We start from the raw sequence: 57,671 nt of genomic DNA on the forward strand, positions 1-57,671 counted from the left end.
CGTGATCTGTAAATCAAAGCGACTTAACGCAATTCGTTTCACCAATTCATCAATATGATTAAATTCTGTTTTATCGGTACGTAAAAATTTGCGACGAGCAGGCGTATTAAAAAATAAATCGATCACTTCAACCGTGGTACCAATCGGATGTGCAGCCGGTTTAATCTGAACCTGCATATCCCGACCTTCTGCATAGGCTTGCCATGCTTCTGTTTGCGCTTTGGTTCGAGAGGTAAATGTAAGTCGAGAAACCGAACTGATACTCGCCAATGCTTCACCACGAAAACCAAGACTATCTATCGATTCGAGATCATCTAACGTAGCCAGCTTACTGGTAGCATGACGGCTTAATGCCAGACCAAGCTGATCTTTCTCCACTCCGGTACCATTATCACGAAGTCGGATCAGCTTGGCGCCACCTTTCTCAATATCAATATCAATACGCGTCGCGCCAGCATCAATGCTGTTCTCAATAAGCTCTTTTACTACCGATGAAGGACGTTCAACCACTTCACCAGCAGCAATTTGGTTGGCTAATCGAGGTGGTAATATTTGAATTGTCATGACACACCTAACTCGTTGGGATTTTTAATTTTTGACCAATAAATATGGTACTTTTAGTTAAGTTATTTACTTGCTTAAGGCGCGATTCTGTCGTGCCATAACTGCGGGCAATAACAGAAAGTGAGTCACCTTTTTTAACCACGTGAATGCTATTTCGCATATAGGCCAAATACGTATCTTTTGGTGGCGAATTACGGAAATACAAGTAACTACCTTGTGCAATCGCGTTCGCAATTTTATACTGGTGACGGCTTGTCGTTAACTTTTTACCTTCTCGATAGTTGGTAACAAAACCAGTTTCCACTAATAACGACGGAATATCCAAGGACTTCAATACAGCCAAGCTTTGCTCGTACGGTTTAGATTTATGCATATCAGTTACTTTCGCTAACTCGTGATGAATTAATGACGCAATGTTATAACCTGCTCCTTGTGAATATTGCCTACCGAGGTCGAGAAACGTATATTGTAGGTCATCTGCACCGTTGCTGTTTTTAATCGCATCACCTACGCCACCTAACAGTCCGTTGACATTATCGTCACGTAGTTTTTTATTAAATTCATAATTCGCACGACCTTGCGATAAAATCAACGTTGAGGCACCCGATGGCTTGGACGAAGTAAAACCGTCAGCATGCACAGACACTAATAACTCCGCTTTATATTTACGCGCAATCGCAGAACGTTCATTTAACGAAATATAGCGGTCATCTGTACGGATCAAGACAGCTTTAATGCCTTTTTTCTGGTTTAAAATTGCCACTGTTTTTTTCGCAATCGCTAAAGTAATGTCTTTTTCAACAAACTTTTTGAAACCGATAGATCCTGGATCTTTACCACCATGTCCGGCATCAATCGCGATCACGACATCTCTTTTGGGATGCCTAACGATTAGTTTTTTCGTTATTTTTTTGACGACAACCGGATTTTTTTGTTTGATAACGGACTTTGCAGACTTTGTCGGTTTAACAGGTAAATCAATGACTAATCTATTCCGTGCGGTTTTATTACCCGCTAATTCAAAAAATCGATACTTAATTGGTTGAGCAAGATGAAAAATAATACGTAAATCGCTAGATTTAGCCGACTTGGTTTGTTCAACACGGATAATATTACTGCTTAACCTTGCTAGCTTACTCACATTAACCCTATTTCGCGTACCAGCAAAATCAACCACGATCTGTGTCTTTTTGTGACGGTCATAAAGGTTGAATAACGGTTTTTTTGCCAGGTCAAAAACAATTCTTGTTTTATCCGCATGCTCAACAATCCGGATAGCATACACCGCATTAGCAGCATAACTTAATGGCATAAAGCACAAGTAAATTATGCTTAATAGTAAAATCCGTTTAAACATTGTTATCCTATATTTATGTTAGCTAATTTATTAACGAGTGTTGCGCCTAACTCACTCAGGCCTTCAACCACAACTTCACGCTGCTCTCCGACATAAGTCAGCGTAATTTGTAAATCTTCAGCAGGTAAGAAACCTTCACCGCGCTGCGGCCACTCAATTAAACACAGGCAATTATCATCAAAATAATCACGAATCCCCATAAATTCTAATTCTTCAGGATCCGCTAAACGATAGAGATCAAAATGATACACATTCCAATCCGCTAATTCATATGGTTCAACTAATGTATAAGTAGGGCTTTTAACATTCCCTTGATGACCCAGTGCTTGCACAAAACCACGGGTTAATGTCGTTTTACCAGCACCTAAATCACCATGTAAAAAAATGGTCGTTGCGCTATCGCATAAACGCGCAAGGCTCGCACCAAAAGCAACGGTTTCTGATTCATCAGCTAATAAAACTTTTACTGTATTTGTCATCTAATTTGAGTACCTTAAAACATTAAAACATTAAAACATTAAAATAGAACGCTATATTGAGCAGTGTTACTACACTACCCCATATCTGCACAATAAGATCCATCTTTCGTAAGACAGCCTCTTATAAAATTGGACAGGTATGTAGATTCTACAAATTGTCGAGCCCAAAGAAAACCACAATATGATAAACTTTACCTCAATTTACTCATAGACTGATAATAAACCATGCCTCCGATAGACTATCAACAACTTACACAGAAAATTAAAGTCTGGGGCGCAGAACTTGGTTTCCAACAAGTCGGTATTGCCGATACCGATTTATCGACCTACGAGCCACATTTCCAAACCTGGTTAGATAATGGCTATCATGCCGACATGGATTATATGTCGCGCTACGGCACCATGCGTACCCACCCAGAAGAACTCTACCCTGGGACTATTCGCGTGATCTCCGTGCGCATGGATTATTTACCACCCGATGCATTAATGGCGACAACCTTAAAACAAAAAAATAAGGGCTATATTAGCCGTTATGCACTGGGTCGTGATTACCATAAAATCATCCGAAAACGCCTTAAACATTTAGGTCAAAAAATCAGTGAGCATTGTGAAACACTCGATTTCCGCCCCTTTGTTGATACTGGTCCTTTACTCGAGCGACCTTTGGCCGAGAAGGCCGGATTAGGCTGGACAGGTAAACATTCGCTGATCTTAAACAAGGAAGCGGGCTCGTGGTTTTTCCTTGGCGAAATATTAGTAAACCTACCATTACTTATTGATAAACCCATTGAAAATCAGTGTGGTAAATGTACTGCGTGTTTACAAATTTGTCCTACACAAGCGATTGTCGAACCTTACAGTGTTGATGCTAATCGTTGTATTTCTTATCTCACCATTGAACTGTTTGGGGCGATACCAGAGCAATATAGACCCTTGATTGGTAATCGTATCTACGGTTGTGACGATTGTCAGTTGATCTGTCCGTGGAATCGATTTGCCGCCATTACCGATGAGCAAGACTTTCACCCAAGATCAAATCTGCACTCGCCAGAATTATTGACGCTGTATGCCTGGGATGAAGCTTATTTCCTGAAACAAACAGAAGGCTCACCCATTCGCCGTATTGGTCATGAGCGTTGGTTACGTAATATTTCAGTGGCTCTGGGTAATGCCGCTTATTCCGCAGAAATTGTCGAGGCTTTAGAAACTAAGTTTGTTGATACAACGGAAATGGTGCAAGAGCATATCACTTGGGCACTGCAACAACAGCAAGCCAAAGCAGACAATATCATTCCAGTATTACAAATAGATAAGACCAAAGACAAGTTGATCCGCATGGTTGAAAAAGCACTGCCACGCGATGCATGATTAATAGCTAGCGAATGAATAACAAAAAACGCGTAGAGGATATCCCCCTACGCGTTTTTTATTCATTCATTATAACTTACAAAGATTAACGGTTATTTATCCGTGTTATCAACGCTGTTATTACTGTGTTCTACCGTATCACTCGCTTTCTTAACAAGCTGTTCTGCTTCCCACGCTTTGGCTTTATGAATCAAGCCAGTAATAGTCGAGCCTTGCACCAAAATAGAAAACACTACAACGGAGTAAGTCATCACCAGAATAATTTCTCGAACATCAATGTTCTTTTCTGGAATAATAAATACCCCAGCCGGAATGGCCAGCGCCATCGCTAATGCTAAACCACCACGTAAGCCACCCCACGTCAGGATCTTAACGGATAACGGGTTGTAACTACGGAATCGATTGAAAAATAAATAAGAGAATTTCACACTCAAATAACGTGCTAACAATACCAATGGAATAGCAAAAACCATCAAGATCCAATCTTCTTTGTGGAAGCTAAACAATAACATAGCCATCCCAATCAGCAAGAATAGGATGCCATTTAAGAATTCATCGACCAACTCCCAAAAGTGATCCAAATGATATTCACTTTCTGGCGAAAATCCTTTTTGACGCGTCCAGTTACCAATCATGATACCGGCAACAACCATCGCTAACGGACCAGAAACATCGATCACGTCTGCAAATACATAACCCGCAGTAGGGATAGCAATGGTCAGTAATAATTCCATTGAGTGGTCATTCGTTGAACTAATTAAATAATGGAATACTAAACCAAGCGCAAGCCCATAAATGATGCCACCAATCGCTTCATGCAAGAATAGTTGAGTCACACTGCTTACGGTTGGTGCTTCAGAGCCAAATGCCACCGTAAATAACGTCATAAAGATCACTAAACCAAAACCATCATTAAATAATGACTCACCTTCGATTTGCGTTGAAATACGCTGCGGAGCGTCCAGATTCTTAACAATCGCCAATACAGCAATCGGATCTGTAGGAGAAATTAGCGCACCAAAGAGTAGACAGTAAATGAAATCTAATGGAATACCGACTAGCTGACAAAAGAACCATAACACCCAACCAATAAAGGCTGTTGAGAATAAGGTGGCAACAAGCGCCAAAACCGTAATTTCCCACTTTTGGTCTTTCATGTTTGCCAATTTAATGCCTAAACCACCTGCAAACAATAAGAAACCTAGGATGCCTTTTAATAAAAAGCTTTCGAAATTGATATTATTTAATTGCTCTGTAGCAATTGCCTCTAAATGAAACCAGCCACTTTGACCTGCAATCACAATACCTAAAGACAGTATTATTGATCCCGCTGTTATCGCAATTGTTGTTTGCATTTTACCAATTTTGCTATTAATAAATGCAATAAAAATGGCAATTGCTGCGAGAAAACATAAGGTACTGTACACCGACATCCTACACCTCTAATGGAAGTAAATTTGATTAGATTGACTGAAGATTGTTTTTACGAGCTACACAATGTTCTTGTTAAGGGTAAAAATCAAGTTCTTTCAGCAATATCAGTAGCAACAACAAAGAATAGAGCTTTCGGTCTAAAAATATACCTATAATTATATAGTTAGATATAACCATACATTATTTATATAATAAATAGTGGTAAAATAGCGATAGCTAACAAAAACAAAGAAGAATGATGACAGGTTAACGTCTTTTCGGTACCCAAGCCCAAATAAATTCAGCATTGATCGGCTCATTACCTTCACTGTCCGTGATAACAACAGGTACCGAGATATCACCTTTTTCTGTTTCACGAATATAATTTATTTGCGCATCACTTAATGTTGCCACCGCAGTAAGATCACCCGCAGCACGACGAACATAATCAATATTCATATTCTTTAATAATGGTATACGGTTGTCGGGTACATGCATACCAATTAAAAAACCCGTCGCTGACTCGCCAAGTAACGCCATTGCAGCGGCATGGACACCACCAATATGATTCTGTACGCGCTTACGGTTCTTCAAACTAAGTTTAGAACCAGAAAAGTCTAATTTTTCGACACGTACTTTTGACGTACCAGCAAATTTAATCACTTTTCCAAAGACCAACGACAATGCAGGTGCGTGGCAAGCTTTTGGAAGTAGCGTTACTTTTTTAACGATTTTACTGAGTTTATTATCGGCTTTCATGTCAATCCTCGACGTTATCATTGGTTCCAGAACGAATACTTAGTTAAATTCCTGCACTAAGTGACCGACAACTATAACATTTAATCCATAAGTGTAATTGGTCTAAATGACACAGGATAAAATTAGCGGCAATAAATTGATAGATTTGTAGATTTGTAGATTTGTAGATTTGTAGATTTGTAGATTTAAAAATAAATGAACTAAGAAGTCAAATAAAGGAAGATAGTATAAGGGGATATAAAGAAAAGAAATTGGAGCGGTACAAGAGGCTCGAACTCTTGACCTCAACCTTGGCAAGGTTGCGCTCTACCAACTGAGCTAGTACCGCTTCTGTCTGATTTAAAGTTTCAGGAACTATATCTATCTAATCATTGGTGTGAAAAGAAAGATTGGAGCGGTACAAGAGGCTCGAACTCTTGACCTCAACCTTGGCAAGGTTGCGCTCTANNGGCAAGGTTGCGCTCTACCAACTGAGCTAGTACCGCATCTGTCTGATTTAAAGTTTCAGTAACTATTCGATTTATTCGAGTGAATGAACATTCAAACAAATCTGAATTTGGAGCGGTACAAGAGGCTCGAACTCTTGACCTCAACCTTGGCAAGGTTGCGCTCTACCAACTGAGCTAGTACCGCTTCATTTTGATTTATAGTTTCTCAACTTATCCTTTCATCATTGGTGTGATGAGAGAATTGGAGCGGTACAAGAGGCTCGAACTCTTGACCTCAACCTTGGCAAGGTTGCGCTCTACCAACTGAGCTAGTACCGCTTCTGTCTGATTTAAAGTTTCTCAACTTATTTTCTCATCATTGGTGTGACAAGAAAATTGGAGCGGTACAAGAGGCTCGAACTCTTGACCTCAACCTTGGCAAGGTTGCGCTCTACCAACTGAGCTAGTACCGCATCTCATCTTAGGTGCCGAATTATATAGAACCGACTGGTTTTTGCAAGCATAGACCTAGGCTTTATTATAAAAAAACCTTATATTGCTGAATGTTTCGACTATAAGGTCATAAAATTATCCAACCAGTCGTTCACCTGCTTAAATTTTAAACATGTGTTGACGATAATGCTGTAATTCTCCGATTGATTCACGAATATCATCAAGTGCTAAATGCAAACCTTCCTTATGGAAACTCGATACAACCTCAGGGCACCAACGACGACCTAATTCTTTAATCGTGCTCACATCGACATTACGGTAGTGAAAATAATCATTTAATTCCGTCATGTATTTCACTAAGAAACGACGATCTTGACCAATGCTGTTACCACATAATGGAGATTTACCCGCCGGAACCCACTGATGTAAAAATGCTAATGTTTGCTCAACAGCCTCTTTTTCAGTGACTTTACTTACTAGTACACGTTCAACAAGACCTGAATTAGTATGGTGAGTTGTACACCACTCATCCATCTTATCAAGTTCCGCTTTATCTTGATGAATCGCGAGCACAGGTCCTTCTGCAAGAATGTTCAATTCACTATCTGTGACGATAGTAGCAATCTCAATGATCAGACATTTTTCTGGATCAAGCCCGGTCATTTCTAGGTCAATCCAAACTAAATTATTTTCATTAAATTGCGCTGCTTTGTCGGCAAGTTGCATAGAGGGGATCCTAATAGTTGTCGTTTAATCGTATATTTAAGGTTATTATACTCAATCGACCTCGAAATGCGATGTTCAGCAACAGCTGTACTACAATACGCTTGTTACAACTCAGGAATTAAATTACCCGTGGCTAAAAAGAAACATTTAACCCAAGGTCAAATACGTCGCGTACGTAGCAACCAGACTAAACGCCTAGAAAAGCCAGATACAAAAGAATGGGACGACTCTCTTCTCGGTAAAAAGCAAGAAGGCGTGATCATTAGCCGCTTTGGTCAACATGCTGATGTTGAAGATGAGCACGGTGTTATACACCGCTGTAATCTACGTCGTTCTATTGCGAGCTTAGTCACTGGTGACCGTGTCGTTTGGCGCTTAGGTAATGAACAGCTGCAAGGCATTTCTGGTATTATCGAAGCGGTACACGAACGCAGAACCGTATTGACCCGTCCTGATTTCTACGATGGTATTAAACCGATAGCGGCGAATATCGATCAGATCGTGATTGTATCTTCCGTGGTGCCAGAATTCTCAACCAATATTATCGACCGTTATATTGTTGCTGCCGAAGATGTAAAAATTCGCCCAGTGATCTTATTGAACAAGATCGATTTATTAAGCCCCAATGAATTATTCACCATTAACCAGCAGCTCCAAACTTACCGCGATATCGGCTACGAAGTATGGCAAGTATCATCGACTGAAGGTAAAGGTTTAGGTGAATTACAAGGTCTATTGAAAGATAATACCACTATCTTTGTTGGTCAATCAGGCGTGGGTAAATCATCTCTGGTGAATGCCTTAATGCCCGAATTACATATTCAGGTGGGTGATGTATCGGAAAAATCAGGTCTTGGTACCCATACCACAACCACTGCACGTTTATATCATTTCCCATCAGGTGGTGATCTTATTGACTCACCGGGGGTACGTGAATTCTCGCTATGGCACATGAAGCCCGAAGAGATCGCCAATGGTTTTATCGAATTTCGCGACTTTTTAGGTGAATGTCGCTTCCGTGATTGTAAACACAAAAATGATCCCGGTTGTGCACTGCAAGATGCGGTAGCAAAAGGCAAGATCAAAAGAGTACGCTTTGATAACTATGTTCGTATTTTAGAAACCATGCTCGATAATCGTCCTGAACGTCATGTCCCAGTGCGTAAATAATTCGCACACATTGATGTCATAACAACACCAAATCAATGTTATCTTGTTAGCATAAATAGCAAGATAACATTAATCTGGTTAAACTCATCACGCAAATTCTGACAACAATAGTCAAACTTGTTACAATAGCGTTAATTTTATTTAACTATCAATTATTCAACTATTTAAGAGGCTCTCAGGTGCTAGACAAGCTTAAAGTTATTGCCCAATACTGCTTTCCTCAACACGGTTTATCTCGTCTTACTGGTTTATTTGCCAATGGTGCTCACGGTAAAGTAACAACCTATGTGATCAAGTGGTTTATCAAACGTTACAATGTAAACATGGATGAAGCAAAACATTCAGATCCAGCACACTTCCATACATTCAACGAGTTTTTTACCCGTGAACTTAAAGAAGGCGTACGCCCAATCAATGCTGACGACAACATGCTATGTCAGCCAGTAGATGGCGCAGTAAGCCAAGCAGGTCCAATTACGCAAGGTCGTATTGTGCAAGCTAAAGGTCATGACTACAGTGTATGCGAACTACTTGGCGGCGATCGTCAACTTGCAAACAAATTCGAAGATGGTGATTTCGCGACAGTATATTTATCGCCACGTGATTACCACCGTATCCACATGCCAATTACGGGTACGTTAAAAGAAATGATTTTTGCACCGGGAGATTTGTTTTCGGTTAATCCACTCACTGCGCAAAATGTACCAAACCTATTTGCCCGTAACGAACGTGCTATCGCTATCTTTGATACCGAAGTCGGTCCATTTGCAATGGTACTCGTGGGCGCAACGATCGTAGCCTCAATTGAAACCATTTGGCATGGCACTATCGTACCATCAAAAAATAAAGAGATCGTACGTTGGACATATGAAAACCAAGCGCCAATCGTTATCGAAAAAGGCGCAGAAATGGGTCGCTTTAAACTCGGCTCAACGATCGTTGCAGTATTTGCCAAAGATGCCGTTGAATTTGTTGATGAACTACAGCCAACAACAGCAACAGTAATGGGTGAAGCATTTGCCCGCATCAAGAATAAATAAAATAAGATAACCTAAGCTTAATCGCTAGGATAATGTTACTCATTATAAACGTAATATTTTTAATGAGTAACATTCCCCCCGTAATAACCAACCTAATCCTGTATATTCAATATTCTTAATAGCCACAACAATGCCATTATTACTATACAAAGGTTATAATCACTCAATCAATATGAATGCTGCCAATTGATCTGGCGAACCATTGCAAGGATGTAGCAATTAATGGAACAACGTAAACAAGGGCTTTGGGCTCTACACTCAGCAACGCTATTACTTGGCGGCACCACATTATTTTCTAAACTCATTCCATTAAGTGCGCTTGACATCACCATTATTCGCTGCGTTATTGCCAGTATTGTGCTGTGGTTATTATTAAAAGTCACCAAGCAACCATTGCGATTAAATAAGTTAAGCGATTATGGCTGGGCAGTTTTACTCGCCGCATTAGTGGGTGCTCACTGGGTAACATTCTTCTTAGGCATGCAATTATCGACCATTGCGATAGGACTTATAGCCTTCTACACTTATCCTGTGATGACGGTATTTTTAGAACCTTTGTTTAATCGAGAAAAAATACAAGGTCAAGATATAGTCTCGGCATTAGTGGTATTAATCGGCATTAGCTTATTAGTCCCAGAACTGTCTCTAGAGAACGATGTGACACTCGGTATTATCAGCGGTATTAGCTCCGCATTTTTGTTTACTTTAAGAAATATACTCTATAAACGTAAGCTATCGCACTACAGTGGTCCGCACACCATGTTTTATCAAACATTATTAACCGCGTGTATGCTTTCGCCATTTTTGAGTGTAGACTTAGCAGATATAAATAATGACAATTGGACGTTATTAGTTGTGTTAGGGGTTTGTTTTACAGCAATGCCGCACACACTGCTAGTGACAGCATTGCGTTACCTAAAAGCCAAAACAGTAGGCCTAATCTCCTGTTTACAACCGCTTTACGGTAGTTTGCTCGCGATCCCTTTTTTAGGTGAAATCCCTAATGCTGCAACCATCACGGGAGGCGTATTAGTGGTCTCAGCCGCCCTCTTTGAAACATGGAATGCAGGAAAAAAATAGGCCTATTAATGCAGTTGGGAAACGGATAAACCGAGATTCAATGACATTATTAATTGTGCTTATGAAATATTATGATGACTAAACATTATGTAGTTTTACTTATTTTATTTTCATTATTTATGACTCCGGTTTATGCAGAGCTTAGTTATGGTGAGGCCCAGCTTAATAACACCCTATCTCAGCTTGAAGAACTAGAGTCAACGCCTTCGGTTAAATTACAAATCAAGTACTATCAACAAGCCTTAAAAGATCTCACCGAAGACACTAATGCCCGTCAAACAGCCGTTCGTTATCAGAAAATAATTGACGACTATCCGGTAACATCGCAAACATTAAAAGCCAAAATTACAGACTATATATCCGCAAAATTTGCCGACCCAAGCGACTGGTCATTAAATAAAGTCGAGCAAGCAATTGCTAAACAAAATTCCAACCTTACCGATTTAAAACAACAGCAGCAGGCGCGTAGTAGCGAACTCACCACCATAGGTATTAGAATCAGTTCATTTCAAACTGATATTGAGCGCTTACGTCGTAAATTAACCCATACGCAAAAAGAATCTGACAAGCTGATAAGTGCAGGGTACAGCAGTTTAAATAGTGAACAAGAAGCTATCCGAATTTCACTACAAATCAAAGAATCATCATTATCAACGCAAATACAGATGTTAGAGCTTGAGCAACTCAGTGCCAGTAATCGCAGTGAATTAGCGCAGCTCAATCGTCGTTTAATACAGCGAGAACAAAAAGATGTCAGTAAGAACTTAACAACGCTGACAGATTTACGTAATAGTATATTACGTAAGGAAACCGAAGACGCGATTGCGCGTAGTAAACAAATCAATGATTCATCGCTGATTAGCTCTCCATTTTTACAGCTACAACTCGAAATCAATCAAGAGCTATCTAAAGAACTTGCAACCGTATCGGCTAAAAGTGAAATTATTCAACGTAAACAGCAAGCAGTCACACAGCAAGTAGATGCGCTCACTACAACGCTCACTAATTTTAATGAGCAAGTAGAATGGTTAAAAATCAGCTCTGCGTTTGGTGAAAACTTACGGGCTCAAGTAAGTAGCTTACCGAGTGAGCCACCACTAGCAAAACTCGAAAATGAAATTGTTGAAAGCCGCCTAGCACGCTTTCGCTATAAAAAAATGCTGACACAATTAGACAGTCTGCCGTTAGCAACAAAAACACTCACTCCTGTAGAACATGAGAGTTTATTACGATTTATTGAATTACGTCGACTGTTACTCAGCCAACTTATTTCAAGTTTAGATAATCATATCTACGAGCAAACAAAATTAAAAGTCAGTTACAGCAAGATGAATAGCACATTAGTGCAAATTAAACAGCAGGCTGATGAGCATTTATTCTGGGTGCCGAGTTCGCCATTCGTAAATACTCAAACAATTTCAGAACTTTTGGCGAGTATGCTTTGGATTACCTCGATCGATAACAGTATCACGATCCCACAAGCCATACTCTCTGTACCTTTAGCAACGTTAAGTTTGGCGCTGTTATTCATTCTGGGTCTCACTTATTTACACGCTCCTCTTAATAAATATTTTACCAAACATATCGCCGAAATATATCCAAAGGTTGGTAAAGTAACAAAGGATAAGTTTTCTTATACCTTACGGAATCTCGCATATTCATTCGCCGACGCACTGCTCTTACCGCTTTCACTGTTTATTATTACTGAGCTACTCATTAGCGCATGGGAGTTCCCCTTTGCAGTCAATATTGGCCACGCATTACAAGATTCGCTATTTTTGTTAGTGATATACCTGTTTATGCGCAACCTCACCCGCTATAAGGGCTTACTGCAAATTCACCTTAAAATAGATAAAAAACTAATTGCCAAAATTTGGGGTTATTATCAGGTGCTATTTTTTATCTATTGGCCTTCTTACATCATCCAAGTGCTTTGTAACCAGTATCCAGAACAAGCCTATGATGGATCGCTAGGTCGTCTTGCCTTTATTATTGCTTGTTGTGCATTAACGCAGTTCTACTACCGCTTATATCGCGAAAAATTACCACTAACGTATAAGAAAAAAAATAATGACAAACCGCACATTGTCCACCACTCTATTTGGACTGTCTTTATCATGGCTCCAATCGCGTCAGCCATCATCGCACTCATGGGCTACCTCTATACGGCGCAAGTATTGCTAAAACAGATGGAATCATCCTTATTAATGGGCGTGTTCTTCTTACTCACTTATTATTTGATCCGCCGTGGTATGCACTTACAAAAACGTCGTCTGGCCTTTGAGCGAGCGAAAGCCAAACGTATCGACATTATTGCTCAACGTATGAAAGAAGTTGAAAAGGGCGAGCAAAATACCAGTCAAGAAAGCCATTTTGATATCGAAGAACCCGAGATCGACCTGGATCAAATCAGTGCACAATCGCTCGGCTTATTACGTACTTTGTTAACCTTATTATTCGTCGCATTAAATGCACTATTTTGGTCTGAAATTCAAAGCGCCTTTACCTTCCTCGATACCATCACGCTTTGGGACGCAGCCAATACCCTAAACGGGGTTGAATATATCGATCCGATTACCTTAAAGAGCGGCCTATTAGCCATCACTATTTTTGCACTAACGCTGGTATTGGTACGTAATTTATCGGGTGCGCTAGAACTGCTTATTTTGCAACATCTCGATCTTAGCCCAGGTACAGGTTTTGCGATCACGACGTTAGCCAAATACATGACGATCTCAATTGGTTTTGTCGTCGGCTTTAACTTTTTAGGTGTCGATTGGGCAAAAACACAATGGTTAGTGGCGGCATTAACCGTCGGTTTGGGTTTTGGTTTACAAGAAATTTTTGCCAACTTCGTATCCGGTCTGATTATCTTATTTGAAAAACCGATCCGTATTGGTGATACAGTCACTATCCGTGAGTTAACTGGCAGTATCAGTAAAATTCAGACCCGAGCCACAACGATTGTCGATTGGGATAGAAAGGAAATTATCGTACCGAATAAAGCCTTTATTACTGAACAATTTATTAACTGGTCACTGTCCGATTCTATTACCCGTGTGATCATTAATATTGGTGTGGAATTTAATTCGGATATTGAACTGGTCACCAAACTGCTATTAGATTGTGCCGAAGAAAATAGTTTAAGTCTTGAGAATCCAGGGCCAGAAGTATTCTTTATTGAGTTTGGCCAACATTCATTATGCTTTGAAGTACGTTGTTATGTCGCCGAAATGGGCCATCGTTTAACCATGACGCACGCACTTAATATCCGTATCAATCAGGTGTTTAAAGAACACCATATTCGCATAGCCCTGCAACAATTGGATCTGAATGTAAAACATGGCATAAAAGTCAGTGATAGCGGCCATGTGATGAGTATGAAAAAAGGCAGCTTAAGATAACCTCAATCACCCTTTCTGCTTTTTAGACACACATTATGCGCGCGGTGTTGGAAAAGCGATTACGTCATTGAGGCTATTCGCATCCGTCGCTAACATGACTAATCTATCAATACCTAATGCGACGCCCGCACAGTCAGGAAAACCAGCGGTGAGTGCATCAATTAAATAATGATCGATAGGTTGCTCTCGTAAGCCCATCGTTTTACGCTTGTTATTATCTGCGATAAAACGTGATAACTGTTCTTTTGCATCCGCTAATTCATGGAATCCATTCGCGAGCTCAATACCTTTAAAATACACTTCAAAGCGCTCTGCTACACGAGTGTCTTGTGGGCTAATACGGGCCAATGCCGCCTGCGATGCAGGGAAGTCATAAATAAAACACGGTACATCCTGACCAATTTGGCTCTCTACGCCCACATAGAATAATAACTGTAAGATAGTATCTCGATCAGGTTCATTCTCTAACACGTCATAAACCCCGTACGGTTTTGCCGCTTGACGTAATTCATCCATCGACGCGGTTAACGGATCTAACTGTAAGAATTGCTTAAATGCATTTTGATAAGTGAAGCGCTGCTCTTTACCTGAACCTAATACTAGGGTTAGTAGCTCAGACATTTCATCCATCAATTGAAAATGGTCAAAATCAATGCGATACCACTCTAGCATGCTGAATTCGGGATTATGGTGACGGCCAGCCTCTTCATTACGAAACGATTTACTTATTTGATAGATACAACCACTGCCTGCTGCTAGCAACCTTTTCATGTGAAATTCAGGTGATGTTTGCAAATATAAGGTCAGACCTTGGCTGTAACCAGGGCCAACAAATACCGTACTAAATGCATCTAAATGTACATCGGTAACAGCGGCTTGACTCATCGCTGGTGTATCAACTTCTAACACATCTCGTTGCGTAAAAAACTCACGGATAGTATTTAATACTTTCGCTCGCGCACGCAGAGCAGTAAAACTTGCACTCGGTTGCCAATTTACGTCACTCATATTTACTCCGGTTGTCATTACCTAAAACGTTAAAGCTATTTATCATCTGCATAACACTAATTAAAGACCACCAACTTACTTTAATTAATATTATAACGGCTTGTATCTGAATCATTATTTACTGGTTTGCCAAAAACTAAAATGCCAGTCAAAGACTGGCATTTTATCGTTCATAAACGCTAATTAGGTTAGCGTAAAATCAACTTATTTTACACGGCCAACATATTCGCCAGAACGTGTATCAACCTTAACTACTTCACCGATTTGGATGAATAGAGGTACACGTACAACGGCACCTGTAGCTAATATTGCAGGTTTACCACCTGTACCCTGTGTATCGCCTTTTAGGCCAGGATCTGTTTCTGTCACAGCAATCTCAACGAAATTTGGTGCAGTAACAGCAATAGGGTTGTCGTTCCACGTTGTAATTGTGCAAACATCTTGCTCAACTAACCATTTAGCCGTATCGCCAACAGCTTTTACGTCTGCTGCTACTTGCTCAAAGGTCTCATTATTCATAAAATGGTAGAATTCGCCATCGTTGTAAAGATAAGCTAGTTCAAAATCCATTACGTCTGCTGCTTCAACTGTTTCACCAGACTTAAATGTTTTTTCTAAAATTTTACCAGAAATCAAACGACGAACTTTAACGCGATGAAACGCTTGGCCTTTACCTGGTTTTACATGTTCATGCTCCATGATAGAGCAAGGCTCATTATCAAGCATGAATTTTAAACCGCCTTTAAAGTCACTGGTTTTATATGATGCCATGTTATCCTCATGAAAAAATAGAGTTCAATAATGCCGCAAATGATAACCCGAAATGATCAAAATATGCAGGGAAATTGGAAAAAAGACTTAGCTAACGCCATTTCAGATCCCAGAAAGCTACTTTTTATACTAGAACTTACCGAGGAAGCTTTCCAGGCTGATTTTGCGGCAAGGCAGTTATTTCCTATGCGCGTACCGCAATCATTTGTAGATCGCATGGAAAAAGGCAACCCCAAAGACCCGCTATTTTTGCAAGTGATGCCAAAACAACAAGAGTTCATCCAAAAGGCTGGATTCATTAAAGATCCCCTTGATGAGCATGAATCAGTAGTGCCAGGGTTACTGCATAAATACACCAACCGTGTACTCTTTATTGTCCGTGGCGGTTGCGCGATCAACTGTCGCTATTGTTTCCGCCGTCATTTTCCTTATCAAGACAATAGTAATAACAAACACGAATGGCAACAAGCGATTGACTATATCCGTTCTAAACCTGAGATCATCGAGGTTATTTTTAGTGGCGGCGACCCACTTATGGCGAACGATGAACAACTGGGCTGGTTGGTTAAACAATTAGAGCAGATCCCACATCTTAAACGTCTGCGCATACATACGCGTTTACCCGTGGTGATGCCCAGCCGTGTTACCGATGAGTTCGTTACGCTGCTAAAACAATCGAGTTTGCGTTGCAGTGTGGTATTACACATTAACCACCCCAATGAATTAGCCGCAGAATTACCCGCAGCGTTAGCCAAACTCACCACTGCCGGTATCAGTTTATATAACCAAGCGGTATTATTAGCAGACATTAATGACAATGCTGATGATTTGGTGGAATTACACGAGCGACTTTTTGATAACCGTATTCAGCCATACTATTTACATCTGCTCGATAAAGTCGAAGGGGCAAGTCATTTTGATGTCCCAGAAGAAAAAGCGGTCGACATAATGAATCAACTATTATTGCGCTTACCGGGGTTTTTAGTGCCGAAGTTAGTTCGTGAAATCGGTGGCGAGAAAAGTAAAACACCGATTTCTATTTAATTACAGCAGACAATAAAAAAGGAATGACCACTAGGCCATTCCTTTTCACTCTCTAAACCTTAGTCTAATCGCGATTAATGCAGTTTAAGCGTCGGACGTAATACCCGGTTCAAACTACCAACCAACATCATCAGTCCGGTTTTAACATAACCGTGTAGTGCAATTTGATGCATACGGTACAACGAAATATACACCATTCTCGCAATACGACCTTCAATCATCATACTGCCTTTAGTCAGGTTACCCATTAAGCTACCCACAGTACTAAAGCTACTTAGCGAGACCAGTGAACCATGATCATGATACACAAATGGTTTTAACGTCGAACCACCCTGTACCAGTGTCATAATATTTTTAAATGCGACTGTCGCCATTTGGTGCGCGGCTTGTGCACGCGGTGGTACCAATGACCCATCAGCTTGAGTACAAGAGGCCAAGTCACCAATCACAAAAATACTGTCATCACGACTTGCTTGTAAACTATCTTTAACCACGATCTGGTTAATTCGATTCGTTTCTAAGCCAGCAATGTCTTTTATAAAATCAGGCGCTTTAATACCCGCAGCCCATACCATTAATGACGCAGGGATTGCTTCGCCGTCTTTCGTTACCAAACCTTGGCTATTTGCTTCAGTCACCATGGTTTCGGTACGCACATCGACACCAATTTTTGTTAGCTCACGGTGTGCAGCAGCAGAAATACGTGCTGGTAATGCTGGTAAAATACTTTTACCCGCTTCCACTAAGGTTACATTTAACGACTCTTGGTTTACATTCGTAAAACCATAAGCCGATAATTGTGATGCGGTATTATACAACTCTGCAGAAAGTTCAACACCAGTTGCACCAGCACCAACAATCGCAATGTTTACTTTAGCATCTTTATTTTTATTCGCGCCGTGAAGCAAAAATGCATTTAACAATTCTTTATGGAAACGATGGGCTTGGTCTGGACTGTCCAAGAAAATACAGTTTTCTTTTACACCTTTAGTATTAAAGTCATTACACATACTACCAATAGCCAGTACTAAGTAATCGTATTGCAAGGTACGTTCAGCAATCAGTAATTCATCACAATCATTATATAAAGGGGCGATTGTGACTGTTTTCGTGTCACGGTCTAAACCTGAAAAATTACCTAATTGAAAATCAAAACCTTGGTTCTTCGCATGTGCAGCATAACTAAGCGCATCAATACCGGTATCAAGTGAACCCGTCGCCACTTCATGTAATAACGGTTTCCATAAATGGGTTTTGTTACGGTCCACCAGCGTAATGCTCGCTTTCCCTTTTTTACCCAATTTACGACCCAGTTGCGTAGCAAGCTCAAGGCCACCAGCCCCGCCTCCGATAACAAGAATTTTTTTCATCTTAAAGTCCTCATAAATGTATCAGTTAACGACTGTCAGCACAGCCGTTAACTGATACAACTAAGCAGATATGAGTCTTGCTAAATCATTCCGTTGACCGAGTATTAAAGCATGATTTTCAGGTCTAAATCCATCAAAATTGAGCTCGATCATATTTAGAATATCAATGACCGAGTGTACCGTCATTTAATATAAATGAAAATGAAATAACCATTATCTACATATTGCGCTTTGTTCTGATATCCCTGCTCGTCTCTGATATAGCATCTTGAAGTAACTTAGGTATATAATACCGACCCTTTTATCGATAAGAATACCGGCGCAATGACAAATCAAGAACTTCATGAACAGCTAACTGCACAGCTAAAAAACTTTTACCACCCTGCTATCGAGGCGGATGAGTTTTTAACGTTATTAAGCAAACGTAAAGTAGGTAAATTTAGCGCGATTTTTGCTGCAGAGAGTGGCTTCAAAGCAAATTCAAACCGATTCTTACCTTATATGGAAGAGTTAGTTGAAGATCAGCAAGCATTACCAAAAACAAATGAAGAAGGTTTTGACGTAGGCATCGCTGCATTCCTAGGTAAATTACAACAAATGCATAATGTACTTGGTCAATTCTCTGAGCAATTAAAAGAGAAGAAAAGCACACCAAGTAATATTGGAGAGTAGCTACATCACATCCTCTAAAACCAAAAGCGGCATCAGCCGCTTTTTAGTTCTGTAAAACAAAGTAACATTATCCTATACATAAATATCATAACTTTACACATAATCAGTTACTTCTCTATAAAGCTTTCTAATCAACGATTTTACAACCCTTAATCCAGAGTGAAAACTCTATCGATTTGATACTTAAGATAAACTTTACTGTCTTTTACCTTCCTTTACAAACACTCCAGACTTAATCTCCCCACCACCAACAAAACAAAAAAAATAGATAAATAACAAATAGATAAATAATTACACATCAATAATTTGAAGTGCCGTTACCACTATAAGAACAATAAAAACACACATCGAACTAAATTTAATAATGAATATTATGGCCGCACATTTACGAACTAACACTAAAGAGTTAGATTTCAAATCAGATTTCAGCACCTTACATAAAGGCAGTTGTAATCCATTCGAAATTATATTTAGAGTTTTAATTTTAATTAAAATAGGTGGGGTCCATGAGAATAAATAAAGTCGCTTTTGCAGTTACAACACTACTTGCAGCCAGCCAAGTGAATGCAGCAGGTTTTCAAATTAATGAACATTCAGCATCAGGGTTAGGCCGTGCATTTGCCGGTGAAGCGGCAATTGGTGGCGATGCAGCATCATTAGCACGTAATCCTGCATTAATGGCAACTTTTGATCGTGCCCAACTATCAGTTGTTGGCACATATATCTCGCCCGATGTGAACATCACAGGCTATAGGGAAAGCTATCTGCCTATAGGAGGAGGCTCTGCTGCAGCAAATAGTGCAACAGATGTTGTATCATCTGCAATTGTACCTGCGATATATTATGTCCAACCAATTAATGATCAGTGGGCGTTTGGTTTAGCTATGTTCTCTAACTTTGGTACAGGCACTGAATACTCTGATAATTATATTAATAACACCGCCGCAGGTAGCACAGATATTGTGACCGCAACATTTAATCCAAACATCTCTTATCGTATCAATGATCAATTTAGTATTGGTGCTGGTATTAGTGCTATCTATTCAACTGCTGAGTTGAAAAGAAGCATACGATCATTAAGACCAAATCAGTCCCAAACAAATGTAGCCGACATGGAAGGTGATGGTATTAATTTCAGCTGGAATGTAGGCGCATTATATGAAGTAAACGAAAACCATCGTTTTGGTATTGGCTATAGACATAGCTCGGAAATGGAACTAGAAGGTACTTTTTCTGGTATCCATGCAACAAACGGAGGTATGGTTAATGATATTGATGGCACTATGGACAATACACTCCCTTCAATTTTAGAGCTATCTGGCTATCATAAACTAACAAATGAATTTGCCGTATCCTATAGCTGGCAATACACAACTTGGTCTGACTTTGGCGATATCGTTGCTCACGATTTAGAAGGCGTAGAAGTATTAAGGAAAGATACAAACTTCAATAACTCAAGTCGTTATGCAATCGGCACTGAATATTATCCAGCTAAAAACCTAACATTGCGCGCAGGCTACGCATATGACGAGCAGGCTGCTGACTCAACATTAGGAATTCCAGATTCAGATCGTCAGTGGTATACAACGGGGATGACATATAAAGCGACTAAATCTCTATCTTTTGACCTAGCAGCGGCCTTCATTACAGGTAAAACCGTTACATTCGAAGAAGAGATCCCCGGCATAACAACTAACCGTAATAAAACCAAAACATTTACCTCGAGTGGTGATGCTTGGTTGTACTCTGCACAGTTAAACTACAGCTTCTAATACTTCCAGATTCAAACTATATTCAAATGCTATCCATCTTATTGGATGGCATATTCATTTATCGATCCAGCCAAATAAAATATCAAACGCCTATCTAGAACGCGTTACACCTTCAAATAAAGATACAATTCATAAAATATAAAGTACAAAAAACCATAATAAACAATATAGATACCTCTAAATGTATACTATTTTGTTATAACGACTAAAAAAAACGCTATTTTATAGAGTCTTAGCTCTACGTAATTCAAAGTCTCATAGTAATATTTTACATATTTGCAAACAGATCGGAGGAGTTTTATTTGATTATTATTTAATATTTAACATAACAACATTTAACCTTAAATAACATGTACTTAATTAATAAATGTAAATAAATGGCTATATTTGTTACGCCATTGTTACCCACTGAAAGTATTAGATAAATGGACAGGTCGTCATAAAACTCGATAAAAATACCTTTACGATCTAATACGAAAGAATTAGATTTCAATACAAGTTTTAAGGATATTTAAAAAGTTCATTTTATCTGAACTGACATATCCATTCATAATTTCTAATTTTATATGGTGGTTTACATGAGAATTAATAAAGTTGCTCTAGCAGTTACAGCATTACTTGCAGCAAGCCAAGTAAATGCCGCAGGTTTCCAAGTAAGTGAACATTCAGCGTCAGGTCTAGGCCGCGCATTCGCTGGTGAAGCAGCAATCGGCGATAATGCAGCATCACTTGCACGTAACCCTGCGTTGATGGCAACTTTTGATAAAGCACAACTATCTGTTGTAGCTTCTTATGTATCGCCAGATGTTGATGCTGAAAGTAGTACATTCGGTAAGGCTGATGATATAGCGCCAGCTCAAGTCGTTCCGGCTATGTACTACATCCAACCAATTAACGATAAAGTTGCTGTAGGTTTAGCTATTTATTCTAATTATGGAACGGGTACTGAATATCCAAATAATTATGCAGCAGGAGCAGTAGCAGGCACCACAAGTATTGCGACAGTAAACTTCAACCCGAATGTTTCTTACCGTATCAATGAACAATTTAGTGTAGGTGCTGGCGTTAGCTTTGTTTATGCAAGTGCAGAGTTAAAACGTAACGCAGGAGCGTTAGCTCCAGCATTAAGTGCTGGTAAAATCAATGATCCAACTATGAATGTTGCCACGATGGAAGGTGATGGTTACGGCTTTGGCTGGAATGTTGGTGCATTATATGAAATTAACAAAAATAATCGTTTAGGCATCAGCTACAAATCAAAAGTTAAAACAGAATTAAAAGGTGATTACACAGGTATCGCATCATCAACGTTGCTAAGCGGTTCACCGTTATTAGATCAAAAAACAGTTGATGGCACGCTAGATATCGACTTACCTTCAATTTTAGAAGTTTCTGGTTACCACAAATTAACAGACAAGTTCGCTGTATCATATAGCTGGATGTACACCACTTGGTCAGACTTTGGAGACATTGTAGCTGAAGGCTCTGAATGTGGTAAAATACCACTTCCAGGCTCGACTCCTGGAGTTTGCCTAGAGAAAAAAGAAGACTATAGTAACTCAAGCCGTTATTCAGTTGGTGGTGAATACTACCTTTCAGAAGTGGTAACATTACGTGCGGGTTATGCATTTGATGAACAAGGTGGTGAAGCTACATTAAGTATTCCAGACACAGATCGTCAATGGTACACTGCAGGTATGACTTATAAAGCAACACCAGCGTTGTCATTTGACTTTGCTGCAGCTTTAGTTGCAGGTAAAGAGATCGAATTTAAAGAAGAACTAACAACTGGAGTTTCAGGTACATTCAAATCAAGTGGCGACGCTTACATCTACTCAGCACAAATGAACTACAGCTTCTAATCCGAGCTTAATTCATCTTTGCATTAAAAAGACAGCTTCGGCTGTCTTTTTTGCTTTCTGAGCAAAATCAATAAAGATCCTGTTTAAGGATCTTTCTGATATTTGCTCATTGCAATTAACTAGACGGTCGGTCTATAATCTGCATTATGAAAAATATGACAAGTAATCAGCCCAAACCTCGTCGAGGTCGGCCACCAAAAGTGACCCGTGAAAACAGTGATACCCGCGCCCTGTTAATTCGCAGTGGTGTCGAAGTATTAACGGAAAGTGGCTTTGCTGCTGCCGGTATCGATGGCATCTTAAAAAAAGTCGGTGTACCGAAAGGATCTTTTTACCATTACTTTAAGAGTAAGGAAGATTTTGGTCAGGCGGTGATTGATAACTACGCCAACTACTTCGCAGCGAAACTTGATAAATGCCTACTTGATGAATCACTAGCACCATTACAACGTATTGTTAAATTCGCAGATGAAGCCAAACAAGGCATTGTTAAGTTTGAATTTAAACGCGGTTGTCTCGTCGGAAATTTAGGCCAAGAAGTGGCTACTTTACCTGACAGTTACCGCCTTGTTCTACAAAATATCTTTGCTGTTTGGCAAACCAAGATGCAAGCGTGTTTAGAGACTGCACTACTGCAGGGTGATATCAAAAATGATGTTAATTGCGGACAGCAAGCTGAATACTTCTGGATTGGTTGGGAAGGTGCTGTAATGCGTGCTCGACTTGTACAGTCAGTGCAGCCGTTGGATTTATATATCGCGTCGTTTATTGCCAGTATAGCCACCAGCTAAAATAATCATATGAGCCTTATTCTAAAATAACGATCAAGGCATTAATTTCCAATTCAATTTCAATGTTATTAAAAATTTTTTACATTTAAATAGACGACCAGTCTATATTCGGAGTAGACCATGTTTAAAGGCATCTTAATCGAAAAAAATGACGACCAATACACAGCGTCAGTACAATCAATTGATGAATCACAGCTGCCTGAAGGTGATGTGAGTATTGATGTGGCTTACAGCACACTTAACTTTAAAGACGGCTTGGCAATCACAGGTAAAGGCCCTGTCGTACGTAGTTTCCCGATGGTACCGGGTATCGATTTAGTGGGTACTGTAACCCAAAGCGATAGCGACAAATTCCAAGCTGGCGATCAAGTATTACTGAATGGTTTCGGTGTGGGCGAAAAGCATTGGGGTGGCCTTGCCGAAAAAGCCCGTCTCAATAGCGATTGGTTAATCAAACTGCCCGCAGGGCTATCAGCAAAGCAAGCAATGGCGATCGGTACAGCAGGTTATACAGCCATGTTATCTGTTATTGCGTTAGAGCGCCACGGTATTACACCCGAAAAAGGCGATGTTTTAGTAACAGGTGCAAATGGCGGTGTTGGTAGCTTTGCGATCACCTTATTAGCGAAACTGGGTTATCGTGTAATTGCATCGACAGGTCGTCCTGAAGAAATCGATTACCTAAAAAAATTAGGTGCCGCTGAGATCATTGATCGTAAAACACTGTCAGAACCAGGTCGTCCAATGGTAAAAGAACGTTGGGCAGCGGCGATAGACTCTGTTGGTAGCCATACACTTACCAACGTATGTGCGGGTCTTAAATACGGTGGTGTTGTGACAGCCTGTGGTTTAGCGCAAGGCATGGATTTCCCAGCAAGCGTAGCACCCTTTATTTTGCGCGGTATTACGTTAGCGGGGATCGACAGTGTCATGCGCCCGCTTGCAGACAGAGAAGAAGCATGGTCGCGTTTAGCTGAATTATTAACAGACAGTGACTTTACGTCTATCGGCACTGAAATCAGCTTAGATGACGCTGTAGCAACAGCACATGATCTGATGGCGGGTAAAGTACGCGGTCGTGTACTGGTTAATTTACAGAAATAATTATTACTGATTTAACATCATATAGCAGTAGGGACTTACCTACTGCTCTTAAGCCATGCAATTGAATTTATCAAAAAGAAAATCCAAGAATAGTCGGATTCGTTTCGGTTGGTACTGCTTACTGATATACACCACATTTAAGTCTGCACTTGATGCAGAGGTCGATGCATTGAAATTCATCATATAGTCGTTAAGCACGGTAACAAGGCGTGAATGATGAATATCATCTTGCACATCTAAAACAGATTTAAGCGCTATCCCTGCCCCCTCTAATGCCCAATATCGAATGACTTCACCATCATCTGAAAATCGCTTAGGTATAACAGTGATCGCATTCTTCTTGTCTTGATCTTGAAAGTGCCATGTTTTAAGTTCCTCATGACTGCGGATCATGGCGAGACAATCATGATTAACCAAGTCCTGTGGTGTGAGTGGTGTGCCATGCTTTGCGAGATATTCTGGTGATGCACATAGCACGCGTTGGCTGGATGATAGTCGTCGTGATATCAAACTGCTATCAGCCAGCTCCCCATACCGAATGACAATATCGATACCCGATTCAGCAATATTAGAAATATCATCGTTCAAATATAAGTACGGCACCACATCTGGATACAGCTTACAGAACTCAGACAATATAGGCAGAATGTATTGTTTACCTATGTCCTTTGGTGCAGATATTTTTAGTGAACCTTTCACTTCTTTTACACCATTCAGGATAAGGTTCTCAGTTTCACTCACATTATCCAATATCTCAATACAGGCTTTGTGGTAAAGCTCTCCAGAGTCCGTCAGTGACACATGCCTTGTGCTCCGATTAAGTAGCTTTACACCATACCTTTCTTCAAGGGCCTGAAGTCTTGTTGTCATTGTAGCAGGAGAAAGGCCGAGGTCACGACCAGCTGCTGCAAGTCCATGGTGCTTCACAATACTCACGAACATAGCCATATCAGAAAATTTATCCACCTCTCCCCCTATTGTTTAGTTTATCCGAATAATGATTTTACATTTTACTCCATTATCAAATTAAAGCTAAAGAATATAATAGCCACATCAACAGAAACAAACCGTCGATAGAGTTCACAAAATAAATTAACGCCTAACTCAACTCGCCGAAATCATTATGGACTTCCCAAGGAAATAATCATGAAAACACCGATGAGTAAATTATTCCAGAAAACAAATCTCCAAAATTTGGATTTACAAAACCGAATAGTAATGGCGCCAATGACCCGCGCTCGCACAAGTCAACCAGGTAACATACCAAATGAAATGATGGCAACATATTACAAGCAACGGGCGACAGCTGGCTTAATCATTTCTGAAGCGACTCAAATTTCAGATGACTCTCAGGGTTATTCATTCACTCCGGGGGTTTACACCGACGAACAAGTGAAAGGCTGGCAACCAATCACTAAAGCTGCACATGACCAAGGTGCCGCTATGTTTTGCCAGCTGTGGCATGTGGGTCGCGTTTCTCACCCAACATTCCAGAAAGATGAACTACCTATCGCACCTTCAGCGCTAGCGCCAGTCGAAACTAAAGTTTGGATTTCGGATGACCAAGGTAACGGCAATATGGTTGATTGCATTCAACCTCGGACGATGAATCAAGCAGATATAGATCGCGTGATTAACGATTTTGCTTACGCTGCAAAACGCGCAATAGAAGCGGGTTTTGATGGGGTTGAGATCCACGGTGGTAATGGCTACCTTATCGACCAGTTCCTTCGTACAAACTCCAACAAGCGTACTGATAACTATGGCGGCACGCGTGAGAACCGCCTCCGCTTCCTGCTTGAAGTTGTTGATGCTGTCATTGAAAAAGTCGGTGCTGATAAAGTGGGTGTTCGCCTTGCCCCATTCATCACCTTTAAAGATATGGATTGCCCAGATATCGTCCCAACAATCCTTGATGCATCGAAAGCACTACAAGCTCGTGATATCGCTTACATGCACTTATCAGAAGCGGATTGGGATGATGCACCCGTGATCCCTGAAAGCTTCCGTATTGAGTTGCGACAAATCTTCACTAACACCATCATTGTCGCAGGTAGCTACACGCAAGAGCGCGCAGATGAAGTACTAAACAAAGGTTACGCTGACCTAGTCGCCTTCGGTCGTCCATTCGTGTCAAACCCAGACTTGGTTTCACGTTTAAAGAACAATAATGAACTCGCTGACTTGGATGGCGCTACGCTGTTTGGTGGTAACAAACTTGGTTACACTGATTATCCAACTCTCGATGCTCGTTAATTTCTCCATTGAAGATAAAAATCCTCAGTCTCGTCAATAAGGCTGAGGATTCGATTTATCTAAACGACAATTCAAGTTTTCTTAAACAATCGCTATTAGTACACTACTGTGCGCGATTAAACGTCACAACTTCATAGTTAAGTGGCGTTAGTGTATTACGTTCACTACTGATGTAATCAATGACCGCTTGTGCATCGGTATTACATACTGTGTTTGCCGCTTTACAGTTTGGCGCTTCGCCTTGGTAATTTACTTTGTATTTCTTACCCACTTTCGCGATATTTTTCACTTTAAAGCCCGTTAGCTTGCCATCAATGTAAGCAAGATCAACACGTTTAGAGCTGTTCTTTTGTGCTTCATAAAACGGAGTCCACCCGTCATTACCTGTCGCGTTGTAGTTATTTAACGCCACGTTGTAGATTTTGTTATCTTCAATCGCAGTCCATAAAGGCGCATCAGTTGTGCCACTCATCACTTCCACAAAATCAACGTTACCCGCTTTGTTCGCCACGGTTTCCGTGTAGCTATAACGGATGTGACCGCCATAAGGGAATTTACCCGCGTGTGAACCAGCAGCAAGTGTTGCACTGACCGTGTCATTAATTAATGTTTTAATCACTTTACCCGACACAGGTACTACAGACATAAAATTAGAAAATGGCAGCATTTCTAGCGACACGTTGCCCGCACGGTACTCACCCGCTTCAATGTTAGTACGAATACCACCAGCACCGATTAAAGAAAAATCAACTTTCATCCCTGTTACTTTTTGCACTTCGGCTGTATTTGCCCAGAAATACTGACCTTCCGCTAAGATAGGCGCGACATCAGAACCATGTTTGTCACTACCTCGATCGCCCGGACGACGTTCATGTTTTAATTCTGCTGGTACTTGGGCAATAGTTTTACCGTAAGCGTTATCAACAGCTGGTTTGTAGTGCACATCAATACGTTGACGTATTGCCGCTTCTTCAACAGTGATCGTGATATTTTCAGCTTGGTCGATAAATTCAACCACGTCTTGTGTTGCTGCTGTATCAAACTGCTCGTTAGCTTGTCGCGATGGTTGTGAATAGAACTCATCATTACTCAGCAATACGTTATGACCATTACAGGTAACGATATCACCTTGTTGGTTAAAGCTTACTTTTACACGACCAATTGCTTGGGCATATTCACCCGCTTGAACAACACAGGTTTGACCCATATTATCCGGGTTTTTAACCATCTGAGCGTACGTACCGTTATTGTGTAGCCCTAGGTTAGTAAAATCACCAAGCAAGGTATGTGAGTGACCACCCACTATCAAGTCGATACCATTTACTTTGCTTGCTACATCAACGTCTACCGCATTACCAATGTGCGTTAAGGCGATAATATTGTTCACACCTTTCGCTTTCAACATATCAACAGTTGCTTGCGCTGATGTCACCATATTTAAGAATTTAACATCCCCCGTATGCGGAGCAATGTTTGGCATGTTATCCAGTGCTAAACCAAATACCGCAACTAGGTCTTTATCTGCTGGTAGATTATCTAAATCAGTCATCGCGGTCTTTTTATTACCGTCAAACGCATACACCATGAAAGGACGTAAGTTGGTTTGGTCTTTTAAATCTGCATCCGCACTGGTATCAACATTTGCCGCTAATACAGGAAAGTTAATGTCACTGATGAATTGATTAAGTTTCGCATTGTTAAGATCAAATTCATGGTTACCCAGTGCCATAGCATCGATACCAAACATACTTAAGATGTCTGCATTCATTGCGCCTTCATTTAACTTGAAGTATGCACTACCCTGCCAGGCATCACCGCCGTGTAAGAATAAAAAGCTGTCATTATTCTGTTGCGCTTGTAATTTGTAAGCATCAGACATGGTTTTTAAACGTGGGTAGCCACCAAATTCGTTATAAACCATGTCGCCATTCGCGGTGAAACTCGACTTAACAGGATCGAAGTTTGAATGGGTATCATTGATATGCGCAACGGTGAGATTAAATACGTCGTCAGGTTGTGAAGTTTGCGCGCAACCCGCTAATAATAACGCGACTGAAACAGTAGTCAAACGTGCGGTAAACGGTTTTGAAAACGTCATGATATTCCTTTACGGTCAGGGACTCAGATTAAGTGAATTGAATCATAACAACTAAGCCAAATTAAATCCCTTCGCAACAGTCACAAAAAAAGCCTTAATCACGATATAACATATCAGATTAAGGCTTTTTTAATTTCTGAGACTTAGCGTTTAATCGCTAACAGCAGAGATGTGATCGCAAATTTGCGATTACATCATGCCGCCCATGCCACCCATTCCGCCCATATCAGGCATAGATGATGCAGATGCATCAACAGGTGCGTCAGTGATCATTGCTTCAGTCGTGATCATAAGACCCGCAACAGATGCAGCAAACTGTAGTGCTGAACGTGTTACTTTAGTTGGATCTAGAATACCCATCGCAATCATGTCGCCGTATTCGCCAGTACCAGCGTTGTAACCGTAGCTACCTTCGCCTGCACGTACATTGTTCGCAACAACAGATGCTTCGTCACCTGAGTTTTCAACGATTTGACGTAATGGTGCTTCCATTGCTTTTAGTGCAACGTTAATACCAACTGTTTGATCTTGGTTTGCACCTTCAAGACCCTTGATTGCTGCAGCAGCACGAACAAGTGCAACACCACCACCAGCAACAACGCCTTCTTCAACAGCTGCACGTGTAGCGTGCAGTGCATCTTCAACGCGGGCTTTTTTCTCTTTCATTTCCATTTCAGTTGCTGCGCCAACTTTAATTACCGCAACACCACCAGAAAGTTTAGCCACACGTTCTTGTAGTTTTTCTTTATCGTAATCTGAAGATGAATCTTCGATTTGCTTACGGATTTGAGCTACACGACCTTTGATAGTCGCTTCGTCACCGATACCATCGATGATAGTTGTTTCATCTTTAGTAATGATAATACGTTTTGCTTGACCAAGTTCAGCAGTAGTTGCTTTTTCTAGCTCCATGCCGATCTCTTCAGAGATCACAGTACCCGCAGTTAGCATCGCGATGTCTTGTAACATTGCTTTACGACGATCACCGAAACCAGGTGCTTTAACAGCAGCAACTTTAACGATACCACGCATGTTGTTCACAACTAATGTCGCCAGCGCTTCGCCTTCAAGGTCTTCAGCAATGATGAGTAGTGGTTTAGATGCTTTTGCTACACCTTCAAGTACAGGTAGTAATTCACGAATGTTAGATATTTTCTTATCTACTAATAAGATAAATGGTGATTCTAATTCAACGCTGCCTGTTTCTTGGTTTGTAACGAAGTAAGGAGATAAGTAACCACGGTCGAATTGCATACCTTCAACAACGTCTAACTCGTCTTCTAGTGCTTGGCCGTCTTCAACCGTAATAACACCTTCTTTACCAACACGATCCATTGCTTCAGCAATAATTTTGCCTACGCTTACATCAGAGTTAGCAGAAATAGTACCAACCTGTTCAACCGCTTTGGTATCTGAACAAGGTACTGATAATTCTTTTAGTTCTAAAACTGCTGCTTTAACCGCTTGGTCAATACCGCGTTTAAGATCCATTGGGTTCATGCCAGCAGCCACTGCTTTTAGACCTTCGTTTACAATTGCTTGTGCAAGTACTGTTGCAGTAGTTGTACCGTCACCAGCTGCATCATTTGCTTGCGAAGCAACTTCTTTGAGCATTTGTGCGCCCATGTTTTCGAATTTATCTGCTAGTTCGATTTCTTTTGCTACTGTTACACCATCTTTCGTGATTAGTGGCGCGCCGAAGCTTTTATCGATTACTACGTTACGACCTTTAGGGCCTAATGTTACTTTTACTGCATTCGCTAGGATGTTTACGCCGTTAAGCATTTTATCACGTGCGTCTAAGCCGAATTTTACGTCTTTAGCCATCTTAAATAATCCTTTTAAAATCTATTAATTTGTTGGTTAGCTCTATAAGTTATAAATACTAAGATTTATTCAACTACAGCTAAAATATCGGCTTCGCTCATGATTAAAACTTCTTTGCCATCAATCTTTTCAGTTTTAACGCTATAACCTTCACTAAAAATAACGATATCGCCTACGCTAACAGCTAAAGGACGTACTTCACCGCTATCGATTAAACGACCGTTACCAACAGCAATAACTTCACCGCGTGTCGATAATGTCGCAGATGCACCAGTAAGTACGATACCGCCTGCTGATTTAGTTTCTTGTTCTTGGCGACGAACGATCACGCGATCGTGTAGTGGACGAATTGTCATTTGAATGATCTCCTAAAGAATACATGTTGCGAATATCAATGGCCGATTATTTACCGACACCATGACTATGGAGTAATATATCGGGGCAACTGCTTTCCAACTCAAGGGAAAAGCGAAAAATAGTTAATAAATTCACACCTTAAATAAGGTTTTTAGATTGTTTCTACAAGTAGAAGTGTCAATGTCAGGTAAAAGTACAAAACAAAGCTTTTCGTTGACGAAGAAAAGCGTAATATAGCCCGAACTAAATTTAGTCCATAAACCTTCCCTGTGACTTTTTTAGACCTCTCGTTAGCGAACATTTTAGGTAATAAGTATTGAAAGATAAACACGGTCTTCTCTCGGCACCCGTCTCTCAGGTAATGACAAAAATGGCAGTACCTATGGCCTACGGTTTATTAGCTGTACTTGGCTTTAGCTTAGTGGACACTTACTTTGTGAGCTTGCTGGGTACGCAAGCGTTAGCCGCGATCAGCTTTACTTTTCCTGTCACCTTTTTTGTTTCCGCATTAGCCATGGGGTTAGGCACGGGGTTATCCGCTTGTTTAGCGCGTTTATTAGGTCAAGGTCAGCACCAAGATGCGGCGCGATTAACATCTGACGGATTATTGTTAGCACTTACTACCATCTTAACACTTGCTATTATTGGCATTAACAGCATAGAACCATTATTTAGGGTGTTGGGGGCAACAGAATCCTTAATGGTCTATATCCAAGATTACATGTTCTATTGGTATATCGCGATCCCCTTTTTAGTAATCCCCATGGTCGGCAACGCCGCTATTCGCGCCACTGGCGACACCAAAACGCCAAGCAGAGTGATGATCATTGCTGGCTTTATGAATGGCATACTCGATCCATTACTGATTTTTGGCATCGGCCCCTTTCCTGAACTCGGTGTAAAGGGCGCTGCAATTGCGTCTGGTTTATCGTGGTTAATAACCTTTGCAGTGGCGATTTACTTATTGCGTTATCGTGAACAGTTATTGCTATTAACCAAGCCAAACCTAGCCAACATGTTAAAAAATTGGCGTAAGATTGCGGCAATAGGGTTACCAGCCTCTTTGACCAATATGCTTAGTCCAGTAAACAATGCCTTTGTGATGTGGCAATTAGCGGCGTTTAGCACCACAGCTGTCGCCGCTTATGGCGCAGGAACACGGCTGGAAGCGATTTTGTTAATCGGCATGATCGCGGTAAGTTCGATGCTTGCGCCTTTCATCGCTCAAAACTCGTCAGCGAATAATCCGCAGCGCTGCTTAACCGCCATTAAGCTTGCGATCCGATACTCATTAATGTCACAAATGACCATTTATCTGATTATTGCCTTAACCGCCCCTTATATAGCAAAATTATTCAGTGATGATGCGGCGGTAATAAGCCACTTATCGTTATACCTTTATATTATCCCTGCGACTTTTGCTATGCAGGGTATTATGATGGCGGTCGCGTCTAGTCTAAACGGCTTTAATCGACCTATGCCAGCACTGAGTCTTAGCGTGCTGCGCTCTCTGCTAATCATTAGTCTATCGAGTCTTGGTAGTTTTTATTATGGTGAAAAAGGTATTTTCTTTGGTATCGCTAGCGCCAATGTTTTAGTCGGTTTATTAGCTTTATATTACGCCCAGCAATTACGCATCGAGCTGCGTAATGAATTAGGCGATCAATGAGACAATGGAAATCCGCTAAACAGCATACATGTTCACCAATTTCCCAGTGTTAAAGAATCAACCCATAAATAGCAAATTTACAGATCGAATATTCACTAATAATCCAACAAACTTGCTGTTTCTTAGGCCAAAATAAAATATATTTAGTATTCTTACAACTTTGTTTTAAAAGGTGATCTAAGCCCACTTTATTAAAAAAATACAACGTATTATTCGCACATAAATTTTGTTCTCCTTCCTACGTTTTGATCACATAGCAGAGTGTACTAATGACTGTATTGGCAACCGATTTTACTCAAGAAACCCGTCTAGAAACTGACTTATTAGGTGTTAAAAAAATACCGGCACATGCTTATTACGGTATTCATACATTAAGAGCGATGGAAAACTTCCACATCAGTCGAGAGAAGATCGGTGACTGTCCTGAATTTGTACGCGGCATGGTAAAAACGAAGAAAGCGGCAGCATTAGCCAATGGTATTTTAGGCACTATCCCACCGCACATTAGTGACGCGATCGTGAATGCCTGCGACACCCTGCTGGCTAATGAACATTTTTATAATCAGTTTCCAGTTGATGCATTTCAAGGTGGTGCGGGTACATCAGTAAACATGAATACCAACGAAGTATTAGCCAATATCGCTCTCGAGCAAATGGGGCATGCTAAAGGCGCTTATAGTCACATCAACCCAAATGATCACGTGAATAAAAGTCAAAGTACCAACGATGCTTACCCGACCGGCTTCCGTGTTGCGTTGTTTGAACGTAGTAACGCGGTATTAGCTGCGCTAACTTCACTAAGCGAAACGTTCTTAACCAAAGCAGAAGAATTTAATGACGTATTAAAAATGGGCCGTACCCAATTACAAGACGCGGTACCGATGACATTAGGTCAAGAATTCCGAGCCTTTGGTATTACCCTCAGAGAAGAAATAAAAAGCATTAAACGTTGCCAAGAATTGCTGCTCGAAATTAACCTCGGCGCAACCGCTATCGGTACTGGTTTAAATACACCAGCTGGTTATTCAGAACTGGCGATCGCCAAATTAGCTGAAATTACCGGTCATCCATTTGTGCCGGCAGAAGATTTAGTGGAAGCAACATCAGACTGCGGCGCTTATGTGATGTTATCAAGTGCATTAAAACGTTTCGCAGTGAAACTATCAAAGATCTGTAACGATCTACGTTTACTTTCTTCTGGCCCACGCACTGGCTTAAATGAAATTAACCTACCCGAAATGCAAGCGGGTTCATCAATCATGCCAGCAAAAGTAAACCCGGTTATTCCAGAAGTGGTTAACCAAGTGGCATTTAAAGTATGCGGTAACGACTTAACCATCACTATGGCAGCTGAAGCTGGTCAATTACAGTTAAACGTAATGGAACCCGTGATTGGTCAATGTCTCTTTGAATCATTAACCTTATTAGAAAATGCCTGCTTCTCGCTACAAGATAAATGTATTAAAGGCATTACCGCTAACCGTAAGGTATGCCAAGACTTCGTCTTAAATTCAATTGGTATTATCACTTATTTAAACCCATTTATAGGTCATCACGAAGGCGATACTATCGGTCGAATCTGTGCTGAAACAGGTAAGAGTGTACGTGAAGTAGTATTAGAGCGCGGCTTATTGTCAGAAGCTGAGTTAGATGACATCTTCTCTATCGAAAACTTGATGAATCCAAAATACACAGCGCAACGTTTCGCTAAAGCAGTTTAATTAATGGCCTGAATAAACCGCTTAAATAAAAATCCCCATTACAGCCAACGACAGTAACGGGGATTTTTTATGTCTCAACTAACGTGCACAGTTATCTTTTACTATAGTTTACGACTAAGCGGCGACAGCCGTTACTTCAAAGGGTCTTTTACGGCTCATTAATACAAAGATCGCAGGTACAAAATAAAACGATAATAAGGTTGTTAATACCGTACCACCCGCGATGGCAATGGCAAACGGCGGCCAGAAACCACCACCCGCTAAGATTAATGGTAAGAATCCCCCCACCGTAGTGATCGTCGTTGAGGTAATATGGCGAGTACAACTGGTGATGGCCTTAATAATGGCATCGGTATCGCCTGCGACGGCTTTCGGATCTGATTTTAACTCCGCCAAAATAACAATCGCAGCATTAATCGCTAGCCCCATTAAGCCTAACAAACCGATAATAACGGTAAAGCCAAACGGATAATTAAACACATAAATACTCAGTAAACCCAAACCAACAGATTGGATAGCCGATAACACGATCACCCCACCTAAGCGGAATGAGTTAAATGACAGCACCACGATAATAATCAGTAACATAATGATCACGCCAACACTGGCTAACAGATTACCTATCGCATCATTACGTTTGGCTGATTCACCACCAAACTCCATACGATAACCCGGCGGTAACACAAAGTTTTCACTGGTTAAGCGAGCCGAAAATTCATTGAGCACAGTTGAGGGTAATACCCCAGCGACTAAATACCCTTCAACTGTATTAACACGTACGCCATTCCAATGCGGGATAGCCCCACGACTTGGACGCAAGGCTAATTCTGTTAATGCCACCAGCGGAATACTCGCTTGAGAAAGCGGAGAGCTCAGGCTGATGTTGGCTAAATCTGACAAACTACGACGTTGTTCATTGGCAATTCGCACTCGAACAGGTATCGATTCAGTGGCTTCGATAATCGAGCCGTTTACCGTACCGTGTAAGGTTGATTGTAACTGTGTCGCTACATCCGTCAGCGTTAAGCCCGCTAACTGACTCACGTCCTCATTAATCTTCAACCATATTTTTGGTAGCCCAGGCTGGATAGTCGCACGCGTATGGATCACGTTGTCAGTGCCAATTAAGATCCGCCTTGCTTCATCACCCAAGGTTTTTAAGGTATCTAAATTAGGACCAAAAAGTCGTAACTCAATCGGTGCTCTAAACGGAGGACCTTGTTCTAACTTACGTACTAATATCTGCGCTTCAGGGATCGCATCATCAAGTAGTATCTGTAATGACGGTACCAATTCATTAACACGTTTAAAACTATCGCCCGTGACCATCGCTTGGGCATAATACTGCGCCCCATCTTTACTTGGCATCAAGTTATAGTAAAAAGAGGGGGCGTTATTACCAATAAACCAGCGAACCTTACTGATCCCTTGCTGTTGCGCTAACAAATCACTGATCGTTCTCGTCATCGCCTCGGTGGCAATAATACTGGTTTGCACAGGCATGAATAATTCAATATGGAACATGTCACGATCCGAGGCTGGAAAGAACTGTTCATCCAAATGCTTCGCCAAGATAAAGCCACTTAACGGTAAGATAAACACCAAACCAATGCTGAGCTTAGGTCTAGCCAATACCAATACCAGTGACTGACGGAAAGCCCGTGCTAAACCCGGTAATTCAATACCATTATTATACCAAGTCGTTGTACGTGCAGATTTACCTGGTGAAGGGCCCGCGAGGAAACGACCAGAGAGTCCAGCTACAATCGTATGCGACACTAAATACGAACCAATTAAGGCAAAGATAACGCTAAGTGCAATACCACTGACAAATTCACCCGATGGTCCAGGCATCAGCACAATTGGCATAAAGGCTAATATTGTCGTTAACGTAGAACCTAATAGCGGTAACCATAAGTGCTTAATAGCACCTTGTACCGCAACACTCATGTCTAAGCCCTGCTGTCGCCGTTTTTGAATGGTATCAGCCATTACAATCGCGTTATCAACCATAATACCTAAAGCAACAACTAAACCAGTGACTGACATTTGGTGAATGGGTAAACCGTAATAATTCATCACAGTCAAGGTAAACAATACTGTTAAAGGGAGAGATAAGGTGACGATTAATGCCGCGCGCCAGCCTAAAGTCACTAACAGCACAGCTGCAATTATCGAGAAACCAATCAGTATGTTATCTACTAGGCCTTGTAGCCTGTCTTCTGTGTATTGCGATTGGTCAAACAAGACTTCAGTGGTTAATGAATGAGGTAATTGCTGATTGAACGCCGCAACCTTGTCATCAACCTCGGCACTCCATTTATCAATACGCAAATTTGGTAGCATACGTGTTGATACCACGACGGCATACTCACCATCAACCAAGGCAATTTCTTGTGCAGGCCACTGCAGGTTTTTACTTATCTGCGCGATATCCCCTAAGCGAACTACACCACCCTTGCTATCATTTAACAACGGGATCTGACGGATCCGATCGACAGAATCAAACGATCCCGCCACTTCGATCTGCATTTGATTATAATCATTGATGATGTTACCCGCAGATACTTTAGCATCGGCAGCTAAAATAATGTTGGAAATAGCTTGTGTCGATAATGATAAATTCGCCGCTAAATGTTTATCAATTTCGACCAATATTTGCTCTTCACCTCGGCCAAATAAACTGACAATATCAGTACCGGGGATCACCTTTAACTGGTTTTGTAATTCTTTGCCGTAACGACCTAATGTGGTTAAATCAACGGCACTATTACCTTGCCATTTAACGGCGATTAATTGCGTGTAGGCATAACCACGATCATCTTCTAATCGTGGTGCGACTGCGGCTGACGGCAACTCACTCGTTACGTCATTAAGCAGATCACGTACTCGTGACCACACCGGAACGGTATCTGTGATGGTATCGTGTAATTTTAATTGCACGATGGATATTCCCGGCCGAGATGTGGAGGTAATACGGTTAATATCAGCCAGTTTACGTAATTTCTGTTCTATTTTTTCTGTCACTAACGCTTCGACACGCTCAGCGCTCGCACCCGGTAACAAGGTCAACACACTCGCGATCCGATTTGTGATCCTTGGATCTTCCGTACGCGGTAATGTTGATAACGAGCCTAGTCCAGCCACGATGAGTAAAATAATCAGCAGTGCCATCAGACGATTATTTTCAGTAAACGCCTTGATCATATTTTATGCTCCGATATCACATCGCTGGTAGGCCTATTCGCAAATGCTTGCTGATGGCTAAGCGTCACCATCTGTCCCGGTACAAAACGATGGATTCCGGTGTTTACATAGGCTTGATTATCTTTTAAATCACCCTGAACATAAGCCGTTGTTTCGGTGGCATGTAATACGGTGACGGTTGTGCTTTTAAGCTGAAATAGTGCAGGCGAGCCTGCCATATTTGTCTCTAGATCTCGAAACCCAAGGTTTTCTTCTAAAGTATATATATTCCACATACCTCGCACCCCGTCAGTGATCGCGCTTAGCGGTACCCAGTAACCCGGTTGTTGGTATTCCTGCGACAAAGCCAGATAAGCTAACTGACCATTATAAACAGAGTTGTTATTCCCTAATGCAAAACGCAGGCTAATGGTTCGGGTCACCGTATCAACTTCATTCCCCATACTCAGCAATGTCGCAGGATAGTTAACACCTGCGATCTCGAGTTGATAATCCTTGCCTTGCAGTTGTTTGATAAAACCAGCAGGCACACCGACCGTCACTTCCGAATCGCCCGTTTGCAACAATCTAAATGCCGTGGTTCCCACAGCAATCACTTCACCTTGAGCAATTTGGCGACTACTGACAATGCCATCAAAAGGCGCTAATAGTTTAGATTTATCAATTCGGTACTGACTTGCCTCGAGAGCCGACAAAGTACTGTTAATATTTGCAGTAATAATGCGCTTTTGCGACGTCAGTTCATCCATGTTCTGTTCCGAGGTAAAGCCACGCTTACTCAATGAACTTAAACGCGATAGATTTGCTTCGATCAAATCAAATTCAGCTTCTGCTTGCTGCAACTGTGCTTCCAATTGCGCCCGTTCGATTAATAACAGCTGAGTATTTAACTCTGCGAGCAATTGGCCTTTAACAACCTGCTGACCTTCAATCACATGTAGGGTTTTAATAATGCCTGCGAACTCGAAACCTAAATTCGCATCTTGCTTAGCAATCACCTTACCAACAAATTTATTCTCGACTTGGTAACCCGTTTGTTTGGTTAGGTGCTCACTGCTTGCTTGTAAATACTGTGATGTACCAAGTGCTTCATCTGCTACAACCTTACTACATGCTTGCAGTGTGATCAGTGTTAGCACTATACTTAGCCATTGCGCTGATTTTATATGCAGCAAAGATAAGTTATTCTTTCTAATCATGATAAAAGTCCTTTTTTGCGAGCTATCCAGCGCAACCCTTTTGTTTCAACCATTTATAAACTAGACTTGCAAGTCCAGTCGAGAATATAGCAAAATCAAACTAGACCGTACAGTCCATTTTGATAATATTAACGTATATGTAACATTTATAATGAAATGTATATTCAAATAACTAGCGGTATGAATAAATGAATAAACCCAGAACAAAAAGTGAATTAAAACGAAATCAAATACTTGATGCTGCAACATTGCAATTTACTCAGCACGGCTACACTGCCACGAGTATGGATCACATCGCTAAATTAGCGGGAGTATCTAAGCAAACCGTATACAGCCACTTTGGCAATAAAGATGAATTATTCATTACTGCGATCAGCTACAAATGCGAATTATTGGGCGTCGGAGAATTATTGCCAGAGAATCTAGGACCGGTTGAACCAACCTTAACCTTATTCGCACAAGGCTTTTTTGCCATGATCACATCACCAGATTCAATGGCAGTGCATCGAACGTGTGCGGCAGAATGTCTTGCCCATCCACATTTATCACGATTATTTTTTGAAGCTGGCCCCATCTTTGTTATCGATAAACTGACAAATTGCTTAGCCGAGTACCACCGCCGTGGAGAATTGGATATCGATGACTGTCGTCAAGCCGCAATACAATTACTGGCGGTTCTTAAAGGTGAGCAATGGACACGGTTAGAATTTAATATTGAAGAGTCGTTATCTGAGCAGGAAATTAAGCACTACTTACAAAGTTCTGTGCGTTTATTTATCCGTGGATACCAGGCGTTAAGTTAAAACGGTCAGGGTTATATTATCTTTATATAACCCTATTTATTAGATGCTATTCAGCCGTTGCGAGTGTGGCGCTAAACCAATCAAGCTTAGCGGCTAACTGGGTAACCTGACCAATGATAATCAGCGAAGGGCTTTCAGCTTGCGCGGCAAGATCACTCAGATCCTTTAACGATCCTTGCAATGTACGTTGTCGTTGACTAGTGCCTCTTTCCACTATAGCCACCGGCATATCGGCACTCATTCCGTGTTCAATTAGGTTATGTGCAATACCGCCACTCTGTATTAACCCCATGTAAAACACCAAAGTATGCGTCGCCTTACCCAATAGCGGCCAATCCAACTGGTTCGCATCATCTTTTAAATGCCCAGTAATAAATTGCACACCTTGGGTATAATCACGGTGCGTCAACGGGATCCCTGCGTATGCAGCACATCCAGAAGCAGCGGTAATGCCCGGCACAACTTCAAAAGGTATGTTAAAAGGTAATAGGGCTTCAAGCTCTTCGCCACCACGACCAAAGATAAAAGGATCACCGCCTTTAAGGCGGATCACTTGCTTGCCTTGCTGTGCAAGATCCACCAATAATTGGTTAATACCACTTTGTGGTACACAATGGTTTCCCGCCTTTTTACCCACAAAAAAACGTTCGGCTTGTGGATGAATCAAGGCGATAATTTCATCGGAAACTAAACGGTCATGTACAACCACTTCAGCTTGCTGCAGTAAACGTAATGCTTTAACGGTTAATAAGTCTGGGTCGCCAGGGCCCGAACCGACTAAAATCACTTTCCCTGTATGACTTACGGCCTGTAGCTCATTTGCTGCTGTTGATACTGCTTGTCCAGTCATTCTATATCCTTAGCTACTACGCCAGCCATCACGACTAGCAACTATTTACAATGCTATTTGTCACTGCTTTTACATCACTAATAAATACCATAGCTGTGCAAGGCTTACCAATAGCGGAGTAGTATAAGTTATATCAAGCGAAGCAAGATCAAAAAAGGCGCGATCTTTCGAACGCGCCTTTTGGTATTTTTTGGTCTATCGCTTATTAATTAAGCTTGTTGTCATCTCTGTCTACTTCAACAAAATCACCTTCGATAACACCATCATTTTTGGCCTTATTATCAGCACTGGGTTGTTGTTGAAATGGTGACGAGTGTGTTGACGATTGTGACGAATACTGGAAACCTTCCGCATTACCAGTAAACGTCGGTTGTGGAATAATACGATCTTTGTATTGGGTAATAATCGCTTTGGCTAAACGACCACGAATTTGTGGTGTAAGCACCAATAAACCTAACGCATCAGTAACAAATCCCGGTGTTACAAGTAGCACACCACATACCAGCAACATAATGCCTTCTACAATTTCTTGTCCTGGCGCTTCACCTGCGGCTAAACGCGCTTGTAATTTTTGCACCGTTTGTATGCCTTGGCTCCGAACTAAATACGAACCAGCAAACGCCGTTAAAATAATAATACCAATCGTCAGCTCTGCACCTAATAACGAACCTATCGACATCAGTACATACACTTCGATTAATGTCATCGCAGTAAATAAAAAAAATAAACGACCTAACACATTAACCTCTCAAAAATATAGTTATAGTAGACGACTTAGCTGAGTATATATTTGTCACTAAGTTATCTAAAAATCCGCACAAAACGATCAGAATATAAAGTAACATAGGGGTAATCAACCCAGTTTTCAAGCTCTAGTCTAGTCGATAGTCCATAATGCTAAGTAACTGACGTCACAATTAAGACAACTAAAACGTAATAAAGTTGGAAAAATGAAAGCAAAATTAACCCTATTACTCGCAAGTAGCCTTGTAATCCAAAGCCTAATACCAGTGTATGCAAATATTAATGTTAGTCCATTTGCAAACAAACAACAGAGCGCCCCTGCATTCTTACCCGTCGAAGATGCATTTGTTTTTTCTCAGCTGCAACAAGCCGACAACTTAAATGTATTCTGGCAAATTACCGAGGGCTATTATTTATATAAAAATAAGCTGCGCGTAACAATAAACGGTAATGAGCACACGATAGTCGGCCTACCAGAAGGTAAAGACTATCATGATGAGTATTTTGGTGATGTCAAAATTTTCGAATATGAATTGATGTTGTCAGTGCCCGTTTCAACGTTAGCACCAGCGAGTAAAATAACGATTCATTACCAAGGTTGTGCAGTGGCGGGACTATGTTACCCACCCATGACAAAAACATTTGTTACACAATAAACAGTGTCCTCCCGTATCTTAATCATCACTCAATGAATACTGAGATATAGAGATAGTTGGTCATTTTTTTCCGAATTTACTATAGATTATAAAGGATGCATACAATGAATTCGGTACCAAACGAATTAACGCCAGACTGGAAACATGTGGAATGGGTACTAACAGATGTGGATGATACCCTCACTTGGCAAGGAAAGTTACCACCAGAAACCTTGATCGCACTGGCTGAATTACAACAAGCAGGTATCAAAGTCGTGGCAGTTACAGGCGCCTGCGCAGGTTGGTGTGACCATATCGCTCAGCTATGGCCTGTTGATGCCGTGCTTGGTGAAAATGGCGCATTCATTATGGAAAAACAAAACAGCTATTTAACACTGCGCGCCAATCGGACAATGGACGAAATAGCGGAGCAACAAGCAAAACTAAAACAACAAATCATCGCGATTTTAGCTGACTATCCAACACTCAATTTAACGCTTGATCAGTCATATCGCTTGTGTGAAGTCGCCATTGATATTGGCCAGAATCGAGATCGTGTTGATGAGGTGATTATTGCTGAGGTTGTCGCTAAAATACATGCCCTAGGTGCACATGCCACAGCCAGCTCAATTCATATTAATGCATGGTATGGCGAGCATTCAAAAAAAGCGACATCACTGCAATTTTTAGCGGAAAAGGGATTATCCACGCACGAAATACTGAATAATGCTTGTTACGTGGGAGATTCAATGAATGATCAGCTGATGTTTGAAGCGCTGCCTAAAACAGTCGGGGTTGCCAATATAAAAGATTACTGGGACAAACTCAATCATCACCCCGCGATTGTAATGAGTCAACCAGGTGGGTTCGGTTTTGCTGAGTTTACTAAGCAATTACTTGATTTAAAAAGCCGTTAGATACAAAAATACGACCAACTGAAAACGGATAGCTAATTACGCTATCCGTTTAAAGCATACTCGAAGCTGCAATTAGATGTGTTTACTGCGTACCAATAACAACACTGGTACCACGGCAATCGCCATCAAGATGAAGATATTTTCTTTTAAATCGGGATAAAATAGTCCTGATAAAAATGTCAGTAACGCAATCGCCAGACTGAATGGGATTGCCGCATAAATAGCTTGTACCGTCATGGTATCTTCATCAGCTACATTTTCGGATATATAACGCATCGCCGCCAAATGCGCGATACCAAATGTCACGCCGTGTAATAGTTGCGACAACATGATCACAGTCACATCCACCGCATAACTCAGCGTTAACCAACGAACAATACTGCCTAAGGTCGCAATCACAAACATCGTCGCCATACTGGTATTGGCAAACAATCGACGTCCGATAGCCAAAAAGAAGATCTCACCGACAACACCCATACTCCAAAAGTAACCAATGTAGGTTTCGCTAATACCAATGTCCTGCCAATACACAGCACCAAAACCATAATAGGCGGCATGTGCGCCTTGCAGTAATGCAGTGATTAACAAAAATGGCCAAAAACTTGGACGACTTAAAATAGCAATAAAGCTACTGCTACGCTTACTACTCGTCGTCGTATCTTGCGGCATATTACGCGCAGGGGTCACGGTTAATAATAACAATGCTGCTAAACCCACAATAATCGTGAACAAAATAACTTGATGATCAAACGATTCGACCAGTACTCCAGTCAGTGCGCTCGCCAGCATAAAGCCTATTGAGCCCCATAAGCGAGTCCTACCGTAATCCATATTATTATAGCGAACGAGCTTTGCCGCCATCGCTTCACCTAACGCCATTAACGGTGAAAAGACAAAGTTGGTGATCACCACCAACAGAAAAACCACATACACATTATTGCTCAAGTAAAAACCAGCAAAGGTAATAATACTGGTTAGCGTTAAGCGGCGCATCGCCTGCAATAATGAAACTGTGGTTGTTAAGTTACGGGTTAACAATAAAGCACCAGCAGAACGTGCGATCAAGGCAAAAGCAAGCATGGTCCCGATCATCTCGGTAGACATACCTTCGCCTTTTAACCACAACGCCCAAAATGGCAGCAGAACACCATAGACACCAAAGAATCCAAGGTAATATAACCCCATCCATAAGGTAGATGGCAGTGAATATGACATGTTAACCCTCTAATTATTAGTAAATTACACTGTAATAAGTGCAGCTATTTTGCGCTTTTATCATGAATAAATCATTAAGAAAAATAAATTAAAAAGTTGCGTGAAGTAACATTTTTGAAATCACATATTAGCTATATAAGTCAAACTATCACAAAAACTCAGTGCTAATACTAAAGTCGTATTGATAGAAGTTTACCGCCGTGTCATTTTTATTCACAAGAGATGTGCACAACCGCAAGCGACATAGCGATATCACATCCAAAATAAAAAGGAATTAAATACCATTAAGGAAGAACAATGAGCGACACTAAACTATATCCGGTACCTGCAGAATTTGCGCAAAACAGTTTATTAAATGACAGTGCTTATCAAGCTATGTATAAGCATTCAATTACCGATCCGGAAGAATTTTGGCGTGAACAAGGGCAAATCGTTGATTGGATCAAGCCTTATAGCCAAGTCAAAAGCACCAGTTTCCAACCTGGTAGTGTCGACATTAAATGGTTCCAAGACGGTAAACTCAATGTCTCAGCTAACTGCCTTGATCGTCACTTAAAAGATAACGCCAACAAAACGGCAATCATTTGGGAAGGCGATGATCCCAAAGATTCAGCAAAACTTACTTATCAAGAAGTCTATGAAAAAGTCTGTCAGTTTTCAAATGCGTTAAAAGCCCAAGGCATTAAAAAAGGTGACGTAGTTTGCCTGTATATGCCAATGGTGCCAGAAGCCGCTATCGCAATGCTTGCTTGTACACGTATTGGTGCAGTACACACGATTGTATTTGCTGGTTTCTCTGCTGAAGCACTGGCCGATCGTATTGATAACTGCGGGGCTAAATTAGTGATCACCGCCGATGAAAGTCTACGCGCGGGACGTATTACCCGACTCAAAGATTGCGTTGATAATGCTTTAGCCAAACCACAAGTAACCAGCGTTAAAAATGTCATCGTATTTGCACGAACCAACGCAGATATTACTTGGCATGAGGGCCGCGACCTATGGTGGCATGATGTCGTAAAAGACCAGCCAAGCGAATGCGAACCAGAAGCGATGAACGCCGAAGACCCATTATTCATCCTTTATACTTCAGGCTCGACCGGTAAACCCAAAGGTGTATTGCATACCACTGGTGGCTATCTTGTTTATGCAACCATGACCTTTAAGTACGTCTTTGATCACCAAGACAATGACGTATTCTGGTGTACTGCCGATGTTGGTTGGATCACGGGTCACAGTTACTTGGTTTATGGGCCACTTGCGAATGCCGCTACCACGGTATTATTTGAAGGTGTACCAAACTACCCTGATACTGCGCGTATGTGTCAGGTTATTGATAAACACCAAGTCACCACACTTTATACTGCACCAACTGCCATTCGAGCACTGATGGCCAAAGGCGATGATGCCATCACAGGCACTAAGCGTACCTCGCTTCGACTAATGGGCTCGGTGGGAGAACCAATCAATCCTGAAGCATGGAAATGGTATTACGACAAGATTGGCAACTCATCAACACCGATTGTTGATACTTGGTGGCAAACAGAAACTGGCGGGATCTTAATTACCCCTCTGCCAGGCGCTACGGCACTGAAACCTGGCTCTGCAACCCGTCCATTCTTTGGTATTAGCCCAGCCTTGGTCGATAATGAAGGTAACTTATTAGAAGGCGAAAACGAAGGTAACTTAGTCATCTTAGATTCTTGGCCTGGACAAATGCGTGGTATTTATGGTGACGAAAGCCGTTTTGAAGAAGCTTATTTTTCAACATTCCCGAACATGTACTGCACGGGTGATGGTGCCAAACGTGATGCTGATGGTTATTACTGGATCACAGGTCGTGTAGATGATGTCCTTAATGTCTCAGGTCACCGTATGGGCACAGCAGAAATTGAAAGTGCATTAGTGTCGCACAGTAAAATTGCGGAAGCCGCGGTCGTCGGTGTACCACACGATATTAAAGGGCAAGGTATTTATGCATACGTGACACTTAATGCGGGCGAAAAAGCGGACGACGCATTAATCGCCGAAGTAAAACAATGGGTGCGCAACGAAATTGGTGCGATTGCCACACCAGATACGTTACATTGGACACAAGCACTACCAAAAACGCGTTCAGGTAAGATCATGCGTCGTATTCTGCGTAAGGTCGCAACCAATGATACGGATTCGTTAGGGGATACATCCACGTTAGCAGATCCAAGCGTTGTTGATACTCTAATAGCCGAAAAGCAAAACGCATAACGCATAACGACCATAAGCGCTAGCGTGATCATAATCAACTTATCGGTGTAACCCTCGCCTTAGTTACACCGATTTTTTATTTCCGATACCAATGAACAACCTCAGTATTCATATTCAATCATCTCTGCATAATGCCCTATCTACACCGTTAAATAAGTCATGCACAAATTATTCTAGCTGATCAAACTGTTACTCGAACAATATTATTGATAATCACATCAATAATCGGCCTGCCCCCCCCCTAAATAAGCGGTGTGAGCGAGATTAAACTTAGAGTGTAAACTTTAATAAAATATCAGATAAGACCAGTTAAATGCTGTTATATTCTACGAAAATCATATAGTGTGTAGGGAATTAGCAACAATCATACTTTATATTACTTTATGATTGAAGTTTTCAGAAAAGCTAGCAAAGACAACGCGTTTAGCGACGTTAGCGTCATTTTACCAGACAATGGAAGCAATATGTCGAACAAACTCAGAATATTGTTACTCAACGGACCGAATCTAAATCTTTTAGGTAAAAGAGAACCTGAGACTTACGGCTATCAAACACTTAGTGACATTGTAGAACATTTAAACGATGTTGCAACTCAGCACGATATTGATCTGCGCCACGAACAGTCTAACGCAGAACACGAGCTCATTAATCATATTCATGCAGCGATGGGAAATACTGATTTTATCATTATTAACCCAGCTGCATATACGCATACAAGTGTCGCAATTAGAGATGCATTATTAGGGGTTTCAATCCCATTTATCGAAGTACACCTCTCTAATGTACACGCACGAGAACAATTTCGTCATCATTCTTATCTGTCAGATATCGCCAAAGGCGTTATTTGTGGATTAGGGGCTGATGGTTATGAATTTGCGTTGCTTTCTGCTGCCAAACAGCTAAAGCAAACTAACAACAAATAATAAAGAGATTATGATGGATATCCGTAAAATTAAAAAACTGATTGAACTTGTTGAAGAATCTGGCATTGCAGAATTAGAGATTTCTGAAGGCGAAGAGTCTGTTCGAATCAATCGTTTTAGCAGCGTGGCACCACAAGTACAATACGCACCTGCTCCTGTAGCACCTGTGGCAGCGCCGACTCCAGCGGCAGCAGTTGAAGCAGCTCCAGCAGAAGTAGCGGGCCATCAAGTTCGTTCTCCTATGGTTGGTACTTTCTATAATGCCGTATCTCCAGGTGCAGCACCGTTTGTTGCTATTGGCCAAACAGTCAATGTTGGCGATACACTTTGTATCCTAGAAGCAATGAAAATGATGAACCAAATTGAATCAGATAAAGCAGGCGTAGTTAAAGCTATCCTAGCAACAGACGGTCAAGCTATTGAGTTTGATGAACCTCTTTTCATCATTGAATAACGACGGAGTTTACAATGTTGGATAAAGTTGTTATCGCCAATCGCGGCGAAATTGCACTACGTATTCTTCGCGCTTGTAAAGAATTAGGCATCAAAACTGTTGCAGTTCACTCAACCGCTGATCGTGAATTAAAACACGTATTGCTGGCTGATGAGACAGTTTGTATTGGTAAACCTGCGGCAGTAGACAGCTACCTAAATGTACCTGCAATCTTAAGCGCAGCAGAGATCACAGGCGCAGTTGCCATTCATCCTGGTTACGGTTTCTTAGCTGAAAACGCTGATTTTGCTGAACAGGTTGAACATTCTGGTTTTATTTTCATCGGCCCTAAAGCTGAAACTATTCGTCTAATGGGCGATAAAGTATCTGCGATTGCGGCAATGAAAAAAGCCGGTGTACCTTGTGTTCCAGGTTCTGATGGTCCCCTTGATACAGACGCTCAACGCAATAAGAGCATTGCTAAACGCATCGGCTATCCGATCATTATTAAAGCTGCCGGTGGCGGTGGCGGTCGTGGTATGCGTGTTGTTCGTGAAGAATCTGAATTACTTGATTCTATCGCACTCACGCGTAACGAAGCCGGTTCATTCTTCGGTAATGACATGGTATACATGGAGAAATTCCTAGAGAATCCACGTCACATCGAAGTTCAAATACTGGCTGATGGTCAAGGTAATGCAATCTATCTTGGCGAGCGAGATTGCTCACTACAACGTCGTCATCAAAAAGTAGTTGAAGAAGCGCCAGCACCGGGCATTACCGCTGACATTCGTCGTCATATCGGTGAACGCTGCAGTCGTGCTTGTGTTGATATTAACTATCGTGGCGCTGGTACTTTCGAATTCCTGTATGAAAATGGCGAATTCTATTTCATCGAAATGAATACCCGTATTCAGGTTGAGCACACGATCACCGAAATGGTTACTGGCATTGATTTAATCAAAGCACAGTTACGTGTTGCTGCTGGTATGCCATTAACGATATCGCAAGATGAAGTGCGCTTAACAGGTCATTCAATTGAGTGCCGTATTAACGCCGAAGATCCAGAGACATTTATTCCAAGTCCTGGTCAAATCAAACGTTTCCATGCCGCAGGCGGTTTTGGTGTACGTTGGGAATCGCATGTTTATGCGGGTTATAAAGTACCACCGCACTACGATTCAATGATCGGTAAGTTAATCACTTATGGTGAGAATCGTGACGTTGCGATCTCAAGAATGCGTAATGCATTAAGCGAGATGGTGATTGATGGTATTAAGACTAATATCCCACTGCATTTAGATATTTTAAGTGATGAAAACTTCCAGAATGGTGGCACTAACATCCATTATCTAGAGAAGAAATTAGCGCTAAAAGCGCAAAACGCGCAATAGGCTTTAAATCAGTTCTAAATAAGAGTTAAGCTCATTGAAGATCAAAAAACCCAAGCGATTTACTCGTCTTGGGTTTTTTATTATGCGCCTAAAAGTTAGCTGGTATGACCTCTATAATAACCACCCTATTTATCTGCATTTCCGTCTCACATTACCGTTGATCATCTAAAACGCGTTATAAAAATAAGCGAAAAACACTAAATGAAAATATTCGCATAAAACAAACCAAATAAATACACTCAAAAACAATAGCTTACACCGCATCGGTAAATGACACCGTTCGTTTAGAACATTTATCCTGAACCTGCATATAATTTTTATTCACCATTGCTATAGGCATTATTTTTTCGACCGTAAAAAAAAGTACTGTGTACAAGCACCCCGTAATCACTATACATTTTATGGTAGTTTAATATCAATTTTAACAATGGGATAGGATATTTCATTGCGTCAACAGCGTTAATTTGGGGAATATTATGAAGCTAAAATCTATACTTTCGGCGGCAATATTTACCGGCTTATTTTCAACAGCAGGTATTGCAGGGACGATCACTTCACAGGACGACAATGTGGTCGTTGGTTACTGGCACAACTGGTGTGATGGTGGTGGTTATAAGGGGGGTAACGCCCCTTGTGTTGACCTCAGTGAAGTCAACCCGCAGTACAATGTAGTCAACATTTCATTTATGAAAGTTTATGATACCGCAGAAGGTCGAATCCCAACCTTTAAGCTAGACCCAACGATAGGTATGAGTGAAGCTGAATTTATCGAGCAGATCAATACCCTTAACAGTCAGGGACGCAGTGTACTACTCGCCCTTGGTGGTGCAGATGCACATATCGAGTTAACTCGTGGTGATGAAGATGCACTCGCAGCAGAGATTATTCGTCTTACAGATCGTTATGGTTTTGATGGTCTCGATATCGACTTAGAACAAGCTGCGATTACAGCGAAAGATAATCAGTTTGTTATCCCGACCGCATTAAAAATGGTGAAAGATCATTACCGTAAAACCGGTGACAACTTTATGATCACCATGGCGCCCGAATTTCCATACTTAACTGTAAATGGTGCTTATACACCTTATCTGACCGAGCTCGATGGTTATTATGATTTTATTAACCCGCAATTCTATAATCAAGGTGGTGATGGTCTCTGGATTGAAGGCGTGGGTTGGATAGCACAAAATAATGACGAATTAAAAGAAGAATTTATTTACTATATTGCTGACTCTCTCATTAACGGCACGCGTAATTTCTACAAGATCCCACATGATAAACTGGTATTTGGACTGCCTTCGAGTAATGATGCCGCAGCCACCGGTTATGTCAAAGACCCTCAAGATTTGTATCGTGCGTTTGATCGTTTAAAAGCACAAGGACAACCACTGCGTGGTGTCATGACCTGGTCAGTAAACTGGGATATGGGGACAGACGCAGCGAACAACAGTTACAATCAGCAGTTTATTAAAGATTACGGCAATTTTATTCATAATCAATTACCGCCAGTCGTCGATATGACGCCAACCTTGGCTGGTATTGTCGATACACGCATCGAACTTAATGGTAGTTTTGATCCTTTAACAGGTATTACCGCTAAAGATTACCAGGGTAATGACATCACGGGTGATATAGAGATATCAGGTCATGTTGATACGAATCAAGTCGGTGAATATCTATTAACGTACAGCGTCAGCAGTGATGATAAAACAGAAAACCAAGTGCGTAAGGTAACGGTATACGAAGTATTACCAAGCATTGAAGGTATCACAGATACCACGATTGTGATTGGGGGTCAGTTTGATCCAATGCAAGGAGTTACAGCAAACCATCCAACCCAAGGCGATCTCACCAGTAACATCACTGTCACAGGAGCGGTAAATACCGATGTTATAGGTGAATACGAGTTAACTTATACCTTAACCTACGGCCAAGATAATCAACAGACCATGACGAATAAACGCACCGTTACCGTGGTTAGCGATATTGTTAATAACAGTGATTGGCAAGCTGATACCGTCTATGTGGGCGGAGATAAAGTCACTCATAACGGTTCAACATGGACAGCGCAATGGTGGACTAAAGGTGAAGAACCGGGAACAACAGGAGAATGGGGGGTTTGGCGCAAGTAGTCAGTAACTAAACGCTTTATAAATACATAACCTAAAAAATCCAGTATTAGCACACGTTAATACTGGATTTTTCATGACATTTATTACTCACTGAACAGTGTATTACTTATCTGCCTTACCGGCCGCATTAGCAAACTTAGCCAACTGTTTATCTAACCAGAAAGGTGCCGTTTCGTTATCTTCACAACGTTCTTTACGACGAATCGCATTACGTACCATCATGGTGCCTAACCAACGTATAGGCTCAGGAGGAAAGCCGCCTTTCGGCCCTGTCGTTAAGCCGTTATCACTCCATTTGTCATTATGGCCAAGCAACATAGATGATAATATTTTGCCACCGATCCAAGTCTGGCCAACGCCACTACCTGAATAACCAAAGCCATAATAAATATTGCCTACGTCTTCAATTTTACCAAAAAACGGCAGTCCCGTTGCAGAACGATCGGAAGGGCCAGTCCAAGTCACGGCAAACTCTTCATCCACCAGCGTCGGAAATAATTTATCAAACGACTCACGTAATAACTTACCATAACGGGTCGATTTATCGAATAAAGGTCTGACTGCATTGCCATAAGAGAAATGATTACCTCCCTTACCTAACATTAAGCGGCCATCTGGCGTAGTACGGTAGTAATGCACAAAGGTACGTGAATCCAGTACGGTTTTGCCCTCTACCAAACCCATTTTTTTCAACTTTTCTGGTATTGGTTTAGTGATTGCCATGTCTGAAGATACGACTACGATCTTATTTTTAAATTGTGGAAATTGCTCTAACATCCAAGCATTCAATGCCATCACCGATTTCGTCGCGTAAACAGTCCCTTTCGGGGTATTAATCACAATTTTATGCTTTGTTTTTTTATTGCTGTTTGTTGACGTAATCGAATTATCATTAATGGCTAACATCGGGGTGTTTTCATAAATACGTACCCCGAACTGTTCTGCTACGCGCTTTAAACCACGCGCTAATTTACCCGGTTGTACACTTGCGGCGACGGGAGAGAAATACCCAGACTGATGTAATTCAGACCCGGCATGTAACTGTACTTTCTTCGCTTCCCACGCCTGCCAACTGTTTAATTCATGTTTATCTAACGCGGCTAACGTTGCCTCTAAACCACCGGTTTGCGCAGTATTCGTCGCGGTAAATAGAGTCCCATCACGACGCAGTTCTGCATCAATTTGATACTTTAAACAAAAGGCTTCTATTTCATCCACGGCTTGCTCTGACGCTTTCACTAGTTCAACTGCCTGCGCTTCGCCATACAAACGTCGCATCGACAAGTACTTGGTCGACCACGTTAACATGCAACCACCATTACGACCCGATGCGCCACTACCACAGAGACTTTTTTCGATGATCATTACATCCAGTGTTGGTTGCTGCTGTTTTAGCTGAATCGCGGTCCATAACCCTGTGTAACCACCACCAACAATACACACATCTGCGACGGTATCTGCAGTTAGGGTTTGTGGTTGCACATTATTCCGGTAGTCATCTTCAAGATCCATCGCTTGTTGGAACCAAAAAGGTTGAAATTCAGGCTGCTTAGTCATGATCACACTCTGTGTACTTTTATTTTCATGTAACGAAAAATAGCTAGCCCTATGACTAGCTATTAACTTTAACCACAACCCTGACGCTTAATGATTACAAGCGACAGGTTAAAGGCTAAATAAACGATTATGGACGTTCGCCAGCGGCTAAACGAGCATCAATATCAGCAACCACTTGCGGCAGGTCAGCAATGGTATCAATCAGATAATGAGCATTAAATGGCGTGAAACGATCACGGGCTTTTTCACGCGACAGGTATAATGTTGCTTCATCTGCGGCAAGGTATTCCGCTAACGTCAGACCAGCCTCGTTACCCGATAATAATAAGCCTACAGTCCACATTCCTGCGTTATGGCCTTCTTCAATGCCCGGTACGGAATCATCGACTTTAATACACGCACCAACATCGGTAACAGCCATATCAATCACATTCTTAAGTACCATGTAAGGTGCTGGACGACCGCCTGCTGGTAAGTCATCAGTGGCGACAACACAATCTGGCACATAACCTTTTTCTGCAGCAACTGGTATTAACTTGTCCATAACAACGCGAGGGTAACCAGAGCACGAACCAATTTTAACGCCTTGCTGCTTTAGCCCATTCACAACATCGAGTGCGTGCGGGATGGGATCAGCGTACTCACCCACTTTTGCGATCTGTAGCGGCATAAATGTTTCGTAAATCGCATCAATCTCAGCGGTACTAATCGTCGAACCAAACTGTGCTTGCCAACGCGCAGCAACGTCAGGTAATTCAGATACGGCTTTAATGTGATCCCATTTACCGAGACCCATCGGAACCCGCGCTTCCGCTAAGCTAATATCAAAATCATATTGCGATTTAAATGCCGCAATAAAAATAGTGGTCGGAGCAAATGAACCGAAATCAACGATAGTGCCCGCCCAATCAAAAATAACAGACTGAACATGATTAAGTTTTACTGATTGATCTTGTACGATATTAGACATAATAATATTTTCCAAAGTAAGCTTTTGTTAATGATTTTGTTACAAATTTTTATGAAAACTGATCTGCTAACAATGCAGTTAAGCACGACAATACTGCGATGCAGGCAGCTATCAACGGTGTATTAGCCTCCAAGTTAGTCATCACTTCATTCATGCACTTAATTCCCAATATTTAGCTGTTTCCATCGCCACTAATAAGCGCTGGATATCACTTGGATGTACATCACCAATATTACCGATACGGAAACAGTCAGCGTTTGATACCTTACCTGGGTAAATAACAAAGCCTTGCTCTTTAAGGCGGTTATAAAATTCTTTAAATTGGTAATCACTGTGCGTTGGTGAATAGAACGAGGTAATAATTGGCGAATGCAATGATGCATCTAACAAGGTATCAAAACCCAGCTTCGCCATTCCTGCGACTAAGGTTGTTTGGTTTTCTTGGTAACGTTGATGACGCGCCGCAATACCGCCTTCTTCTTCAAGCTCTAATAACGCTTGGTAAAATGCGCGCACGGTGTGAGTTGGTGAGGTAAAGCGCCACTTGCCACCATTTGTTTCCATACAATGCCATTGGTCATACAGATCTAATGATAACGAGCGGGCTAGCCCTTTGCATTTTTCCAGTTCACTTTGGCGTGCAATCACAAAACCAAAACCCGGTACACCTTGAATACACTTGTTGGCTGAACTGATCAGGAAATCAACCCCCAACTCAGCCACATCCAGTGGAATACCACCAAAGCTCGACATCGCGTCCAAGATCACGATCTTGCCATGTTGTTTAGCCAGTTTAATCACATCATCAATCGGATTTAGCATGCCTGTAGTGGTTTCACAATGCACAATCGCGACATGGGTAATACTGTCATCGGCGGTTAGTTTAGCTTCCACTTCAGCAATGTTTGGTTGCGCAGTTTCACCCGGCGTAATCACGTCACAAGCGATATTTAAGTAATCTGCAATCTGGGCTATACGGGCACCATAAGCACCGTTATCAACCACCAACAATTTGCCATCAGCAGGAATAACACTGCCAATTGTCGCTTCTACCGATGCAGTGCCACTGCCTTGCATCAGTACACTGGTATAACCCGTTTGCTGAGTCGCTAGTTGAACTAACTTAGCGCGAATAACTTCAACAATGTCTTTGTTATATTCATCATCCCAAGTACACCAATCTTTTAGCATGGCTTCTCGTACACTTGCAGTTGTAGAAAGTGGACCCGGTGTTAGTAATAAATATTCGTTTTTCATCTCTGCTTCCATTTGGACTATACCAGTTGATGAGAACTCTAGCAGTGGAGTGCTAGCTTGGTAAATAGCTCAACAGCAGAATTCATAAAAGGTTCATACTCACGAGTCTTTAGAAAAAACACCGAGACAAAAACGCAAATATAAAAATAGATGAAATCTCCTAATTAATTGAATTTAAATAAATTGATCATATTTCTGTCACAAAACAACTCTATCATCGTACTCAACAAATCTGGTACAGACCAGAATCAACCGTTAATAATTTTTGGAGTTACACGAATGAAACAACGTTGGATTATAGGTTCTATCGCTGCCTTAGGCGCCTTATTCACTGCACCAGTATTTGCCGCAGAAGCAGTGGTGGTTTACACCGCATTTGAAACGGATGTATTAGCGAAATACAAAGTCGCCTTTGAAAAATCGAACCCTGATATCGAAATCAAATGGGTGCGAGATTCAACAGGCATCATGACGGCAAAATTACTTGCTGAAAAAAATAATCCGCGTGCAGAAGTAGTTTGGGGACTGGCGGGCTCATCAATGGCACTGCTTAAAAAAGCCGGTATCCTGAAACCTTATTCACCAAAAGGCGTCGAAAACCTGCGTACTAGCATGATTGACCCAGAAGAAAACAAAGCTTGGTATGGTAATGATGCTTGGTTTAATGCCATCTGCTTTAACGAATACGTAGCAAAACAGTACAACCTACCTAAACCAACATCATGGGATGACCTGCTTAAGCCTGTCTATAAAGGTCATATTGCAATGCCAAACCCAGCATCATCGGGCACAGGTTATATGCAAGTATCTGCATGGTTACAAACCATGGGTGAAGATAAAGGTTGGAGCTACATGACCAAACTGAATGACAATATTGCGCATTACACCCATTCAGGCTCGAAGCCTTGTGTACAAGCAGGCATGGGTGAAGTCGCGATTGGGATATCGATGGCATTACGTGGCGCAAAACTAAAAACCCAAGGCGCACCACTTGACGTGATCTTACCTGCCGGAGGTATTGGTTGGGAATCAGAAGCGGTTGGCCTCGTTAAACCATCAACAGCAGCCAAGCGGGTTGTGGATTGGTCAATCTCAAAACAAGCCAATGAATTATATAATGAGTCTTATGCATTAGTCGGCCATAAAGACGTCAGTAAACCCGTGAAAAACTATCCAAATGTACAAGACGCGATGGTCGAAATGGACTTTAGTAAAATGGCTAATGATCGTAAAGATGTACTGCATACATGGTCAGAAAAATTCGATTCAAAATCTGAAGCGAGATAATGATTAACCGTGTTAATTAAGCATTGAGATTAACAAGCTAGGCGTTATTTATAATGCCTAGCTTTATCGTTTATAGTCAATTATCACTCATATAAAAAACACTAAATATTGTTCCAAACTTACTATAAATAATTGTAAAACCTGATAAAAACACTCTAACTGTCATCAAACTGTCACTAACGCTGCCTACCATACTGGTATAGTCCAAACAACTCATGAGTAGTCAGATGAACACGTATCTCAACATCAATAATCTTGTTAAAAAATTCGGTGATTTCACCGCATTAAACGATATTTCTTTGCAGATCAATCAAGGCGAGTTCATCTGCTTTTTAGGACCTTCGGGTTGCGGTAAAACCACCCTACTTCGTGCGATTGCCGGATTAGATTTAGCAACATCAGGATCTATTTTACAAGACGGTAAAGACACGACCTTCTTACCACCAGAAAAACGTGATTTCGGCATTGTATTTCAATCTTATGCCTTGTTTCCCAACTTAACGGTTGCCGAAAATATCAGTGTTGGTTTACACAACCAAGGTAAATCAGTGGCCGAAACGGTGGACATTGTTAACCATTGGTTGGGGATTATTGGCTTAGCTGATTCTGCACCTAAATACCCGAACCAACTATCAGGCGGCCAACAACAACGCGTTGCACTGGCTCGAGCATTAGCGTTATCACCGGGGTTATTACTGTTAGATGAACCACTTTCGGCTCTGGATGCGCAAGTACGTGCTCATTTACGTGAAGAGATCCGCACCCTGCAACGTAAACTCGGTATTACCACTATCATGGTAACCCATGACCAAGAAGAAGCCTTAGCGATGGCCGACCGTATCGTGGTCATGAATCACGGGGTAATTGAACAAGTGGGCACCCCACAAGAAATTTACGATAAACCGGCATCGCGTTTTGTCGCTGAATTTGTCGGGAACATGAACTTCATTGCCAGCTCAACGATCAGCGATCAGCAGATCCGTATTGCTGACACCTTGCTACCAAAACCAAAAGAGACGTTAAGCCGTGGTGACATGTTTGACTTAGCCGTGCGCCCTGAAGATATAGAATTTAGCGATGACCCGCAAGATTTGCCCATACAAGTTAAAGCAATGGAATTCCAAGGGACTTATGTGCGAGCAGAGTGCCAACTAACGGGCAATATGAATGCACCTATGATTAAAGTTGACGTACCGATTCGTGAAGTAAGATCGCTCGGTTTAACCACTGGCGAATTCCGCCGTATTCGTTATAGCGACAATTACACCCATATATTCCCACGTAAACAAAGTAACTCATCAACAACAGTAAACACAAAATCGGTAGAGGCTTAACATGGAT

Annotated in this window: 45 protein-coding genes and 5 tRNA genes (1 of these 50 only partly in view); 24 read left to right on the forward strand and 26 right to left on the reverse strand. The window is 41.4% G+C overall.

All coding sequences use genetic code 11. The annotated features are described in order from the left end of the window. The 3 genes in view from mutL to tsaE are tightly spaced (at most 7 nt apart) and all read right to left on the reverse strand, a layout consistent with a single transcriptional unit that may run on beyond the window. Nucleotides 1–564: the beginning of a DNA mismatch repair endonuclease MutL gene (gene mutL / locus AKG98_RS04080; protein WP_067041784.1), read on the reverse strand. The gene continues 1,446 nt to the left of window position 1, outside the view; only the first 564 of its 2,010 coding nucleotides appear in the window; the start codon lies at nt 562–564; the stop codon falls past the left edge of the window. A gap of 7 nt (nt 565–571) precedes the next feature. After that, nucleotides 572–1,921, reverse strand: coding sequence for an N-acetylmuramoyl-L-alanine amidase (locus AKG98_RS04085; RefSeq protein WP_067041787.1), 1,350 nt, complete (start codon nt 1,919–1,921; stop codon nt 572–574). Between the two features lie 2 nt (nt 1,922–1,923). Next, nucleotides 1,924–2,400 (reverse strand): tRNA (adenosine(37)-N6)-threonylcarbamoyltransferase complex ATPase subunit type 1 TsaE, encoded by a 477-nt coding sequence (tsaE, locus tag AKG98_RS04090; protein WP_067041790.1) that lies wholly within the window; start codon nt 2,398–2,400, stop codon nt 1,924–1,926. A 225-nt stretch (nt 2,401–2,625) separates the two neighbouring features. Here tsaE and queG point away from each other — a divergent pair, with 225 nt between their 5' ends. Next, nucleotides 2,626–3,768, forward strand: coding sequence for a tRNA epoxyqueuosine(34) reductase QueG (gene queG / locus AKG98_RS04095; protein WP_067041793.1), 1,143 nt, complete (start codon nt 2,626–2,628; stop codon nt 3,766–3,768). Nucleotides 3,769–3,860: 92 nt separating this feature from the next. Here queG and AKG98_RS04100 read toward each other — a convergent pair whose 3' ends face one another. The 8 genes from AKG98_RS04100 to orn all read right to left on the reverse strand — a co-directional run bounded on the left by AKG98_RS04100 (nt 3,861) and on the right by orn (nt 7,547). Beyond that, nucleotides 3,861–5,201, reverse strand: coding sequence for a sodium:proton antiporter (locus AKG98_RS04100; RefSeq protein WP_067041797.1), 1,341 nt, complete (start codon nt 5,199–5,201; stop codon nt 3,861–3,863). 247 nt (nt 5,202–5,448) lie between these two features. Next, complete coding sequence (locus AKG98_RS04105; RefSeq protein ID WP_067041800.1) at nt 5,449–5,940, reverse strand: DUF4442 domain-containing protein; 492 nt, start codon at nt 5,938–5,940, stop codon at nt 5,449–5,451. A gap of 252 nt (nt 5,941–6,192) precedes the next feature. After that, nucleotides 6,193–6,268: transfer RNA gene (locus AKG98_RS04110), tRNA-Gly, on the reverse strand. Nucleotides 6,269–6,330: 62 nt separating this feature from the next. Next, a tRNA-OTHER gene (locus AKG98_RS04115) sits at nt 6,331–6,425 on the reverse strand. 72 nt (nt 6,426–6,497) lie between these two features. Next, nucleotides 6,498–6,573 (reverse strand) — tRNA-Gly (locus tag AKG98_RS04120). A 58-nt stretch (nt 6,574–6,631) separates the two neighbouring features. Continuing rightward, nucleotides 6,632–6,707, reverse strand: a tRNA-Gly gene (locus AKG98_RS04125). 58 nt (nt 6,708–6,765) lie between these two features. Beyond that, a tRNA-Gly gene (locus tag AKG98_RS04130) sits at nt 6,766–6,841 on the reverse strand. A gap of 139 nt (nt 6,842–6,980) precedes the next feature. After that, the gene (orn, locus tag AKG98_RS04135; protein ID WP_067041803.1) at nt 6,981–7,547 is read right to left on the reverse strand and encodes an oligoribonuclease; all 567 of its coding nucleotides are present in this window, start codon (nt 7,545–7,547) and stop codon (nt 6,981–6,983) included. Nucleotides 7,548–7,676: 129 nt separating this feature from the next. Here orn and rsgA point away from each other — a divergent pair, with 129 nt between their 5' ends. The 4 genes from rsgA to mscM all read left to right on the forward strand — a co-directional run bounded on the left by rsgA (nt 7,677) and on the right by mscM (nt 14,241). Beyond that, a complete protein-coding gene (rsgA, locus tag AKG98_RS04140; RefSeq protein ID WP_067042028.1) occupies nt 7,677–8,717 on the forward strand; it encodes a small ribosomal subunit biogenesis GTPase RsgA in 1,041 nt (346 codons plus the stop codon). 179 nt (nt 8,718–8,896) lie between these two features. Then, nucleotides 8,897–9,757, forward strand: coding sequence for an archaetidylserine decarboxylase (gene asd / locus AKG98_RS04145; RefSeq protein ID WP_067041806.1), 861 nt, complete (start codon nt 8,897–8,899; stop codon nt 9,755–9,757). 222 nt (nt 9,758–9,979) lie between these two features. Next, the gene (locus AKG98_RS04150) at nt 9,980–10,837 is read left to right on the forward strand and encodes a DMT family transporter (RefSeq protein ID WP_067041809.1); all 858 of its coding nucleotides are present in this window, start codon (nt 9,980–9,982) and stop codon (nt 10,835–10,837) included. 71 nt (nt 10,838–10,908) lie between these two features. Next, entirely contained in the window at nt 10,909–14,241 is a 3,333-nt protein-coding gene (gene mscM / locus AKG98_RS04155; RefSeq protein WP_067041812.1) for a miniconductance mechanosensitive channel MscM, read from the forward strand. Between the two features lie 33 nt (nt 14,242–14,274). On the opposite strand, the gene epmA is transcribed toward mscM, so the two are convergent. After that, complete coding sequence (gene epmA / locus AKG98_RS04160; protein ID WP_067041815.1) at nt 14,275–15,249, reverse strand: elongation factor P--(R)-beta-lysine ligase; 975 nt, start codon at nt 15,247–15,249, stop codon at nt 14,275–14,277. Between the two features lie 204 nt (nt 15,250–15,453). Continuing rightward, nucleotides 15,454–16,020 (reverse strand): elongation factor P, encoded by a 567-nt coding sequence (gene efp / locus AKG98_RS04165; protein ID WP_067041818.1) that lies wholly within the window; start codon nt 16,018–16,020, stop codon nt 15,454–15,456. Between the two features lie 30 nt (nt 16,021–16,050). Between efp and epmB the strand changes: the two genes are divergently transcribed. Then, nucleotides 16,051–17,064, forward strand: a complete 1,014-nt coding sequence (epmB, locus tag AKG98_RS04170; protein ID WP_198155401.1) for an EF-P beta-lysylation protein EpmB — start codon at nt 16,051–16,053, stop codon at nt 17,062–17,064. Nucleotides 17,065–17,138: 74 nt separating this feature from the next. On the opposite strand, the gene AKG98_RS04175 is transcribed toward epmB, so the two are convergent. Further along, nucleotides 17,139–18,434, reverse strand: a complete 1,296-nt coding sequence (locus AKG98_RS04175; protein WP_067041821.1) for an NAD(P)/FAD-dependent oxidoreductase — start codon at nt 18,432–18,434, stop codon at nt 17,139–17,141. A 324-nt stretch (nt 18,435–18,758) separates the two neighbouring features. On the opposite strand from AKG98_RS04175, the gene AKG98_RS04180 reads away from it, so the two are divergent. From AKG98_RS04180 to AKG98_RS04200, 5 genes are all read left to right on the forward strand, one after another. After that, nucleotides 18,759–19,106 (forward strand): hypothetical protein, encoded by a 348-nt coding sequence (locus tag AKG98_RS04180; RefSeq protein ID WP_067041824.1) that lies wholly within the window; start codon nt 18,759–18,761, stop codon nt 19,104–19,106. A 506-nt stretch (nt 19,107–19,612) separates the two neighbouring features. Next, nucleotides 19,613–20,878, forward strand: a complete 1,266-nt coding sequence (locus AKG98_RS04185; RefSeq protein WP_067041827.1) for an OmpP1/FadL family transporter — start codon at nt 19,613–19,615, stop codon at nt 20,876–20,878. A gap of 578 nt (nt 20,879–21,456) precedes the next feature. Continuing rightward, complete coding sequence (locus AKG98_RS04190) at nt 21,457–22,740, forward strand: outer membrane protein transport protein (protein WP_067041830.1); 1,284 nt, start codon at nt 21,457–21,459, stop codon at nt 22,738–22,740. Nucleotides 22,741–22,895: 155 nt separating this feature from the next. After that, a complete protein-coding gene (locus tag AKG98_RS04195) occupies nt 22,896–23,531 on the forward strand; it encodes a TetR/AcrR family transcriptional regulator (RefSeq protein ID WP_067041833.1) in 636 nt (211 codons plus the stop codon). Between the two features lie 120 nt (nt 23,532–23,651). Further along, nucleotides 23,652–24,635, forward strand: coding sequence for an MDR family oxidoreductase (locus AKG98_RS04200; protein ID WP_067041836.1), 984 nt, complete (start codon nt 23,652–23,654; stop codon nt 24,633–24,635). 48 nt (nt 24,636–24,683) lie between these two features. Here the strand turns inward: AKG98_RS04200 and AKG98_RS04205 are convergent, their stop codons facing one another. After that, nucleotides 24,684–25,601 carry a LysR family transcriptional regulator gene (locus AKG98_RS04205; protein WP_067041838.1) on the reverse strand — a complete coding sequence of 306 codons (918 nt, stop codon included), beginning with the start codon at nt 25,599–25,601 and terminating at the stop codon, nt 24,684–24,686. A 192-nt stretch (nt 25,602–25,793) separates the two neighbouring features. Between AKG98_RS04205 and AKG98_RS04210 the strand changes: the two genes are divergently transcribed. Next, entirely contained in the window at nt 25,794–26,891 is a 1,098-nt protein-coding gene (locus tag AKG98_RS04210) for an alkene reductase (RefSeq protein ID WP_067042033.1), read from the forward strand. Nucleotides 26,892–26,994: 103 nt separating this feature from the next. Here the strand turns inward: AKG98_RS04210 and AKG98_RS04215 are convergent, their stop codons facing one another. From AKG98_RS04215 to AKG98_RS04225, 3 genes are all read right to left on the reverse strand, one after another. Beyond that, nucleotides 26,995–28,989, reverse strand: a complete 1,995-nt coding sequence (locus AKG98_RS04215; RefSeq protein ID WP_067041842.1) for a bifunctional UDP-sugar hydrolase/5'-nucleotidase — start codon at nt 28,987–28,989, stop codon at nt 26,995–26,997. A gap of 189 nt (nt 28,990–29,178) precedes the next feature. Further along, complete coding sequence (groL, locus tag AKG98_RS04220; protein WP_067041843.1) at nt 29,179–30,816, reverse strand: chaperonin GroEL; 1,638 nt, start codon at nt 30,814–30,816, stop codon at nt 29,179–29,181. Between the two features lie 65 nt (nt 30,817–30,881). Continuing rightward, a complete protein-coding gene (locus AKG98_RS04225) occupies nt 30,882–31,172 on the reverse strand; it encodes a co-chaperone GroES (RefSeq protein WP_067041845.1) in 291 nt (96 codons plus the stop codon). 317 nt (nt 31,173–31,489) lie between these two features. On the opposite strand from AKG98_RS04225, the gene AKG98_RS04230 reads away from it, so the two are divergent. Both AKG98_RS04230 and aspA read left to right on the forward strand, forming a co-directional pair. After that, nucleotides 31,490–32,842: an MATE family efflux transporter gene (locus AKG98_RS04230; RefSeq protein ID WP_228140199.1), complete on the forward strand. Its 1,353-nt coding sequence runs from the start codon at nt 31,490–31,492 to the stop codon at nt 32,840–32,842. 269 nt (nt 32,843–33,111) lie between these two features. Continuing rightward, complete coding sequence (aspA, locus tag AKG98_RS04235) at nt 33,112–34,563, forward strand: aspartate ammonia-lyase (RefSeq protein WP_067041856.1); 1,452 nt, start codon at nt 33,112–33,114, stop codon at nt 34,561–34,563. A 114-nt stretch (nt 34,564–34,677) separates the two neighbouring features. Here the strand turns inward: aspA and AKG98_RS04240 are convergent, their stop codons facing one another. Next, entirely contained in the window at nt 34,678–37,770 is a 3,093-nt protein-coding gene (locus AKG98_RS04240; protein ID WP_067041859.1) for an efflux RND transporter permease subunit, read from the reverse strand. Further along, complete coding sequence (locus AKG98_RS04245) at nt 37,767–38,969, reverse strand: efflux RND transporter periplasmic adaptor subunit (RefSeq protein ID WP_067041861.1); 1,203 nt, start codon at nt 38,967–38,969, stop codon at nt 37,767–37,769. The genes AKG98_RS04240 and AKG98_RS04245 overlap by 4 nt, the downstream gene beginning before the upstream one ends. 188 nt (nt 38,970–39,157) lie before the next feature. On the opposite strand from AKG98_RS04245, the gene AKG98_RS04250 reads away from it, so the two are divergent. Next, the gene (locus AKG98_RS04250; RefSeq protein ID WP_067041864.1) at nt 39,158–39,772 is read left to right on the forward strand and encodes a TetR/AcrR family transcriptional regulator; all 615 of its coding nucleotides are present in this window, start codon (nt 39,158–39,160) and stop codon (nt 39,770–39,772) included. A 46-nt stretch (nt 39,773–39,818) separates the two neighbouring features. Here the strand turns inward: AKG98_RS04250 and cobA are convergent, their stop codons facing one another. Both cobA and AKG98_RS04260 read right to left on the reverse strand, forming a co-directional pair. Next, the gene (gene cobA / locus AKG98_RS04255; RefSeq protein WP_067041867.1) at nt 39,819–40,622 is read right to left on the reverse strand and encodes a uroporphyrinogen-III C-methyltransferase; all 804 of its coding nucleotides are present in this window, start codon (nt 40,620–40,622) and stop codon (nt 39,819–39,821) included. 205 nt (nt 40,623–40,827) lie between these two features. Then, nucleotides 40,828–41,361, reverse strand: a complete 534-nt coding sequence (locus tag AKG98_RS04260; protein WP_067041870.1) for an FxsA family protein — start codon at nt 41,359–41,361, stop codon at nt 40,828–40,830. 211 nt (nt 41,362–41,572) lie between these two features. Here AKG98_RS04260 and AKG98_RS04265 point away from each other — a divergent pair, with 211 nt between their 5' ends. Both AKG98_RS04265 and AKG98_RS04270 read left to right on the forward strand, forming a co-directional pair. Next, the gene (locus AKG98_RS04265; RefSeq protein ID WP_067041873.1) at nt 41,573–42,022 is read left to right on the forward strand and encodes a protein-disulfide reductase DsbD domain-containing protein; all 450 of its coding nucleotides are present in this window, start codon (nt 41,573–41,575) and stop codon (nt 42,020–42,022) included. A 104-nt stretch (nt 42,023–42,126) separates the two neighbouring features. Then, the gene (locus AKG98_RS04270; protein ID WP_067041875.1) at nt 42,127–42,918 is read left to right on the forward strand and encodes an HAD-IIB family hydrolase; all 792 of its coding nucleotides are present in this window, start codon (nt 42,127–42,129) and stop codon (nt 42,916–42,918) included. A 72-nt stretch (nt 42,919–42,990) separates the two neighbouring features. On the opposite strand, the gene AKG98_RS04275 is transcribed toward AKG98_RS04270, so the two are convergent. Beyond that, nucleotides 42,991–44,133, reverse strand: coding sequence for a 3-phenylpropionate MFS transporter (locus AKG98_RS04275; RefSeq protein ID WP_067041877.1), 1,143 nt, complete (start codon nt 44,131–44,133; stop codon nt 42,991–42,993). A gap of 297 nt (nt 44,134–44,430) precedes the next feature. On the opposite strand from AKG98_RS04275, the gene acs reads away from it, so the two are divergent. The 5 genes from acs to AKG98_RS04300 all read left to right on the forward strand — a co-directional run bounded on the left by acs (nt 44,431) and on the right by AKG98_RS04300 (nt 51,259). Further along, nucleotides 44,431–46,377, forward strand: coding sequence for an acetate--CoA ligase (gene acs / locus AKG98_RS04280; protein WP_067041882.1), 1,947 nt, complete (start codon nt 44,431–44,433; stop codon nt 46,375–46,377). Nucleotides 46,378–46,841: 464 nt separating this feature from the next. After that, the gene (gene aroQ / locus AKG98_RS04285; protein WP_067042036.1) at nt 46,842–47,300 is read left to right on the forward strand and encodes a type II 3-dehydroquinate dehydratase; all 459 of its coding nucleotides are present in this window, start codon (nt 46,842–46,844) and stop codon (nt 47,298–47,300) included. Between the two features lie 13 nt (nt 47,301–47,313). After that, on the forward strand, nt 47,314–47,754 hold the full coding sequence (gene accB / locus AKG98_RS04290) for an acetyl-CoA carboxylase biotin carboxyl carrier protein (RefSeq protein ID WP_067041884.1): 441 nt from the start codon (nt 47,314–47,316) through the stop codon (nt 47,752–47,754). 14 nt (nt 47,755–47,768) lie between these two features. Continuing rightward, nucleotides 47,769–49,127, forward strand: a complete 1,359-nt coding sequence (gene accC / locus AKG98_RS04295; RefSeq protein ID WP_067041886.1) for an acetyl-CoA carboxylase biotin carboxylase subunit — start codon at nt 47,769–47,771, stop codon at nt 49,125–49,127. Nucleotides 49,128–49,603: 476 nt separating this feature from the next. Further along, nucleotides 49,604–51,259, forward strand: a complete 1,656-nt coding sequence (locus AKG98_RS04300; protein ID WP_067041889.1) for an immunoglobulin-like domain-containing protein — start codon at nt 49,604–49,606, stop codon at nt 51,257–51,259. A gap of 102 nt (nt 51,260–51,361) precedes the next feature. Here the strand turns inward: AKG98_RS04300 and AKG98_RS04305 are convergent, their stop codons facing one another. From AKG98_RS04305 to phnW, 3 genes are all read right to left on the reverse strand, one after another. Then, complete coding sequence (locus tag AKG98_RS04305) at nt 51,362–52,816, reverse strand: FAD-dependent oxidoreductase (RefSeq protein WP_067041892.1); 1,455 nt, start codon at nt 52,814–52,816, stop codon at nt 51,362–51,364. A 127-nt stretch (nt 52,817–52,943) separates the two neighbouring features. Next, nucleotides 52,944–53,786, reverse strand: a complete 843-nt coding sequence (phnX, locus tag AKG98_RS04310) for a phosphonoacetaldehyde hydrolase (protein WP_067041895.1) — start codon at nt 53,784–53,786, stop codon at nt 52,944–52,946. Nucleotides 53,787–53,936: 150 nt separating this feature from the next. Beyond that, complete coding sequence (phnW, locus tag AKG98_RS04315; RefSeq protein WP_067041898.1) at nt 53,937–55,043, reverse strand: 2-aminoethylphosphonate--pyruvate transaminase; 1,107 nt, start codon at nt 55,041–55,043, stop codon at nt 53,937–53,939. A 279-nt stretch (nt 55,044–55,322) separates the two neighbouring features. On the opposite strand from phnW, the gene AKG98_RS04320 reads away from it, so the two are divergent. Both AKG98_RS04320 and AKG98_RS04325 read left to right on the forward strand, forming a co-directional pair. Then, nucleotides 55,323–56,330, forward strand: coding sequence for a putative 2-aminoethylphosphonate ABC transporter substrate-binding protein (locus AKG98_RS04320; protein ID WP_067041900.1), 1,008 nt, complete (start codon nt 55,323–55,325; stop codon nt 56,328–56,330). Between the two features lie 227 nt (nt 56,331–56,557). Further along, nucleotides 56,558–57,664 carry a putative 2-aminoethylphosphonate ABC transporter ATP-binding protein gene (locus tag AKG98_RS04325; protein ID WP_083543880.1) on the forward strand — a complete coding sequence of 369 codons (1,107 nt, stop codon included), beginning with the start codon at nt 56,558–56,560 and terminating at the stop codon, nt 57,662–57,664. The last annotated feature ends 7 nt before the right edge of the window (nt 57,665–57,671 follow it).

Source organism: Moritella sp. JT01, from assembly GCF_001574435.1.
Taxonomy (GTDB): Bacteria; Pseudomonadota; Gammaproteobacteria; order Enterobacterales; family Moritellaceae; genus Moritella.

What these genes read in the sequence shown, in the direction of transcription:
- AKG98_RS04085 (WP_067041787.1), bottom strand. Translation starts at nt 1,921, where the DNA reads ATGTTTAAACGGATTTTACTATTAAGCATAATTTACTTGTGCTTTATG.
- tsaE (WP_067041790.1), bottom strand. Translation starts at nt 2,400, where the DNA reads ATGACAAATACAGTAAAAGTTTTATTAGCTGATGAATCAGAAACCGTT.
- queG (WP_067041793.1), top strand. Translation starts at nt 2,626, where the DNA reads ATGCCTCCGATAGACTATCAACAACTTACACAGAAAATTAAAGTCTGG.
- AKG98_RS04100 (WP_067041797.1), bottom strand. Translation starts at nt 5,201, where the DNA reads ATGTCGGTGTACAGTACCTTATGTTTTCTCGCAGCAATTGCCATTTTT.
- AKG98_RS04105 (WP_067041800.1), bottom strand. Translation starts at nt 5,940, where the DNA reads ATGAAAGCCGATAATAAACTCAGTAAAATCGTTAAAAAAGTAACGCTA.
- orn (WP_067041803.1), bottom strand. Translation starts at nt 7,547, where the DNA reads ATGCAACTTGCCGACAAAGCAGCGCAATTTAATGAAAATAATTTAGTT.
- AKG98_RS04150 (WP_067041809.1), top strand. Translation starts at nt 9,980, where the DNA reads ATGGAACAACGTAAACAAGGGCTTTGGGCTCTACACTCAGCAACGCTA.
- mscM (WP_067041812.1), top strand. Translation starts at nt 10,909, where the DNA reads ATGATGACTAAACATTATGTAGTTTTACTTATTTTATTTTCATTATTT.
- epmA (WP_067041815.1), bottom strand. Translation starts at nt 15,249, where the DNA reads ATGAGTGACGTAAATTGGCAACCGAGTGCAAGTTTTACTGCTCTGCGT.
- efp (WP_067041818.1), bottom strand. Translation starts at nt 16,020, where the DNA reads ATGGCATCATATAAAACCAGTGACTTTAAAGGCGGTTTAAAATTCATG.
- epmB (WP_198155401.1), top strand. Translation starts at nt 16,051, where the DNA reads ATGCCGCAAATGATAACCCGAAATGATCAAAATATGCAGGGAAATTGG.
- AKG98_RS04175 (WP_067041821.1), bottom strand. Translation starts at nt 18,434, where the DNA reads ATGAAAAAAATTCTTGTTATCGGAGGCGGGGCTGGTGGCCTTGAGCTT.
- AKG98_RS04180 (WP_067041824.1), top strand. Translation starts at nt 18,759, where the DNA reads ATGACAAATCAAGAACTTCATGAACAGCTAACTGCACAGCTAAAAAAC.
- AKG98_RS04185 (WP_067041827.1), top strand. Translation starts at nt 19,613, where the DNA reads ATGAGAATAAATAAAGTCGCTTTTGCAGTTACAACACTACTTGCAGCC.
- AKG98_RS04190 (WP_067041830.1), top strand. Translation starts at nt 21,457, where the DNA reads ATGAGAATTAATAAAGTTGCTCTAGCAGTTACAGCATTACTTGCAGCA.
- AKG98_RS04195 (WP_067041833.1), top strand. Translation starts at nt 22,896, where the DNA reads ATGACAAGTAATCAGCCCAAACCTCGTCGAGGTCGGCCACCAAAAGTG.
- AKG98_RS04200 (WP_067041836.1), top strand. Translation starts at nt 23,652, where the DNA reads ATGTTTAAAGGCATCTTAATCGAAAAAAATGACGACCAATACACAGCG.
- AKG98_RS04210 (WP_067042033.1), top strand. Translation starts at nt 25,794, where the DNA reads ATGAGTAAATTATTCCAGAAAACAAATCTCCAAAATTTGGATTTACAA.
- AKG98_RS04215 (WP_067041842.1), bottom strand. Translation starts at nt 28,989, where the DNA reads ATGACGTTTTCAAAACCGTTTACCGCACGTTTGACTACTGTTTCAGTC.
- groL (WP_067041843.1), bottom strand. Translation starts at nt 30,816, where the DNA reads ATGGCTAAAGACGTAAAATTCGGCTTAGACGCACGTGATAAAATGCTT.
- AKG98_RS04225 (WP_067041845.1), bottom strand. Translation starts at nt 31,172, where the DNA reads ATGACAATTCGTCCACTACACGATCGCGTGATCGTTCGTCGCCAAGAA.
- aspA (WP_067041856.1), top strand. Translation starts at nt 33,112, where the DNA reads ATGACTGTATTGGCAACCGATTTTACTCAAGAAACCCGTCTAGAAACT.
- AKG98_RS04240 (WP_067041859.1), bottom strand. Translation starts at nt 37,770, where the DNA reads ATGATCAAGGCGTTTACTGAAAATAATCGTCTGATGGCACTGCTGATT.
- AKG98_RS04245 (WP_067041861.1), bottom strand. Translation starts at nt 38,969, where the DNA reads ATGATTAGAAAGAATAACTTATCTTTGCTGCATATAAAATCAGCGCAA.
- AKG98_RS04250 (WP_067041864.1), top strand. Translation starts at nt 39,158, where the DNA reads ATGAATAAACCCAGAACAAAAAGTGAATTAAAACGAAATCAAATACTT.
- cobA (WP_067041867.1), bottom strand. Translation starts at nt 40,622, where the DNA reads ATGACTGGACAAGCAGTATCAACAGCAGCAAATGAGCTACAGGCCGTA.
- AKG98_RS04265 (WP_067041873.1), top strand. Translation starts at nt 41,573, where the DNA reads ATGAAAGCAAAATTAACCCTATTACTCGCAAGTAGCCTTGTAATCCAA.
- AKG98_RS04270 (WP_067041875.1), top strand. Translation starts at nt 42,127, where the DNA reads ATGAATTCGGTACCAAACGAATTAACGCCAGACTGGAAACATGTGGAA.
- AKG98_RS04275 (WP_067041877.1), bottom strand. Translation starts at nt 44,133, where the DNA reads ATGTCATATTCACTGCCATCTACCTTATGGATGGGGTTATATTACCTT.
- acs (WP_067041882.1), top strand. Translation starts at nt 44,431, where the DNA reads ATGAGCGACACTAAACTATATCCGGTACCTGCAGAATTTGCGCAAAAC.
- aroQ (WP_067042036.1), top strand. Translation starts at nt 46,842, where the DNA reads ATGTCGAACAAACTCAGAATATTGTTACTCAACGGACCGAATCTAAAT.
- accB (WP_067041884.1), top strand. Translation starts at nt 47,314, where the DNA reads ATGGATATCCGTAAAATTAAAAAACTGATTGAACTTGTTGAAGAATCT.
- accC (WP_067041886.1), top strand. Translation starts at nt 47,769, where the DNA reads ATGTTGGATAAAGTTGTTATCGCCAATCGCGGCGAAATTGCACTACGT.
- AKG98_RS04300 (WP_067041889.1), top strand. Translation starts at nt 49,604, where the DNA reads ATGAAGCTAAAATCTATACTTTCGGCGGCAATATTTACCGGCTTATTT.
- AKG98_RS04305 (WP_067041892.1), bottom strand. Translation starts at nt 52,816, where the DNA reads ATGACTAAGCAGCCTGAATTTCAACCTTTTTGGTTCCAACAAGCGATG.
- phnX (WP_067041895.1), bottom strand. Translation starts at nt 53,786, where the DNA reads ATGTCTAATATCGTACAAGATCAATCAGTAAAACTTAATCATGTTCAG.
- phnW (WP_067041898.1), bottom strand. Translation starts at nt 55,043, where the DNA reads ATGAAAAACGAATATTTATTACTAACACCGGGTCCACTTTCTACAACT.
- AKG98_RS04320 (WP_067041900.1), top strand. Translation starts at nt 55,323, where the DNA reads ATGAAACAACGTTGGATTATAGGTTCTATCGCTGCCTTAGGCGCCTTA.
- AKG98_RS04325 (WP_083543880.1), top strand. Translation starts at nt 56,558, where the DNA reads ATGAACACGTATCTCAACATCAATAATCTTGTTAAAAAATTCGGTGAT.